Here is a 57671-nt window from a genome sequence, read left to right on the forward strand (position 1 = left end):
GGTTCGGACGTGGCGGGCGCGAAGAACTCGAGCGTGAGCTCCTGGAACCAGCCGAGGCGGCCGACGGACTGGGTCTCCAGTGACAGCGCGACCGTCCCGCCCGGCGCGAGCACGCGGTGGACCTCGGCCAGCACCACGGCGGGCTCGTCCAGGATCTGCACCACGAAACCGGCCGTGGCCAGGTCGAACGAACCAGCCGTGAAGTCGAGGTGCGCGGCGTCCATCGCGACGCCCGTGACCTCCGGATGGTCCTCGACGAGCCGCTCGATCATCTTCGGCGACGCGTCGATCGCCGTGACCGAGCAGCCGAGCGCCAGTGCCGCGCGCGTCACCGCGCCCCGCCCGGCACCGACGTCGAGCACCCGCGAACCCGGTGGCGGCGCGGCGAATTCGATCAGCCGCCGCCCGGTGTCGCCGACGTAGAAGAAGATCTCCTCGTACCGGTCGACGAGCTGGTCGTACTTCTCGCGGGCCTGTGCGCTGGAAACCATGCGGAGACGCTAGTCCGGCCGATCTGAGGCGGAATACCGCCATTTCGGGACACCGTTCACGAGCAGCGCGAGCGCGGTGTCCACCAGGGTTGTGCACCGAGTGTTCACCCGCGAGGCGAACCTAGCGCTGTGCGGCTCGGCCGGACATGGCACGCTGGCGACCATGACCACCTATCACGCACTGAACCAGGCGGCCATCCTGGCGCAGGACCTCGAGGCGAAGGGCTTCCTCGGAACGGTCGGCAAGATCGCCGCCGCGACGATCATCTTCTTCGTCGCGATCGGCCTGATCGTGGGCCTGCTGCTCGGCTTCTTCATCGGCAGGTCCGTCGGCAGGCGCCAGTCGCAGCCGCGCGGCAGCGACCAGAACTTCTGAGTTCGCCGCTCGATCCGACCGGACCGCGGCGTCACGCCAGCACGGTGTGACGCCGTGCCCGAAGGTCAGTCCTCCACCTTGCGCGCGGTCGCCATCGCGCGCTCGGTCTCCCAGAAGGCCCGCATCGACCGCACCAAACCGTCTTCACCGACGCGGTAGACGAACACGCCGTCGGTGTCGACGCGGTACCCGCCGGGGAGGAACGTCGTGATCGTGCCGACGTTGGCCACCTCGTCGCCCGCGGCGTGCGAGTCGCGGATGGTGAACACGAACCGTTCGACGTTCGCGATGGTCAGGTCCCAGAACGCCGAAATCCCTTCGCGCCCGTGGTGCCCCTTGCCCTCCTCGTCGAACATCGAAGGCCCGACCGGGTCCTCCACCACCGCGTCCGGGGCGAACAGCGCGAGCCATTCGTCCTTGGCACCCCGTGTCACGGCGTCCATCGACCGCCACGCGGCGACCCTCGCCGCGGGCTGATCGGCTTCGGGGTCCCAGCACACGTCGACGCCCACGGCGGCCTCCTCTGTGAAATGCCCCTGCTGTGAAATGTCTCTGCTGTGAAGTGCCTCTGCTGTGAAATGCCTCTGCGAGAAGCGGTTCAGAACTTGGCGATGACCTCTGCACCGAACTTGCGCAGGGAATCCTGCTTCGCGGCCAGTTCGGCGTCGAAGCCGAGCCCGTCGAACACCCACGGCATGGTGATCACGTCGGTGACGCCGATTTCCGCCTGCTCGCGGTACCCGTCGAGACCGAACCGGTCGACGCACACCGCCTGGATCTCGAACGGCTCTTCGGCGCGGCCCCGTTCGGCGCGCAGCTCGGCGAGCCGGGTGATCGTGGTGCGCAGGTCTTCGAGCTTCATCATCGCCGAGGACCAGCCGTCGCCGACCCTCGCCGCGCGCCGCAGCGCGACTTCCGTGTGCCCGCCGACGTAGAACGGCACGCGCGACGGCGGCGTCGGGCTCATGCGCAGCTTGCCGAAGTCGAAGAAGTCGCCGTGGTACTCCACCATGCCGCCGTCGAGGATGAGCCGCAGCACGTCGATCGCCTCGTCGACGCGCTTGCCCCGGCGCTCGTACGGCGCGCCGCACCACTCGAACTCCTCCGGGGACCAGCCGACGCCGAGGCCGAGCCCGAAGCGCCCGCCGGTGAGCGCCGCGGCCGAGTTGACCTGCCTGGCGAGCAGGACCGGGTTCCGCGAACCGAGCTTGAGCACCGAGGTGTAGAAGCCGATCCGCTCGGTCACCGCCCCCATCGCCGCGGCCGCGACCAGCGGATCCACCCACGGCGTCTCCTCGGTCCAGAAGCGGCTGCCGTCCGGTGTGTACGGGTAGTTCGCGGACACCTCCTCCGAGTAGAAGAGCGAGTCCGGCAGGACGATCGAGGAGAAGCCGCACTCCTCAGCCGTGCGCGCGAGCTCGGTGAGCTGGTCGACGGGGTTCATCGCGACCGAGAGGGAGAACTTCATACCGCCAGACTATAACGTGTTCTAGTTTACTCGGCCAGTGCCCGTTGCCCCGGCCGGTGAGGCAGGCCACCGTTCGAGCGTGATCCATGCCACCGGAAGGCAACCCGGTCACCGTCCGTCGCATCCGCGCGCATCGAGGTCGACCGCGAAAACGTTGACGTATAACGGTTTCCCGCTTTGTTGTCCGGATCACCCGCAGGCCGGAAGCCGTGCTCGCAATTCGTCCTTTCGCGTGTTTACCGTTTCGTGACCCCGACCCCCTTTCCGACGGAGGACACCCGTGCCCACGTCAGCAAAGCGACGGCTCGCTTCGGCGGGCATCGCCTGCGCCGCGGGAGCCGGCGCCCTGTTCGCCGCGGCCCCCGACGCGGCGGCGATCGTCAAGACCCAGCAGACCCTCGACGCCGCGCCGACCCCGGTGCCCACCGGGACCCAGGTGACCTTCACCGGCGCGCTCACCCGCCTCGGCGACCGCCCGGTGGCCGAGCAGAAGGTCGATCTCGAATGGCGCGGCGGCGCGGACCAGCCGTGGTCCGTGTCGAACAGCGGCACGACCGACGCGGCGGGCAAGGCCGCGATCCCGGCGACCGTCACGGTCAGCGCCGAATGGCGGATCAGCTACCACGGCGACCGCGTCAACGATCCCGCGGTTTCGCCGGTCGTCGGCGTGCGGTCCCAGCAGCCGGTGGGACAGCGCGTCGTGGACTCGGCCGCCGCGCAGGCGGGGAAGCCGTACTCGTACGGCGCCGCCGGCCCCGACCGGTTCGACTGCTCCGGGCTCACGCAGTTCGTGCACAAGCAGGTCGGCATCGATCTCCCCCGCACCTCGCGCGACCAGCGGGCCGCGCTCGCCGACGTGTCGAAGAGCGACCTGAAACCCGGCGATCTGCTGTTCTTCGCCGACGGCGGCAGCGTGTACCACACCGGGATCTTCGCCGGGGACGGCAAGATGTGGGCCGCCCCCGAATCCGGCGATGTGGTGCGCCTGCAGAACATCTGGACCGACGCCTACACCGTCGGCCGCGCCTGGTAGCTCTCCGCCGTGGCGGATGGCCGGTCCTCGACCGGCCATCCGCCGTGGAGTGCCGCGTCACACCCCGGGAACCGACAGCGTACTGTCCGCGTTGTCCGGTTCAAGACACCCAACAACCGGGGAGTGACCCATGGGTACCGCGATCGTCGTGATCGTGCTGGTAGTAGTGCTCGTCGTAGGCGGCGGCATGTACTTCGCCAAGAACCAGGCGAAGGTGAGGCAGAACCAGCTCGAGGACGCCAAGGCCGACGCGCGCAGGCTCGTCGAACGACTCGGTGGCCAGGTGCTGAACCTCACCGGTACCAACATCGCCTCGCAGCAGGCGATGGCCGACGCGTCCGAGCGCTACAACGCGGCCGGCTCGCAGCTCGAGCAGGCGGCGACAGCCGAGCAGGCGCGGCTGGTGAAGGAGACCGCGATCGAAGGTCTCTACTACGTCCGCGCGGCACGCGTCGCGATGGACCTGGACCCCGGCCCCGCGCTGCCGGAGGACGCCGAGCGCGAGCGCGCGGGCAAGGTTTCCGAGCACCGCAGGGTGGACGTCGAAGGCCAGATGTACGAAGCCTCGCCCGAACCCGGCGAGAACACGCCGCACTATTACCCCGGCGGCCGTGTCGCGGGCCGTCCGGTGCCGCAGGGCTGGTACAGCGAGCCGTGGTGGAAGCCCGCGCTCGTCGCCGGCGCCTGGGGCCTCGGGTCGATGTTCCTGTTCAGCGCCATGTTCTCCGGAATGGGCGGGATCGCCAGCGCCGCCGCGTGGGAGTCCGGCTACGACGCGGGGCAGGAAAGCGCGATGGACCACGGCGGCGACATGGGCGGCGACGGCGGCGGAGGCGACTTCGGCGGTGACGGCGGCGCCGACTGGGGCGGCGACTTCGGCGGCGGAGGAGACTTCGGCGGCGGGGACTTCGGCGGCGGCTTCGACTTCTGAGCCCCGCTTCCTGCTTTGCCCGTGAAGGCCACCATGACGGCATGGTGGCCTTCACGGATTCAAGCCCTCGCGCGATCAGGCCGGTTGGCAGGCAGGGCACCAGTAGAGGTTGCGGCCGGCCAGTTCCTTGTGCGCCACCGGAGTGCCGCACACCAGGCACGGTTGCCCCGCCCGCCGGTAGACGTAGACCTCGCCGCCGTGGCGGTCCTGCCTCGGCGCCCTTCCGGTGACCTCCGGCAGGTGCTCCGGGGCGACCGTGTCGATCCGGCCCTTCTTCACCCCGTCCCGCATCAGCGCGACGAGATCGGCCCAGATGTCCTTCCAGACCGCCTCGTCGAGCGCGGTTCCCGGCACCATCGGCGCGATCCCGTGCCGGAACAGCACTTCGGCGCGGTAGACGTTGCCGACCCCGGCCAGCACGGACTGGTCCATCAGCAGCGCGGCCAGCGAGGTCCGCGACCGGGAGATGCGCGCGAAGGCCAGGCCGGGCTTGGCGTCACGGCGCAGCGGATCGGGGCCGAGGCGTGCCTTGATCGCGTCGATCTCGCCACGGGTGAGCAGTTCGCACCGCGTCGGGCCGCGCAGGTCCGTCCAATGTGTACGGCCGACGATGCGCAGCCGCACCTGCCCGACCGGATCGGTCACCGGCTGCTCGGCCTCGGTGAAGGTGCCGTACAGCCCGAGGTGGATGTGCACGATCCCTTGTGGACCGTAGTCGTGGAAGAGGTGCTTCCCGTACGCTTCGGCACTTTTCAGCACCTGTCCGTCCAGAATGGACGCTTCATCGGCGAACCTGCCCTGCGGGCTGGACACCTCGACCGGTGCGCCGCCGTACCGGCGCTTGTGCAGCCGCGCGAGGCGGTGCAGCGTATGCCCTTCCGGCATCAGGCGAGCACCCCCGCGGCGGCGACGGTGAAGCCGAACAGGCAGAGCAGGCAGCCTGCCGCGACGAGCAGCCCCCGCACGACCGCGCGGGTGCCGGACACCGCCGCCCGCCGCCGCGCGATCCCGGCTCCGATGCCGAAGGCGATCAGCACGGCCGCGGCGCAGAAGAACATCGACGCGAGCCCGCAGCCGATGAACAGCGTGCTGTTGCAGGAGGCGAGCCACAGCGTGTGATCGGCCTGGACCTTGAACAGCGCGATCGCGCCCGCGACGGTGACCAGTGCGGCGACCAGCGGCGTCAGCAGCCACCAGAACCGGGACTGCTCCGACGGTTCGGGCATCAGCTCTCGGGCAGCGGCGGCGGCGTACCGGTGCGCTCGTAGTCGAGCAGCTGCTGGACCCGGCGCGCGTGCCGCTCCTCGGGCGACGGCGGCGTGTTGAGGAACGACTCGACGATCTCGGTGGCCTCTTCCGCGGTGTGCATCCGCGCGCCGACGCCGATGAGCTGGGCGTGGTTGTGCTCGCGGGTGAGCTTCGCGATCTCGGTGCTCCAGGCGAGCCCCGCCCGCGCGCCTTCGACCTTGTTGGCGGCGATCTGCTCGCCGTTGCCGGACCCGCCGATCACGATGCCGAGGCTGCCCTCGTCGGCCACGACACGACGGGCCGTTTCGACGCAGAACGCCGGGTAGTCGTCGGCCGCGTCGTAGACGAACGGGCCGACGTCGATGACGTCGTGGCCCTGGCTCGTCAGGTGGGTGACGAGGTGGTTCTTCAGTTCGAAGCCGGCATGGTCGGATCCCAAGTAGACACGCACGGCCCGGAGTCTGCCATCCCGCACCGGCACCGGCAGAATGCGGGTATGGGGACCTTCGGCCAAAGCGGCTCCGCGGTACGCCTGGAATGGGGCCCCTCCGGCGTCGAAGCGCTTGGCGCCGACTGCGCCGTGCTGATCGTCGTCGACGTGCTGTCCTTCTGCACCACGGTGGACATCGTGGTGGGCAGGGGCGCGACGGTCGTCCCGCTTCGCGCACCCGAGGAGCGTCCCGGCGCGGTGCTCGCCGGGACCGGCCCGTGGACCCTGCGGCCGTCGTCCGTGACCGGCATCCCGGCCGGAACCGTGCTCGGCCTGCCCTCCCCCAACGGCGCGCGGTTGTGCGCGGCAGCCGAAGAAACCGGGGCGATCGTGTTCGCGGGCTGCCTGCGCAACGCGACCGCGGTGGCGGCTGCCGCGCACCGCTTGGCCGGCGGCGGCGCGATCGGCGTCATCCCGGCGGGCGAGCAATGGGGCGTCAGCTTCGCGGGCAAGGGGACGACGGGCGCGCTGCGGCCGGGCGTCGAAGACCACCTCGGCGCCGGGGCCATCGCGGCCGCACTGCTCGCGAACGGGCTGCCCGGTTCACCGGAGGCGGTGCTCGCCGCGGCCGCCTTCCGCGCCACCGACCTGGCGACCGCGCTGCACGGCTGTGTGTCCGGCCGGGAACTCGCCGACGCGGGGCACCGCGGCGACGTCGGCCTCGCGGCCGAGTTCGACACCAGCGAAGCGGCACCACTGCTGACCGGAGGAGCACTGCGCCATGGCTGACCGCTGGCTCGAACTCGGCGACGGGGTGTACGCGCGCCGGTACGCCGAGCTGGACCTGACCGTGGGGCTCGTGGTCGGGCGCGAGAAGTGCCTCGTCGTGGACACGCGGGGCGACACCGTCCAGGGCACCGAGCTGGCCGCCGCCGTCCGCGGGATCACCCCGCTGCCGTGGACGATCGCGATCACGCACGCCCATTTCGACCACAGCTTCGGCACCGGCGCCTTCGGGCGGTGCGAAGTCTGGGCCCATCCCGGCTGCCGCGAAGACCTGGTGATCGACGGCGAGAACGCCCGCACGACGCGTGCACAGTGGTACCGCGACCGCGGCGAGCCCGGGATCGCGGACGCCATCGCGGCCACCGAACTCGTGCTCCCCGCGCACCTGGTCGACGACGAGCGGGAGCTGTCGCTCGGCGGGCGCACCGTCGTGCTCGCCCACCACGGTCCCGCGCACAGCGGCCACGATCTCACCGTGCGCGTGCCCGACGCCGGGGTGCTGTTCGCCGGGGATCTCGTCGAGCACGGTCCCGGCGGCACGTTCACCACGGACTCGTTCGGCACCGACACCGTGCTCGACGGCTGGCCGCCCGCGCTCGCCGCGATCGCCGCGCTGGACTACCCGATCGTCGTCCCCGGCCACGGCGAACCGGTCGGCACCGGGTTCGTCGTCCGGCAGCAGCGGCTGCTGGCCGATCTCGTCGCGCTCGTCGAAAGCGGCGCGAGCGACGACGAGATCGTGGCCAGGTCGGCCCTGCCGCCGGAGGTCACGCGGGCCGCGCTGGCACGGTGATCAGTCGAACTTGAGGTCCCCGGTACGAGTGCGCTTGAGCTCGAAGAAGTCCGGGTAGCCCGCGAGCAGCCGGGCGCCGTCGAAGATCTTCAGCGCGTCCTCGCCGCGCGGGATCGAGCTGAGCACCGGGCCGAAGAACGCGACGCCGTCGATGTGGAGGGTCGGCGTGCCGACGTCCATGCCCACCGGGTCCATGCCCTCGTGGTGGCTCTTGCGCAACGCCTCGTCGTACTCGGTCGAGTGCGCCGCGTCGAACAGCTCCGGCGGCGCGCCGATCGCGTCGAGCGCCTCCTTGACGACCTGCTCGCGGTCGTGGTTGCCACCGTTGTGGTACCGCGTGCCGAACTCGGTGTAGTAGTCGCGCAGTGCTTCCTCGCCCTTGGTCTGCGCGAGCGCGGTGGCCACGCGCACCGGGCCCCACCCGGTGACCAGCAGCCGCTTGTAGTCCTCGGACAGGTTGTCCCTGCCCTCGTTCAGCACCGACAGGCTCATCACGCGGAACCGCAGGTCGAGGTTCCGGTGCTGCTCGACCTCGAGGATCCAGCGGGAGGTGATCCACGCGAACGGGCAGACCGGGTCGAAGTAGAAGTCGACGCGTGTCGCGCCGGTGGAGTTGGTCATGGTTCTCTTCCTCAGCGGAGTCGTGTCCAGGGCGAAAATCACCGTCATCGGGGGCAACAGCGCCGGCCCCCGACTTGTTCCGGGTCACCGCGAGCGGTCCACCCATGATTGGATGCCAGATGCAGACCATTCACCCCCTAGACGCTTTCAGAGGTTGCCTGTGCCCGCGCCCAACCTGACCCGCGACCAAGCCGAGCAGCGTGCCGAACTGCTCGACGTCGAGTCCTACGACATCGAACTCGACCTCACCGACGGCGCCGGAGGCCCGGGTGAGAAGACGTTCACGTCGACGACGACGATCCGGTTCGCCAGCAGGCGAGCCGGCGCGACCTCGTGGATCGACGTGGTCGCGGCCGGGGTGCGCTCCGCGACGCTCAACGGCGCCGAGCTGGACGTGTCCGGTTACGTCGAGGACAACGGCATCGCGCTGCCCGGCCTCGCCGAGCGCAACGAGCTCGTGGTCGTGGCCGACTGCCGCTACATGAACACCGGCGAGGGCCTGCACCGGTTCGTCGACCCCGTCGACGACGCGGTGTACCTCTACACGCAGTTCGAAACCGCCGACGCCAAGCGGATGTTCGCCTGCTTCGACCAGCCGGACCTGAAGTCGGTGTACCGCCTCACCGTCACCGCGCCGGAGAGCTGGCAGGTCATCTCGAACGCGCTCCCCGAAACGGCCGAAGCCACCGCCGAAGGGGCGAAGCGGACGAAGTTCGCGGAGTCGGAGCGGATCTCCACCTATCTCGTCGCGCTGATCGCCGGGCCGTACGCGCACTGGCACGACGAGTTCTCCGACGACCGCCGCACCATCCCGCTCGGCATCTACTGCCGCGCGTCGCTCGCCGAGCACATGGACGCGGACAACCTCTTCGTCGAGACCAAGCAGGGTTTCGCCTTCTACCACAAGGCTTTCGAGACCCCGTACCCGTTCAGCAAGTACGACCAGCTGTTCGTGCCCGAGTTCAACGCGGGCGCGATGGAGAACGCCGGCGCGGTCACCTTCCTCGAGGACTACGTGTTCCGCAGCCGCGTGACGCGCTACGCCTACGAGCGGCGCGCCGAAACGCTGCTGCACGAGATGGCGCACATGTGGTTCGGCGACCTGGTGACCATGCGCTGGTGGGACGACCTGTGGCTGAACGAGTCGTTCGCCACCTTCGCCAGCGTGCTCGCGCAGGCCGAAGCCACCGAGTACAAGAACGCGTGGACCAGCTTCGCGAACATCGAGAAGTCCTGGGCCTACCGCCAGGACCAGCTGCCCTCGACGCACCCGATCGCGGCCGACATCGTCGACCTGCACGCGGTGGAGGTCAACTTCGACGGCATCACCTACGCCAAGGGCGCGAGCGTGCTCAAGCAGCTCGTCGCCTACGTCGGGCTGGACAACTTCCTCGCCGGCCTCCGGCTTTACTTCGGCAACCACGCCTGGGGCAACGCCACGCTGTCCGATCTGCTGAGCGCGCTGGAAAAGGCTTCGGGACGCGACCTGTCGTGGTGGAGCGCGCAATGGCTCGAAACCACGGGCCTGAACTCGCTGAGCCCGCGCTTCGAGATCGACGGCGACGGCAACTACAGCTCGTTCGCGGTTGTGCAGAGCGGCGCGAAGCCCGGCGAGGGCGAGCTGCGCACCCACCGCGTCGCGGTCGGTGTCTACGACGACGACGCGGACGGCAAGCTGGCCCGCGTCCGCCGCGTGGAGCTGGACGTGGACGGCGAGCGCACCGAGGTCGCCGACCTGGTCGGCACCAAGGCCGGCAAGCTCGTGCTGGTCAACGACGACGACCTGACCTACTGCACGATGCGGCTCGACCCCGGCTCGCTGACCACGCTGGTCGACCGGATCGCCGACATCACCGAACCGCTGCCGCGCACGCTGTGCTGGTCGGCGGCGTGGGAGATGACTCGCGAGGCCGAGCTGAAGGCACGCGACTTCGTCACCATCGTGGAACGCGGGATCCAGGCCGAGACGGAGGTCGGCGTGGTGCAGCGGCTGCTGCTGCAGGCGCAGACCGCGCTCAACTCCTACGCGGAGCCGGCGTGGGCGGAGCAGCACGGCTGGCCCGCGTACACCCAGCGCGTGCTCGAACTGGCGACGACCGCCGAGCCCGGTTCCGACCACCAGCTCGCCTACGTGAACGCGCTCAGCGGTTCGGTCGTGCTCGACGACGACACGGTGTCGGTGCTGGCTGGCTGGTTCGACGGCTCGGCGCCGCTCGAAGGCCTGACGGTCGACACCGATCTGCGCTGGCGGCTGCTGCACGCCCTCGTCGCGCACGGGAAGGCGGGCGAGGCCGAGATCGAGGCCGAGCTGGTTCGCGACAACACCGCGGCGGGCAAGCGGCACTCGGAGCGCTCCCGCGCGCTGCGGCCGACCGCGGCGGCGAAGGCCGACGCGTGGCAGCGCGCGATCTACGACGACGAGCTGCCGAACGCGATGAGCGACTCCCTCATCATCGGTTTCGCGCACCCCGGCCAGAAGCACCTGCTCGCCGGCTACACCCCGAAGTACTTCGAGGTGATCGACGAGGTGTGGCAGCGCCGGTCGAGCGAGCGCGCCCAGCCGACGGTCGTCGGGCTGTTCCCGTCGTGGGCAGTCGAGAAGCCGACCGTCGAGGCGGCTGACGCGTGGCTCGCGGACGCGAACCGCCCCGCCGCGCTGCGCAGGCTCGTCTCCGAGGGCAGGGCGGGCATCGTGCGCGCACTGGCGGCACGCGAGTTCGACGAGAGCTGAGAACGCGGAAAGGGGCCTCGACCGGCGGTCGGGGCCCCTTTCCGTGGAGCGGGCTTCAGTGCTGCGGCGCGGGACCGGCCTGGTCGGTCATCATGCGCAGGCCGCTCACCAGACCGCCGACGAGATCGCCCTCCTTGAAGGAGGCGACCATGCTCATCACCGCGAGCTTGGCGCCGCGGTCGGGCAGGCGCAGGTAGGCGTCCTTGCCGGTGACGATCTCGACCACGCGCTCACCCGGCGACACCGCGACGAGCACGGCATGGCCTGCCTCGGCGCCGATCGACGCGTGCAGGCCCTCGGCCGCGGCGCGGCTGTCCTCGCCGAGCTCACCGAGGTAGATGCTGAACCCGAGGCCGGTCTCCCTGGTCGCCAGTGTCAGCGCCTCGTCGAGACGGGCGAGCTGCACCGGCGTGAACGGGCTCGCCGGCGCGGCGGGCTCGTACATCTTGGCCGCGGAGATCCGGCCGCTGTTCGTGACGACGGCGCCGAAGGGCAGGTCCGCCTGCGCGATCTCGGTCGCGCCACCGTGCGTTGCCACTTCACCAGTTCCCACGGGCACCTCCAGCCGCAGTTCCCGACACGGCCGTGGCGCCACCGTCGGACGACGGGCGCGCCGCGTCGCCAAGTCCGTCCGGGTTGGCGCTCCACCACATCGGCTCGTACTCCCATGGCTGGCCAGGCCGGTACCTCTGCGCGCTCTTGCCCTTCGACCGGAGGGTCAGCACTCCGGCCAAGGCGTAGATGGCCAGCGGGATCAGCGCGAAGACCAGGATCGTCTCGACCAAGTTCACGCGCGCAGCGTATCTGATGGCCCGGAACGCGGTCCGGAAGACACTCGGTTAGGCGGCCGAGGGGGCCACCGGCGGGAGGCCGGTCCTGGATGCACGCGCAGATTCGCGCGCACTGAACCCAGGGCATGCCGACGGACCGCTCGTCGCGACAGGGCCGCCGTCCGCCGAGTGGCCCGGCGGCACTCGAACGATGGGGCGAAGCGGCCCGCGCGAAAGATGGCAACTCAACGTACAGGCGGCCGCACCCGCCGCCCCCGTCTTGTCCGGTCCGTGAAATCCTCGTAGCTTTTTCACCTGTACGGGCCTTGCGCCCCGCTCCCCACACCCAAAGAAGTCACGCACCGGTTCCAGGAGGCCCTGCCATGACCGCCACCGCCACCGCCACTCAGGCGAACATCGAGTCGGTTTCGTCACTCATCGAGATCATCGAATTCCACGGCACGAGGGTTACAGCGGGCACGAGGGTCACGCGGGGTACACGAGTCACCCGCAGTACGCGGGTCACCAACGGGACCCGCGTCACTCGGGGTACCCGGGTCACGGCGGGCACGAGGGTCACGGCGGGCACCAGGGTGACGGCAGGCACTCGTGTCACCATGGGCACTCGGGTCACGCGCGGCACCAGGGTGACCTGCGGTACCAGGGTCACCCGCGGCACGCGCGTCACCGCCTGACCACGCTCACCCCTGGCCGCCCCGGAAGCCGACCGGCTACCGGGGCGCCGATGTGGACCGGCCGGTTCAGGCGGCGGGCATCCCGAGGTACTGCAACCACTGCGGATCGGCCTCACCGGAGTGCGCGAGCAAACGCCAGTGCGGTCCGTGCGGCGCTCTCGGCACCACCCGGAGCCGCCAGCCGATCTCCGCGAGCATCCGATCGGCCTTGCGGTGGTTGCACTGGGCGCAACAGGCGACGCAGTTCTCCCAGGCGTGGGCGCCGCCCCTGCTCCTCGGGATCACGTGGTCGATGGTCTCCGCCTTGCCGCCGCAGTAGGCGCACCGGTAGTGGTCGCGGTGCATCAGCCCGGCCCGCGTCAGCGGGACCTTCGCCCGGTACGGCACGCGCACGTAGTTGGCCAGCCTGATCACCGAGGGCACTTCCACGGAGTAGGTCGCCGCGTGCAGGGTCAGCCCGGCGGGGTCCTCGTGCACGACCTCGGCCTTGCCGCAGACCAGCAGCACCACGGCGCGTCTCAGCGAAAGCGCAGTGAGGGGTTCGAAAGTCGCGTTCAGCAGGAGCACCCGGCGCCTGCCCCACGACGCGGGATGCGAGCCGCCCCCGGGGTCCCTGGCCTTGCGCTGGCCGTGCGATCGAACCGCTCGGCCGCCGCGCGAAGGGGGCCCGGTCGGATGTGGACCACCCGAATAGGCAAGCAGGACGACCTCCGGCGCCTCACCGGCTGGATACCGGTTCTGGGCGCCGAGGGGGATCGGTTGTCGGTCTGGCACTCGACCACCTCCACCGGGGTGCTGCCATAGTCGACCACAGATCACCCCTGGTTGGCACGTGTGTTAGGAGACGTGTCACCGAGAAGTACCGTTGCCGGTAGGCTCGTGCGGCCGTCGCGATGGTGCGCGGCGAGGAGCCCGATACCGATTCTCCCCGAGGTCAGCGCGCCGCGCCGGGCCGAGGGCGCCGCCGGGTCGTCAACCGCGCGGCGTGCGGTCACCTGCCCGTCACGCGGTCGAGACCGAAGATTCCCGTGAAGTTGGGAAAGCCGGACCACAGAAGGGATCACGCACCGAAGTGTTGCCGTTGCTCAGCGATACCGCCGCCCCCGCTTGCGCGAAGGAAGGGGGCAGCTGGTGCCAGCAGGTGTGGAACATCACGCACAACGAGTGGCTCGCCACCTCCGGTATCTGGGCGGTGGAGAAGCCCCTGCGCATCCTGCTCATCCTGGTCATCGCGTTCGTCGTGCGGTGGCTGCTCCGCAGGGTGATCGACCGCGTGACCACCATCCCGCGCGGCGGCGGCAAGCTCCCCGCCCTGCTCCGCCCGCTGCGGGAGCGCGCGCCCGACATGCTCGGGCCGATCGTCATCGAACGGCGGCGGCAGCGCGCGAAGACCATCGGGTCGGTGCTGAAGTCGCTCTCCAGCTTCCTGGTCTACGGGCTCGCGTTCGTGTTGGTGCTCAGCGAAATCGGGCTCGACATCGGGCCGCTGATCGCCTCGGCCGGCATCGTCGGCGTCGCACTCGGCTTCGGCGCGCAGAACCTCGTCAAGGACTTCCTGTCCGGCATGTTCATGATGATCGAAGACCAGTACGGCGTCGGCGACGTGGTGGACGTCGGCGAGGCCAGCGGCACCGTCGAATCGGTCGGCCTCCGCATCACCACGCTCCGCGACATCAACGGCACCGTCTGGTACGTCCGCAACGGCGAGGTGGTCCGCGTCGGAAACTCGAGCCAGGGCTTCGCGGTTGCCGTGGTGGACGTCCCGCTGAGCTACAGCGCCGACGTGGACCGCGCGACCGAGGTGCTCGGCGAAGCAGCCACGACCGCGGTCGCGCAGGAACCCCTGTCCGCCAACGTGCTCGAACCGCCCGAGGTGCTCGGCGTGGAAAGCGTGACGCCGGAGGGCATCGAACTGCGGCTGACCGTCAAGGTGCGGCCAGGCAAGCAGTGGACCGTGCAGCGCGCCCTGCGCGGCAAGCTCATCGCCGCGCTCGAGGAAGCCGGGTTCGAGCCGCCGCTCGGCCGGTTCTTCGCCGGCGGCCCTTCGGCCAACTGACCGCCACCGGCGAGGACACCGGGGCACCCTGGCCCCGGTTCGGGATCAGCGCGGCCGGGTCGCCGGGCACCAGCCATTCCCCCGCGCCCACGACGGGCGGCGGGTCGGCGTCAGCGCGATCCACTTGCCCTCGTCCTCGCGGCCCGCGCCAGCGACGGCCAGGCCACCGTGCCGCTCCGATCTGTATCCTTCCTGGTGGACAACGAATCCGGGCACCGGGAGGAGCGGCAGAGATGAGCGACCCGCAGACCTTCTTCGCGGCCGTCGGCGGTGAACCGACGTTCCGCAAGATCGTGGGCCGCTTCTACGAGGAGGTCGCGGCGGACACCGAGGTGCTGCGCCCGCTCTACCCGGAGGAGGACCTCGGTCCCGCCGAGGAACGGTTCGTCCTGTTCCTCATGCAGTACTGGGGTGGCCCGCACAGCTACTCCGACCAGCGCGGGCACCCCCGGCTGCGGATGCGGCACGCGCCGTTCAAGATCGGCCCGATCGAGCGCGACGCGTGGCTGCGCGCGATGCGGATCGCCGTGGACGAAGCAGAGCTCGAAGACGCGCACCGCGAGCAGCTTTGGGCGTACCTCGAGATGGCCGCGCACAGCATGATGAACAGCTGGCAGTAACCCCCGGTGCCCGAGGCGACGCCGCCGTGGTGGCGGGACGCGGTCTTCTACCAGGTCTACGTCCGCTCGTTCGCGGACTCCGACGGTGACGGGATCGGTGACCTCCGCGGGATCCGCGGCAGGCTCGGCTACCTGGAACTGCTCGGCGTCGACGCGCTGTGGCTCACTCCGTTCTACCGCTCGCCGATGGCGGACCACGGCTACGACGTCGAGGACCCGCGGTCGGTGGACCCGGTCTTCGGCGATCTCGAAGCGTTCGACGAACTGGTGGCCGACGCGCACGCGCGCGGCATCCGCGTCACGATCGACCTGGTGCCCAACCACACCAGCCGGGCGCACCCGTGGTTCACCGAGGCGCTCGCGGCACGTCCCGGCAGCGCGGCACGGGATCGGTACGTCTTCCGCGACGGCCTCGGCGTCACCGGTGACACCCCGCCCAACAACTGGGTCAGCGCCTACGGCGAACCCGCGTGGACCCGGCTGCCCGACGGCCAGTGGTACCTGCACCTGTTCGCCCCCGACCAGCCGGACCTGAACTGGGTCAACGCCGACGTGCGCGCCGATCTCGAACGGACGCTGCGGTTCTGGCTCGATCGCGGCGTGGACGGCTTCCGCATCGACGTCGCGCACGGGATGGCCAAACCACCCGGCCTGCCGGACATGGACCTCCGCGCGAACCCGCTGTCCGGCGCGGAGCACTTCGACCCGCGTTTCGACAACGACGGCGTGCACGAGATCCACCAGATGATCCGGAAGGTGCTCGACACCTACGCCGGGACGATGGCGGTCGGTGAGATCTGGGTGACCGACCACCGGCGGCTCGCGAAGTACCTGCGGCCGGACGAACTGCACCTCGCCTTCAACTTCCGGCTGGTGCTCACGCATTTCGACGCCGACGCCATGCGCGCGTCGATCGACCACTCGCTGGCGGTCGCGACGGCGGCGGTCGCGCCTGCGACGTGGACGCTGTCGAACCACGACGTCTGGCGGCAAGTGAGCCGGTACGGCGGCGGGGCGCAGGGCGTCCGGCGTGCCCGCGCGATGACGCTCGTCGAACTGGCACTGCCCGGCGCGGTCTACCTGTACAACGGCGAAGAGCTCGGACTGCCCAATGTGGACATACCGGTCGAGGCGATGGCCGATCCGCGCGCGTGGACGAGCGGGCCGCAGCACAGCCGCGACGGTGCGCGGGTGCCCTTGCCGTGGGAGGGCGACGCACCGCCGTTCGGCTTCTCCCGCAACGAAAAGACCTGGCTGCCGATGCCACCGGAATGGTCGGCGCTGACCGTCGAGGCGCAGCTCGAAGACACCACGTCGACCCTGTCGCTGTACCGCGAAGCGCTCGAACTCCGCCACGAACACCCGGCGTTCTCCGGTGACGAACTGCAGTGGTACGGCGCCCCCGCCGGGTGTTTCGCGTTCCGCCGCGAACCGGGTGGGCTGATCTGCGTGCTCAACACCTCGGCGACGCCCATCGCCCTGCCTCCCGGCGAGTTGCTGTTGGCCAGTGTGGAACTCGTCGACGGAAAGCTTCCTCCCGACGCGGCGGCCTGGCTCGTCTAGCGCGTGTCCCGTTTTTCGGGCGGTGGCTGGGGAAATCTCACGGGGTCGGCGGGCCGGCCGCCCCGACCAGAGCATGGGTGTCGAGGATCTGACCGGCGACCCGGTCCATGACACCGACATCGGTTCGCCAGTTGCTCACCGACATCCTGATCGCCGGGATGCCTTGCCACGTCGTCGGTGTGGTCCAGCACGTCCCGCTGCCGTTGAGCTCTTCGACCACCTGCCTGGTGTGCCGCAGGTCGCCGACGTGGATGAGGACCTGGTTGAGCACGACGGGGGTGAGCAACCGGATCCCGTCCTGGCCGTCCAGGCGCCGGGCCAGGTGCCTGGCCGCTTGGCAACCGCGCTCCACCAGTGCGGCGACCCCGGCCCTGCCCAGGTGGTGCAGGACCGCCCACAGCATCGGCGCCCTGGCCCGCTGGGACATCTCGACCCGGAAGTCCAACGGGTCGCGGCCCTTGCGCTCGGGGGTGTCCAGGTATCCGGCGTCGATGGCCAGCGCGCCGCGCAGTGCGGTCTCGTCGGCGCAGAACGCCAGCCCGCAGTCGTACGGGGTGTTCAGCCACTTGTGGGCATCGCAGGACCAGGAATCGGCCAGCTCCACACCGGCCAGCAGCGGCCTGAGCTGCGGGGAGGAAGCGGCCCACAGGCCGTAGGCGCCGTCGAGGTGGAGCCAGCCGCCGAACTCGTGCGTGATCCGGGCGAGCTCGGCCAGCGGGTCGACCGAGCCGCAGTCGGTGGAGCCGACCTGCCCGCACACGATCAAGCCACCAGTACCGGCCGAGGCCAGCTCGGCGAGATGACCGGGATCCATCCGCCCCTGACCATCTGCCCGCACCACGGTCACTTGATCGGCCAGACCCAGCAGGCGCAGGCAACGCCATACCGAAACGTGGGTGCTGTCGCCGACGAGCACGCGAAGCGGAGGGGCGCCGGCGACGCCCTGGCTGTTGACGTCCCAGCCGAACCGCCGCAGTTGCGCGTGCCTCGCCGCGGCGAGGCACGCCAGGTTCGCCGTGGTGCATCCGGAAGTCAGCCCCATCACGGTCTGCGGCGGTAGGCCGAGCAGGTCGACCAGCCATCGCTGGCACGTCTGTTCGGCGGCCACCGCGACCGGGCTGATGTCGTTGACGGCCGCGCACTGGTCCCAGGCACTGACCAGCCAGTCCGCGGCCACGCCGACGGGATGCGCCCCGCCGACGACGTAGCCGAAGAATTCCGGCCTGCCGCTCGGGAGGGCTCCGGCTTCCCCGGCTTCGATCAGCCGTTGCAGGGTCACCTGCGCACCGTGCCCGGCTTCGGGTAACCCGCCGCCGAAAAGATCCTCCAGCAGATGCGGTGCCTTGGCGACGATCGGGCGGTCACCTGCCATGAACGCGCGCCCCGCCTGAGCCGCCATGGCGAAGATGTCGCCCGCCGGGTCGTCGAAATGTTGTGGCGCGGGAGCGGACACGACAGCACCCGAAACGATTTTTCCGCTGGCTTCCATGACCTTCTCCGCTTATATCTGTTCACCCGGCATAAAGAACGTATCTTCAGTTCTCACAGCCAGGAATAAACGGGAAAAAAAGTTACTCAACCCGGCACTTTCGGGCACAGCAGGTCATCGATGGCAATTTTGCTTTTCACATTTCCGGTCACGAAATCGGGAACTGGCGCTTGCCGACGAGTGAGCCCACGGTGAACTTCGGCGTCCGGTCGGGACGCGGGAACCGGCGGCGAACGAGCCAGACCAGCACGCCGAACAGGAATCCGTACGCGACAACGAGTCCGTGCGCGTTGTCCTGCGCGAACCAGGTCGCGAGGCCGAGCACCGGCACCGCGGCGGCCAGCGCGCGGTGCTTCCGTTCGCCCGCGCACAGGATGAGCGCGCCCGCGAGGGTCGCGGCCAAGAAGTAGGTCGCACCCGAGCTGCCCGCGACGTTGCGCGGTTCCGTGCTGATGTCGGTGCTCACGAACAGCTTGCCGATCAGGCCCGGCAAGAACATTCCGCTCGCGAACGACGCGAGCATCACCGGCGTGCCCCAGAACCATTCGGCGAGCGCGGCCAGCACCGCGAGCGTCACCAGGTTGTACGCAGCTCCCGCGACGCAGCCGTTCTGCAGGAATCAGCGCCATCAGCACCGCTGTGATCAGGTTGTACAGCGTCTCCGCCACCGTTTCTAACACCGTTCGAATTCGCCAAGCCGGACTCTGGCCCAGTCCCGGCCTGTTTTCAAACAGCGTTAGAAAGATCGGCTATGGTGGTGCCGTGAAGCTCACCACGGACCGGATCGTCGACGCGGGTATGGCCACGTTCGCCGAGGTCGGCTACCACGGCCTGTCCATGCGGCAGGTCGCGGACCGCCTCGACGCGCAGGCAGGCAGCCTCTACTACCACGTGGCCAACAAGCGCGTCCTGCTCCAGCTGATGGCCGACCGGGTCGCCCGGCAGGCCTACGACGCGGGTACCGAAGCACTGGCCGCGCTCCCCGACCCCGGCAACTGGCGCGCGAGCATCGCCGTGCAGGCCGCCGCGCTGCGGTCGAGCATCCGCGCGCATCCCGGCGGCGCGATGCTGCTCGCCGAAAGCCCCAAGACGCTCAGCGACGGCGCGCTGTCGCTGATGGAACGGCTGTTGCGCACGCTGGCCGACGCGGGCGTGCCCGCCGCGCACCGCGGCATCGCCGCGGACACCCTGCTCAGCCACGTCACCGGTTTCGTGCTGCAGGAGCAGAGTTCCTCGACCGTCCCCGAAATCACCGCCGCGCGGTTCGCCGAACTCCAGGAGCGGTTTCCGCTGACCCTCGCGAGCACCGGGGGCATGAGCGAGGACGCGAAGTTCACGCAGAGCGTGGCGCTGCTCTGCGAAGCCTTCGCGGGATCGCGCTGACCACCGGCTGTCCGCTGAGGACCGTCGGCGACATGCGCCGCGCAACAGCTCCTTCAGAACCCCGGCTCTTCAGAAGAGCAGTGGCAGCAACGCATGGCGGCGGCGCAGCACCGCGCCGTACCTGGCATCGAGGCGCATCCAGGAATCCGTCGCCGTCACGCGGACCACGTCACCGTCGATCGACGAGTCGAAGAAGCCCATCCCGGATATCGCGAACAGGCAGCGAAGCTGCACCTTCACCTCGAGGGTGCCTTCGCTGACCGTCAGCACCGGCTGGTCCATCAGGGACGCCGGCGGTGTCCCGTGCGGGCCGACGTTGTCCCGCGCCAGCGCCACTCCGCGATCGGCGAGATCGGCGACGACACCGACCGGCAGCTCGTCCACGTACTGCCACCGGTCCGTCATCGGCAGCTCCGAATGCCACAGCAGGTCGCGCGGCGGCCCCGGGTCCATCACCGGGCCGCCCGCGACCGTCAGCGCCGCCAGCAGCTCGCTGCCGGACACCGTCACGTCCCCCGGCGCCACGGTGCCCTCGACCGCGCGGGTCGCGAGCACCTCGAACGGCGTCACGACCCATGCCTCGACGATCCGGTCGTCGCGCCGCCGCAGCCGCACGACGGTCTGCCCGTCGAGCCGGACCGCCCTGGCGACGAACGCGGCCAGCGTGTCGCGGTCGCCCGCGTCCGGAATGCGCAGCTCGGTCACGCGGTGTCCTCTTCGAGATGGGCCTGCAGGAAATCCCGCTCGGCGTCGGAAAGGTGGCGCGGTCGCTCGGTCGCCGTGTCGTACGGTGCGAGCCTCGTCGAAGCGGTGACCGCGACCCTGTCCGATTCGGACGGTCCGTTGTGGACCTTGTAGCCAAGGGTGAAGGAGGAGAACTTCAGCTCGCGCATGGTCATCTCGATCCTGATGTCCTCGCCGTTGACCACGACGGGGGCGTGGTAGTTCACCGTCAGGCTCACCACCACGATCCCCTTCGCGAACTCCGAGAGGCCCGCCTTGCCCGCGTCCGCGAACAGCATCGGCACCCGCGCCTCTTCCAGCAGCGTCACCATCTTCGCGTGGTTGACGTGCCGGAACGAGTCCATGTCCGACCAGCGCGGCCGGACCAGCATCACCCGTGCCACCCGCTCACCGCACCGTACTGCGGATCTGGCGCGCGGCCACCGACAGCGTCGCGAGGTCGAGCCGCCCGGAGCGGGTGATCTCGTCGAGCGCGACCCTCGCCCTCGACAGCCGCGACGAGTTCGCCTGCTCCCAGTTGTCGATCTTCTGGTCAGCGGGCTCGGACGGGTCGCTGTGCCGCAGCGCGTCCAGCGCGATCGCCCGCAACGACGAGTACAGGTCGTCGCGCAGCGCGAGCCTCGCCAGCGCGTGCCACCGGTTGCCCCGCTCCAGCGAGCTGATCGACGTGAGCATCTTGTCCACGTCCAGGTGGTCCGAAAGCGCGTAGTACAGCTCGGCCGTCTCGATCGCGCTGCGCTCGGCCTCGACATCACCGTCCTGCTCGGCGAGCTCGGCCACCTCGGTCACGTCCAGCAGGCCGTAGGTGTGCAGCAGCTCGGCGACCCTGCGCGCCAGCTCCTCCGGCACGCCCTGGCTCACGAGGTCGTCGACGTTTTCGATGACCGACTCGATTTCGCGTCCCCTCAGCAGGCCACTGACCTGCGGGACGAGCTGGGCGAGGGGGTCGCCGAACCGGGCGATCTCCGCGCCGACCGCGAGCGGCTGCGGGCGGTTGGTCAGGAACCAGCGTGCCGCCCTGTCCAGCAGCCGTCGTGTCTCCAGCATCATCCGGTCGGCGACCTCGGTGGACACCTGCGTGTCCAGCGCGTCGATCGCCTTCCAGATCGAGGGCAGGTCGTACACCGAGGTCACGACGGCGTACGCGCGCACCGCGTCCGTCGCGGTCGCGTTCATCTCCTCGGCGAGACGGAACGCGTAGGACACGCCGGCCCCGTCGACCACCTCGTTCACCAGCAGCGTGGTGATGATCTGGCGGTGCAGCGGATGCTGGGCGATCGCCTCGCCGAACCGGTCGCGCAGCGGCTTCGGGAAGTACTCGCCGAGCCTGCGGGCGAACACCTCGACATCGGGCAGCTCGCTCGCGAGCAGTTCGTCCTTGAGATCGAGCTTCACGTGCGCCAGCAGGGTCGCCAGCTCCGGCGAGGTGAGCCCGAGCCCGGCCTTTTCGAGCCTGGCGAACTCGGTGTCCGACGGCAGCGCTTCGAGATGCCGGTCGAAGGCGCCCGCCCGCTCGAGCGCGGCGACCTGGCGCTGGTGCACCGAAACCATCGGGCCCGCGTGCGCCCTGCTGACGCCGAGCACCGCGTTCTGCCGGTAGTTGTCCGCGAGCACCAGCGCGCCGACCTCGTCGGTCATCTCGCCGAGCAGCTCGTCGCGCTGCTCGCGTTCCAGGCTCCCGGTGCTCACCAGGTGATCGAGGAAGATCTTGATGTTGACCTCGTGGTCGGAGCAGTCCACCCCGGCCGAGTTGTCCAGCGCGTCGGTGTTGATCTTGCCACCGCTCCTGGCGAACTCGATGCGCCCGAGCTGGGTCAGCCCGAGGTTCCCGCCCTCGCCGACCACCTTGACCTGGAGGTCCTTGCCGTCGACCCGCAGCGCGTCGTTGGCCTTGTCGCCCGCGTCGGCGTGGCTCTCGGTCTCCGCCTTGACGTAGGTGCCGATCCCGCCGTTCCACAGCAGGTCCACCGGAGCGAGCAGGATCGCCTTGAGCAACTCGATCGGGGCGAGCTTCTGCACCCCGTCCGGCAGGCCGAGCGCCGCGCGCACCTGCGGGGTGATCGGGATCGTCTTCGCGGCGCGCGAGTAGATCCCGCCGCCCTCGCTGATCAGCGAGCGGTCGTAGTCGTCCCACGACGAGCGCGGCAGGTCGAACAGGCGCCTGCGCTCGGCGAAGGAACTCGCCGCGTCCGGGTTCGGGTCGAGGAACACGTGCATGTGGTTGAAGGCGGCGACCAGCCGGATGTGCTCGGAGAGCAGCATGCCGTTGCCGAACACGTCACCGGCCATGTCGCCGATCCCGACCACGGTGAAGTCCTCGGTCTGGGTGTCCGTGCCGAGTTCACGGAAGTGCCGCTTGACGCTCTCCCAGGCACCCTTCGCGGTGATGCCCATCGCCTTGTGGTCGTAGCCGACCGAACCGCCGGAGGCGAAGGCGTCGCCGAGCCAGAACCCGTAGCTCGCCGAGACCTCGTTGGCGATATCGGAGAACTTGGCGGTGCCCTTGTCCGCGGCCACCACGAGGTAGCTGTCGTCGCCGTCGTAGCGCACGACGTCCGGGGCGGGCACCGTCCTGCCCTCGTTGAGGTTGTCGGTGAGGTCGAGCAGGCCGGAGATGAACATGCGGTAGCACGCGATGCCCTCGTTGAGCTGGGCGTCGCGGTCGATCGTGGCGTCGCCGGTCGCCGCGGGCGGGCGCTTGACCACGAACCCGCCCTTGGCGCCGACCGGCACGATCACCGCGTTCTTCACCGCCTGCGCCTTGACCAGGCCGAGGATCTCGGTGCGGAAGTCCTCGCGACGGTCGGACCAGCGCAACCCGCCGCGGGCGACCGAGCCGAAGCGCAGGTGCACGCCCTCCACCCGCGGCGAGTACACGAAGATCTCGAACCGCGGGCGCGGCTCCGGCAGATCCGGCACGCCCTGCGGGTCCAGCTTGATCGCCAGGTACGGCCGCACGCGACCGTCGGCGTCGGTGACGTGGTAGTTCGTGCGCAGCGTCGCGCAGATGACCGCCATCAGCCTGCGCAGGATGCGGTCCTCGTCGAGGCTGGTGACCTCGTCGACCATCGCCGAGATCTCGGCCGCGAGCGCGTCGGTGTGCTCCTGGCGGTGCTTCTCCGGGCGCGCGAGGTCGAACCGCTGCTCGAACAGGCGCACCAGCGCGGTCGCGATGTCGGTGTGGGCCAGCACCGCGTTCTGGATGTACTCCTGGGAGTACGGGCTGCCCGCCTGCCGCAGGTAGCGCGCGTAGGCCCGCAGCACGGCGGCCTGGCGCCAGGTCAGCCCCGCGCGCAGGACCAGCGCGTTGAAGCCGTCGGCGTCGCAGTAGCCGTGCCACGCCGCGTCGAACGCGTCCTGGAACCGGACCTTCAGGTCGCGCTGCCCGTCCCTGCCGATCTCGTCGAGCACGCGCTGCTCGATGCGCATGCCGAAGTCGTAGATCCACGAGCGCTGGCCGTCCTCGCGGAACAGCTCGTACGGGCGCTCGTCGACGACCTCGACGCCCATCTGCTGCAGCAGCGGGAGCACGGTCGACAGCGTCACGCCCTCGCCGAGCAGGTACAGCTTGAAGCGCCGCTCCCCCGGCTCGGCGTCGGTCGGCACGTAGAACGTCATCGCCAGATCCGTGTCGTCCGACAGCGAATCGAGCTTGCGCAGGTCCGTCAGCGCCTCGTCGGCGCTGAAGTCCTCCTTGTACGCCTCCGGGAAGATGCCGGCGACCCGCTGGCCCTGTTCGGTCGCCGACTCCTCGCCCATCGCGTTGACCGGCGCGCCACCCCCACCGGCGCGATCCCGGCGCTCGGACAGGACCGCCTCGACGCACCGGTCGTCCCAGCTCCGGACCGCCGCGTTCAAGCGCTCCTGGATGCGCAGCGTGTCCGGCTCGATCCGGCTCGACGGGTCCGTGTGCACCACGAAGTGCACCTGCGCCAGCACGGTTTCGCCGACCCGCGTGCCGTATTCGAGGTGGGTGCCCTCCAACTCGTCGAGCAGCACGTCCTGCATCGCCAGCCGCGACCGCGTCGTGTACCGGTCGCGCGGCAGGAACACCAGGCACGAGTAGAAGCGGCCGTAGGGGTCGCGGCGCAGGAACAGCCGCAGTCGCCTGCGGTCCGACAGCGTGATGGCACCGGTCGTCGTGGAGTACAGCGAATCGACGTCCGCCGAGAACAGGTCCGCCCTCGGCCAGTTCTGCAGCACCTCCAGCATGCGCTGCCCCGAGTAGGACGCCATCGGGAACCCGGCGCGGTGGATCACCTCGCGCACGCGGCCGGCCACCACGGGGATGTCCAGCACGTCCTCGTGCAGCGCGGTGGTGGTGAACATGCCGAGGAAACGGTGCTCCCCGGTGACTTCCCCGTGCTCGTCGAACGTCTTCACGCCCACGTAGTACGGGTAGATCGGGCGGTGCACCGTCGACGGGGCGCTGGCCTGCGTGAGCACCAGCAGCGTCGGGGCGAGTGCGTTGAGCGCGTTGTCCGGACCCGCGGTGAGCCCCCTGGCGGCGAGGCTGTCCTGCCGCAGCACGCCGAGACCCGACGCGAGCACCGCGCGCAGCGCGGGCTCTTCGGTCTCCGGCTCGGGGTGCTCGACCAGCTCGTACTGGCGGTAGCCGAGGAAGGTGAAGTGCCCGTCGGCGAGCCAGCGCAGCAACTTCGCGCCGTCGGACACCTCCTCCGCCGACAACGGCGGCGGGTTTTCGTCCAGCTCGACGGCGAGCCTGCGCGCGGACTCCGCCATCTTGTCGCTGTCTTCGACGACCTCCCGTACGTCACCGAGGACCGAGGTGAGCCGGTTGTCCAGCTCGCGCGCCCGGTTCGTGTCGGTGACCAGGTCGATCTCGACGTACATCCACGACTCGGGCGCGGACCCCTCCGGCGGCTGCGCGACGTCGGCGGTCGGATGGATCGCCTGCAGCTCACCGGTCAGGTCACGGGTCACCATGACGATCGGGTGCACGATGCGCTGGACCTGCACGCCGTCACGGGCGAACTCGGCGGCGACGGAATCGACCAGGTACGGCATGTCGTCCGTGACGACCTGCACCACGGTGGCTTCCCGCGTCCAGCCGTCCTCGGCGGTGTTCGGGTTGAGCAACCGCACCGCGGGCCTGCCCGGCATGCGCTGCTGCGCGAGCTGCTGGTGCGAGCGCACCGCGCCGACGAGGTTCACCGGGTCGTCGCCCAGTATCTCCTCGGCGGGGATGTGCCGGTAGTACAAGCGAATCAGGTCGGCGATGTCCGGCGCGTGCGCGGCCGCTGCGTCGATCAGCTCATCCCGGATCTGTTCAGGACTTGCCGGTCGCCGCGGGGTGCTCCCGCCCTCGGCTCCGATGGCCGTTCCGGGCCGGTGCGAAACTCCCGTCGAGCTCATTTCAGGCAACTCTCCACTGACTCTCGTCTAGGTACGGACACCGCGATGTGCCGAACGACCCCAGCCTAGATGGGACGCACTAGGGGGTCGCACAAGACCGGCATCATTCGGAATCGGTGCAGACAAGAAGGTCACACAAGGAAAACCGAAGAACAGACTTCGTGCCCGGCGTCCGTTGCGGACACTTCGGGCACACGACGGCCACGGGTTCAGCCCTCGTTGCGGTGCCGCCCGCTGTCGGGCCCTTCCGACGCCCTGCGGTGCCCGTTCATCGACGCGCTGTCCTGTTGCCCGGCACCGAGCCGCTTGACCAGCGCGGCCGCACTGGACGTACCGGCCTGGTGCTCGGCGAGCGCCCGCGCCAGCAGGTCGGCGAGACCGGCGTCGGCGGGCACCTCCTCCTCCGGTACCGACGAGTAGCCCTGGAACGGTTCGCTGAACCCGCCGAACCCGTTCTCCTTCGAGGACGACTCCCAATCGGGCTCGGGAGAGCGAGTCGGTTCGAGCGAAGGCGGGAACCGCAGCCGCGGCAACCAGTTGTCATCGAAAGACGGCTCGCCGGGTTTCTCCGCATCCGCCGTGGAGTCGCTGACGCTCCCGCCGTCGGTCTTCGCCGCGCCGTTCGCGAAGTGGCTCCGGCTGCCGTTCTCGGCAGCGGGCTCCGGGGCCAGCGGCTCTTCGGCGCGGGCGGGCTCGCCGGCCGTTGCCCGCTCGTGGCTTTCCCGTGCTTCCTCAGCGGCGGCCCTTCGCCGTCCGCCGCCACCGCCGGGAGAGATGCCGAGCCGGTCGAGGACGGACTTCGCCGCGACCGAACCGTGCTCGGAATCGTGGCGGGTCTTCGCGGCGGTCTGCTCCGCGGCCGCCTGTTCCGCGGCGCGCTCGTCCGCCTGCGCGCGGCCGTGGGGGCGCTCGTCGGGCATCATCGCCCGCTCCCACGGAATCTCCGGGAGCTTTTCCTTCTCCGGCTCGCGAACCGGTTCCGGCGCGGGCTCCGCGGCCGGGGCGGCCTCGACCGGGAGCTGGGCGATGGACAGGCGCTGCACGGGTTCCTTGGCCACGGGTTCCTCGGCCACAGGCTCCTTGGCCGCGGGCTCCGCCACGACGGGCATGCGCACCACCTGCGCCGCGAGCGCGGGCTCTCGCGGCGCGCTCGCCCGTGGCTGGTCCTGGGTCACCGCGAGCACCTCGTCGAGGTCGACCGTGGCCGCGCCGCTCGAACCGAACTCGTTGGCCAGCACCGCGCACGCCTGCCTGCGGACGCGCGAATGCACGTGCTCGGCGGCGCGAGCGCGGTGCAGGCAGTCGATGGCGTCGGATGCGCTGCCGACCTGTTCCTCGACCTGCGCCAGCTCCAGCCACAACCGCGCGGTCAGCGCGTGCAGGCCGTGTTCGGTGGTGCTGTGCACGGCGTCGCGCAACAGGAACGCGGCCGCTTCCCCCGCGCCCGACGGCATCAGCACCCTGGTCGCGATGGCGAGCCGGAGCCAGCCCGCCGGTGCGACCGCTGCGGCCCTGGTCGGTGCGTCGAGCAGGGGCTGGGCGATCTCCAGCGCCAGCTCGGGGTCGCCACGGTCGAGCAGCGTGCAGACCAGCTGGAGGACCAGCCTGATCCGCACCACCCCGCCATCGGCGCGCCCGTCGGAGACCTGGTCGAGGAACCCGATCCCGGTCCTGGCCGCGTCGGCGGCACCGGTGAGATCGGCGTGCCGCCTGCGGTGCGCGGACGTCGCGACCCGCAGCAGGCCACGCACCAGGAGCCGCTCGTCACCGGTGAGCGATTCGTCCGCGACGCACAGCCTGTCCGCCTCCAGCAGGGTGCGGTCCAGTTCGGGTTTGCGCCCGACCCCGGCCAGCACCCCGACGAGATGGCACAACGCGGCCGCGCGGTGCGGCGCGGCGAGCTCGCGCTCGGCGAGCACGGGGCGCAGCACGGTCAGGCCGGTCAACGGCAGGCCGACGCTGCGCGCGCAGACCGCGAGGTCGGTGCGCAACCTGGCCGCGAGCACCGGGTGCCCCGCCTCCTCGGCCGCGCGCAGTGCCGCGACCGCGCGGGCGACCGTGGACACGCGCTGGCCGAGCGCGACCCTGGAGGACACCACGATGCTCTCGGCGCGGATCCACAGCGCCTCGGATCCGGACGTCTCGGCGAGCGCGGCGGCGTGCTCGCCGAGCACCATGGCGAGTTCCGGCGCGCGCAGGGGCAGGCCGCCCGCTTCGTCGAGCAGCCGTTCGACCTGCCGAGTTCCACCGGCACCGGGCATCACGTGCTCGCCCGCCCGCGCACCCGTGGGCGGGCCTGGTCTGATGTGCTTGCTGGGTACCACTGGGGACTCCGCTCAGTATCGCTCTAGCGTCCTACCGCGAAGCGCGAGACCGGCGGCCGAATCGCGCTTGTCGCCTCGACGGGGTGACACGATCCGGGTCCGCGACGTGGTGCGAAACCGTGGTTCTGCGCTTGGGTGTGCCGTGCACGCGTGGAGGGGCGGAGCGGCCACCCGCCGGTGGCCGGGACGAGACAGGGCCTCGTCCCGGCCACCGCGTGGTGGCACCCATCCGGCCGCGCGCACGGGGAACATGGTCAGTCGCGGGTCAGCTTGCGGTGCGTGACCCGGTGTGGCCGAGCCGCCTCCGCGCCGAGGCGTTCGATCTTGTTCTTCTCGTACCCCTCGAAGTTCCCTTCGAACCAGAACCACTTCGCCGGGTCCTCGTCGGTGCCCTCCCACGCCAGGATGTGCGTGGCGACGCGGTCGAGGAACCACCGGTCGTGCGAGATCACCACGGCGCAGCCAGGGAACTGTTCGAGCGCGTTCTCCAGCGAACCGAGGGTTTCCACGTCGAGGTCGTTCGTCGGTTCGTCGAGCAGGATCAGGTTCCCGCCCAGCTTCAGGGTGAGCGCGAGGTTCAGCCGGTTGCGCTCACCACCGGAGAGCACGCCCGCCGGCTTCTGCTGGTCCGGTCCCTTGAACCCGAACGCGCTGACGTAGGCGCGCGAAGGCATCTCGGTCTGCCCGACGTGGATGAAGTCGAGCCCGTCCGAGACGACCTCCCACACGGTCTTCTTCGGGTCGATCCCGGCCCGCCCCTGGTCCACATAGGACAGTTTGACGGTTTCGCCGATCTTCACCTCCCCCGAATCCGCGGGCTCGAGCCCGACGATCGTCTTGAACAGCGTCGTCTTGCCGACACCGTTCGGGCCGATCACGCCGACGATGCCGTTGCGCGGCAGGTTGAACGACAGCTCCTCGATCAGCAACCGGTCGTCGAAGCCCTTGCGCAGGTGCTCGGCCTCGACCACCACGTTGCCCAGCCTCGGGCCGGGCGGGATCTGGATCTCCTCGAAGTCGAGCTTGCGGTGCTTGTCCGCCTCGGCCGCCATCTCCTCGTAGCGATCGAGCCGGGACCGCGACTTCGTCTGCCGCGCCTTGGCGTTCGACCGCACCCAGTCGAGTTCGGTCTTCAGCCGCTTGGCGAGCTTCGCGTCCTTCTTCCCCTGCACCTCGAGCCGCTCGCGCTTCTTCTCGAGGTAGGTGGAGTAGTTGCCCTCGTAGCCGACGACGCGGCCGCGGTCGAGCTCCATGATCCACTCGGCGACGTTGTCCAGGAAGTACCGGTCGTGGGTGACGGCGAGGACGGCACCGGGGTAGGCGGCGAGGAACTGCTCCAGCCAGAGCACGCTTTCGGCGTCCAGATGGTTCGTCGGCTCGTCGAGCAGCAGCAGGTCAGGCTTGGACAGCAACAGCTTGCACAGCGCGACCCGGCGGCGCTCACCACCCGAGAGGTGGGTGACCTCCTCCTCGGGCGGCGGGCAGCGCAGGGCGTCCATCGCCTGCTCCAGCTGGGAGTCGAGCTCCCACGCGTCCGCGTGGTCCAGCTCTTCCTGCAGCTGGCCCATCTCCTCCATCAGCGCGTCGCTGTAGTCGGTGGCCAGCAGCTCGGCGATCTCGTTGAACCGGTCGAGCTTCACCTTCGTCTCGCCGAGGCCCTCCTCGACGTTGCCCCGGACCGTCTTCTCCTCGTTCAGCGGCGGCTCCTGCAGCAGGATGCCGACGGTGGCGCCGGGCTGGATGAACGCCTCGCCGTTGCTCGGCTGGTCGAGCCCCGCCATGATCTTCAGGACGGTCGACTTCCCCGCCCCGTTCGGACCCACGACACCGATCTTCGCGCCGGGGTAGAACGCGGTGCTGACATCGTCGAGGATGACCTTGTCCCCGACGGTCTTGCGCACCTTTTTCATGGTGTAGATGTACTCGGCCATGCCCGCGATCGTAGAGCGGTGCCGTGGGCGCCCGAACGCCGGTCACCACCCACGCACCCCCCGTGAGGCCCTGATCAGCAGGCGGTGACGGGCTTTCCGGCTGCGACACGCCGAGCCGACCTGGGCGCAGGGCTCATCGCACCACCGACGGCGCCGCGCCCGTGACGAGGGCGTTCACGTCGAACTCGCCGGAACCCGCGCGCGGCTCGGGCGGCGCGAAGCTCGGCAGCCCGGGAGTGTCCGGCGCCGCATCCCGGGAGTTCCGCCGCACGGTCGCGGTGCAGCGGGCGAGATTGGGTCCGACGGCCGATGCCTCAACCTCAGGTATAGACCGAGTCTGCCCGTCCGCCTCGTACTCGGAGGTGGACAACCGGCCCGTGACCACCACCGGGTCGCCCTTGCCGATCGACGCGAAGGCACCGCTGGCGAGCTTGCGCCAGCACGTCACCTTCACCGTCAGGTGCCGCCCGTCCACCCAGTCGTTCGTCTCCTTGTCGTACCGCCGCTCGTTGCTGCGGAGCCAGAACGACACCACCTCGTGCCCGCTGGGCACCGTGCGCCTGCTCAGCTCGCTGAGCACGTTCCCGACCACGGTGATCGGAGTTTCTCCCACGGCCATCGCCCTACCGCCTTCCTGCCGGAGTTCGTCGTTGTCCTCTGGCAAGAGTGGCCGCTGCCGGACGGTGCTGGCGGCGGCGGGCGGAATCTGTGGACAGCCCGGCGGCCTGTGCACAACCAGGCACGGCGCGGCCGGTGCCGGGGCGGTTGTGTCGGTGGGTTCTGCTAGCGGGCGCGGCTACTCGCCGTGCTGCCGCTCAGCTGTGCTTTTGCCATGGGAAAGCTGCTTCAGCATCGCGTTGTAGGCAGCCAGATCGGCGTCACCGGTCGCCTCCTCGCGGCGATCGTTGCGGCGCGCCTCCCGCTCGTCCGCGCGCGCCCACTGCACCAGCAGGGCGATCAGCACGAGCAGCACCGGCACCTCACCGGAGGCCCAGGCGATCCCGCCCCCGAGGCGCTGGTCGGTGAGCAGGTCGCCGACCCACGGCAGCTTGAGCGAGCGGTAGAAGGTCTCCCCGATCACCGTCTGCATGTTCATCAGGATCACCCCGAAGAACGCGTGGAACGGCATCGACGCGAACATCAGGCCGAGCTTCCCGAGCGGCGGCAGGCGGCGCGGCGCGGGATCGACGCCGATGAGCGGCCAGTAGAAGAGGTACCCCGACAGCAGGAAGTGGGCGTTCATCGCCAGGTGCGCCCAGTGGTAGTTCAGCGCGGAGTCGAAGAGGCCCGAGAAGTACAGGATGTAGAACGACCCGACGAACAGCACCAGCGCGACGATCGGGTGGGTCAGCACCCGCGAAACCCGCGAGTGGACGGCGGCCAGCAGCCACTCCCTCGGCCCGGGCGGCGCGCCCTTGCCCGCGACGGGCAGCGCGCGCAGCGCCAGCGTCACCGGGCCGCCCAGCACGAACAGCACCGGCGCCACCATCGACAGGAGCATGTGGTTGCCCATGTGCACGCTGAACATGGCGGGCGCGTACCGGCCGATCCCGGACGAGGTCGCGATCAGCAGGACGAAACACCCCGCCAGCCACGAGACGGTCCGGCCGACCGGCCACGCGTCGCCACGACGGCGCAGGCGCCGCACGCCGGCGAGGTACAGGGCGGCCAGCACGATCGCGGCGGTGCCGAAGAGCAGGTCGAACCGCCAGTCCAGCAGCAGCCGCAGCACGGTCGGCGGGCCGTCGAGGTCGTACCCGATCAGCAGCTCGGTGTTGGACGGCTGGGTGAACGTCTCCTGCGGCGGCGGGGTGCGCGCGAGCGCGGCGGCGATGCCGATGGTGACGAACATGACGAGCACTTCGACCCCGGCGAGCCGCACCAGCTGACCGCCCCCGGCACCGTCGACGAGGCCCTTCACACCTCGCTGGCGCTGCTGGTGCCCGAAGACGCCGAGCACGAGCAGCGCGACGATCTTGGCGACCACGAGCAGGCCGTAGTCCGTGCTGAGCAGGTCCTTCGGCGCGATCCGGACCAGCGCGTTCACCACCCCGGAAACCGCCATCACGATCCAGCAGACGAGTGCGATCTTGGAGAACCGCGTCGCGGCCAGCGTGAGATGCGCCGCCCGGCGCTTGCCGAGGACGAGCAGCGCCAGCAGGCCACCGACCCAGATCGCGGCGCCGACGAGGTGGAACAGCAGGCTGTTGGTGGCGAGGTCGTGCGAGCCGCCGCTCGCGGAGTGCCCGGTCACGGCCACCGGGACGAGCCCGAACACGGCGAGGAAGAACAGCGCCGTCGACCAGCCCCACGACAGCGCGAGGCGGCAACCGAGCGCGAGCAGGAGCGCGATCAGCGAGGTGATGAGCCACGCCTTCGGCTGTTCGATCGCGTCCACGAGGTCGAGCAGCACCGTCGGCGACAACAGTTCGGCGACCGGCTTGCCCGCGCCGTCCGCGGCGGTGAAGTACACCGACGCGATCGAGGCCGCGAACCACACCCAGGAAGCCACGCCCGCCGCCCGCAGTGCCGCGTAGCCGTCGACGCTGAGCGTCCCCGACCGCTGTGGTGGCACCAGGAACGCGGACACCAGCAGCGACCCGATCGCCACCACGGACGCCGCCTCGGCGAGCACGCGGACGATCGTGATGCCGTAGCGCGTGACGAGACCCGGATCCGGCAGGCCGGCGATCACGTACCCGGCGCCACCGGTCGCCGCCACCAGCCCGACCGCGAGCAGTGCGGCCAGCGCGACGCACACCAGGACCAGCGGGAGCACACCCGCCCGCCGCCGCACGGGCTCCGGGGATGGTGTCGGGGTTGCTACACGTTCTGCTGGCACGTCACGAGGGTAGGCCGGACGCGAGCGAGACCGGCGTCGCACCCGGCAAGATGGGACTCGTGAGGATCATCCTGTTGCGGCACGCCGAATCACTCGGGAACGTCGACGAACTCGCCTACACCCGCATTCCCGACCACGCGCTCCCGCTCACCGACGCGGGACGCGCGCAGGCGGTGCGCACCGGTGCCGGGATCAGGGACCTCATCGGGGATGAACCGGCCGCCGTGTACGTCAGCCCGTACCTGCGCACGACCGAGACGTTGCGGCTGCTCGCCATCGACGACCTGTGCGAGCGGGTGGTGCCGGAGCCGCGGCTGCGCGAGCAGGACTGGGGAAACCTGCAGGACCCGGACGACCAGGAGGTGCAGAAGCAGCGGCGGCACGAGTTCGGGCACTTCTTCTACCGGCTGCCGTTCGGGGAATCCGGCGCGGACGTCGACGACCGCGTCGCGGCGTTCCTGAGCGAACTGGAAGCACATGCCGTCAGCCACCCGCGGACGGTTCTGGTGATCTCGCACGGGCTGACGATCCGGTTGCTGTGCCGTCGCGTGTTCGCCTGGAGCGTCGACCTGTTCGAGTCACTGTCCAATCCGGACACCTGCGAGTTCAGGACGCTGACCGGTGACGGCGACGGCTGGAAGCTCGACCGGCCGTTCGTGCAGTGGCGCGAGTCACCGGACGGCTCCGGGCAGGGCTGATTCCTTGCGCCTGCCCTCGGCGGCCTTGGCGCGCCCGGCACCGATCGCGGCAGGCGCGATCAGCACCGCGATCACCGCGACCACGACGAACGACCCGGCGTACGAGGTGACCTGGGCGATGCCGCCGATCATCGGCGGCCCGGCGAGGAAGCCGGTGTAGGCGATCGCGGTGACGAACGCGATCTCCCGCTCGCCACCGCTGCCGTCCTCCCGTTTCCCGGCCTCCCCTGCCAGGCCGAGCGCGACCGGGAACGAGGCGGCGAGCCCGGCGCCGGCGAGGGCGAACCCGGCGAAACCCACTGCGGGCACCGGAACCAGTGCCGCGCTCACAAGGCCCACGCCCGCCAGCAGCGCGCCGAACGCCAGCGTCCTGGTCGGCCCGATCTTCTGCTGGAGCCAGGAACCGCCGAGCCTGGCGAACGCCATCGCCAGCGAGAACACCGAAAACGCGAGCGCGCCCGCGCCCTGCCCGACGCCGTGGACGTTGACCATGAGCATCGCCGACCAGTCCGAGCTGGCGCCCTCCGCGATCGCCGAGGCCAGCGCGACCGCCGCGAGCAGCCACAGCACCGGCCTGCGCGCGGGCGCGACCCGCGGCGCCGTCGCCTTCTCGTGGTGCGGCGGCCGGGTGCCCGGCACGTCGCGGAGCACCACCAGCAGCACCACGATCGCGAACGCACCGGCGACCGCGAGGTGCCTGTCCGGTGTCCAGTCGTGGGACGCGGCCAGCCCGGCGGCGGCGGAGCCGATCAGCGCGCCGACGCTGAACCCGGCGTGGAACAGCGGCATGATCGGCTTGCCCTCGTCGCGCTCCACCTGCACGGCCGCGATGTTCATGGCGACGTCGAGCACGCCGACCGAGGCGCCGAGCACGAGCAGTTCGACGCCGAAGAGCGGGACGGACGTGGTGGCCCCGATCGCGGGCAGCAACAGCCCCGCGATCACCACGGACACCGCGATCATCAGGCGGGTGCCCGTCCGCTCGACGAGCCTGCCCGAGACCACGGCGGCCAGCAGCATGCCGACGCTCGCACCGAGCAACGCCAGCCCGAGCGGCCCCGGTTCGGCGTGCATCTGACCGGAGAGCGCGGGCACCCTCGGTGCCCACGAGCCGAGCGCCGCGCCGTTCAGCGCGAAGACCACGATAACGGCAGTTCGCGGGGAAACCATTGCCCCAGAGTGACTTAAGCGCTTCAGAAAGTCCACCGTTTCAGCGGGGACGTAGACTCGAGTGGTGACCAGCCCACGTCGCCGGAGACCGACGCTCGACGACGTCGCGGACGCGGTCGGGGTGTCGAGGGCGACCGTTTCGAACGCCTACAACCGGCCGGACCAGCTTTCGGCAGGGCTGCGGGCCGAGGTCCTGCGCGCGGCGAAGAAACTCGGCTACTCGGGCCCGAACCCGGTCGCCCGCAGCCTCGCCACCAGCCGCACCGGCGCCATCGCCGTGCTGCTCGACACCGGTTTGTCCGCGGCGTTCTCCGATCCCGCCCTCTCGATCACGCTCGACGCGCTGGCCGGTGCGGTCGACCCCGGCGGGCACGCGCTGCTGATCCTGCCCGGCGGCGACGACGGCGGCCCCAACGCGGGCCGGGTGCTGGCCGCGCAAGCGGATCTCGCCGTCGCGTACTCGCTCGCCGATCACGCACCGGCGTTGAAGGCGATCCGGGAGCGCGGGCTCCCGCTCGTCGTGATCGACCAGCCGCACGTCCCCGGCTCGGCGAGGGTCAGCGTCGACGATCGCGGCGGTGCCGAACTGGCGGCACGGCACCTTCTCGAACTCGGTCATCGCCGGTTCGCCGTGCTTTCCGCGCAATGCCTTTCCGCTCCGCGAGGCGGGCCGTTGTCACCCGAAGAGGCGAAACGGTCGTTGTTCCGCGACAACAGGGAGCGCTTCGCGGGGTACCTCGGCCCGATCGCGGCGGCCGGGATCGCCGAGCACGACGTGCTGATCATGGAAACTTCGGGGACTTCCCGCGAGGTGGCCATGGCTTCCGCGCGGGCGCTGCTGGCGCACGAGCCGAGGCCGACCGCGATGCTGTGCATGTCGGACGAGCTCGCGCTGGCCACGCTGGCGGTCGCGCGCCAGCTCGGGCTCGCGGTGCCGTCCGACCTGTCGATAGTGGGATTCGACGACGCGCCGGGCGCCGCGTGGGCAGCTCCCGGTCTCACGACGGTCCGCCAGGATCTCGTCCGGAAAGGACGGCTGGCGGGCGAGTTCGCCGTGCGGCTCCTCGACGGCGAGAAGGCACCGCCGCCGGTGACGCTGGCCGTCGATCTCGTCGTACGGGATTCCACCGCGCCCCCGCGCCCTTAGCGCCTTTCCGGACGCGGCACAACCATTCTCGCCGAATTGTGGACAACTTTTCGGGTGACACCACTTTGTCCACAAATACGGAAACGGCGCTGACAAACCGGCCGGCCACCGGCATCGTTGCAGAAGTCGAATTCATCGCGGGAACCCCGCCGGGCGGGGCCACCTCCACAGCTATCCGGGGAGAACTGTCATGTCATTGAAGAAGCCGATCCTGCGTGCAAGGCTGCCGCGGGTACTGGTGCTCACGGCCATGGGCCTGCTGTGCTGCGGTGGGGTCGCCCAAGCGGGCACGGCACCCGGACAACCTCCCGCGGCCTGCACGCAGGGTGAGTTCTGTTCCTGGGCGGACGAGTTCTACGGCGGTCGCACCGAGCGGCTCGACCTCCGGCTCGCCAATCCCGGGGAATGCATTCCGCTGGCGAACGAACTGGAGGCACGGTCGTTCGCCAACCGGATGGACCGGGATGTGACCGTCTACCAGGGGCGGGATTGTTCCACCGAAGGCGATTTCACCACCTATCCCGGGCATGGCACCTTCGTGCCGCAGGCCCACTACGTGATCAGGGCGATCCAGATCTGGGACTGACCCGTCCCACGGTCGGATGCCGTGACCGCTCCCCAGCGGACGGGGGAGGTTTGGCCGCACGGCATCGGCGGGGTGTGCCACAGCCCCGCGGTGGGCGCGCCGCCGTCGATGGCGCGCCCACCCACGGCCGGTCAGTGCCCCTCCGGCCGGTGGGCGCCGACCTCCTCCGGGGCCACGGCCACCGCGCGGCGCCGGAGGATCGCGCGGACCCGCTCCGGGTCGAGCTTCGGTTCCCGGCCCGCGGTCAGCAGGCCGTTGCGCTCCTGCTCGGTGTCGGTCAGCTGGGTGTAGCAGAATCCGGCCAGCTCCGGGGAAGCGAGCACGGCGGACACCAGTTCGTCGAGCCGCTCGGCGAAGTCCTCGTCGTCCCGCACGGTCGAGTACCCGAACCATTTCTCGTCGGCGTCCGGCACAGGGGAAAGGCCGCCGAACTCGCTCAGCAGGACGGGCACGGCGCCCGGTCCGCCCGGCTGGAGAAGGAGGCGGCGGCCACCCGGCCTGCCCGCGTCCATGGTCCGGCGCAGCGACTCCGCATCGCCGTACCTGGCACGCAACGACGCTCCGCTGGGGGCGTAGTCGTGCACGCCGTGAAAGTCGGCATCGGCGATTTCCCAGCCGTCGTTGGAGATCACCGGCCGCGACGGGTCGACGGCCTTGGTCAGGTGGTACAGCGCGGAGGCGAAATGCGCCTGCGCGGGAACGGAGGCGATGTCCGGCACACCCCAGCTCTCGTTCAACGGGACCCACGCGACGACGCACGGATGGCTCCGGTCACGCCGGACGATCTCCTGCCATTCGGCGGTGTAGCGGCTCACGGCGGCCGGTGAGTACTCGTAGGCGGCCGCGCTTTCACCCCACACCACCAGCCCCAGCCGATCGCACCAGTGCAGGAAGCGCGGGTCCTCGGCCTTCTGGTGCACCCGCACCCCGTTGAACCCGAGTTCCTTGATCAGCTCCACCTCGCGGCGCAGCGCGTCCCCGTCCGGCGCCGCGAGGTGCGACTCCGGCCAATAACCCTGCTCCAACACCATACGAAGGAAGTACGGCACGTGGTTCAGCAGGAAGCGCCCGTCCGCGACCCCGACCTCACGAAACCCGAGATAGCTCCGCACGGCGTCATCACCGGCGTCCACCGAAGCGTCGACGAGCACGGGCTGCTCGGGAGACCAGAGCAGCCGGTGCCGGTCCTCGCCGTGCCGCAACGCGGCGACGGCGACCTCGAACCGGAACGCCGTGCCGTCCACCCACACCGACTGGTCGGCGAGGGTCTCGTCGCCGAGCCGGAGGCGCACCCGGACGGTCGTCCCACCGGCCGCGGTGGCCGACAGCTCGCCCTCGCAGGTCACGGAGGCGGCGGCGATGTGCGGTGTCCAGTGCAGCCGGGTGAGGTGCACCGGCGGGACCACCTCCAGCCACACGGGCTGCCAGATGCCGGTGGTCCGGTGGTACCAGATGGCATGCGGCTCGCGCTGCCAGTCCTGCTTGCCGCGCGAACGCGTCCCGTCCCCGATCGGGTCCTTCGCGCGGACGACGAGCCGCTGCGAAGGGGCGCGCTCGTCGAGCAGGTCGGTGATGTCGAGTGCGAACGGCGTCTGGCCGCCTTCGTGCACTCCGGCGAGCAGCCCGTTGACCCAGACCGCCGCCTCGTGGTCGACCGCGCCGAAGTGCAGCACGACGCGATGGCCCTCCTCGACCCGGCCGGCCGTGAAGTCGCGCCGGTACCAGACGATCTCGTGCGGTTCGGTCACGTGCACACCGGACAGCCGGGACTCCGGTGGGTAGGGCACGGTGATCGTCCGGTCGAAGGCGGCGTCCCGCGCCCGGCCGCGCGTGAACCACTGCCGCGCGCGACCGGCGTCGGCGTCGTCGAAGGCGAAATCCCAGACCCCGCCGAGGTCCTGCCGTCCTGGACGGGCCAGCTGTGGTCGCGGGTGCACCTCGTCGGGCACTGCGGGCTCCCTTCACGTCTTGCCGTTGTGCCTCCACCGTGCCATCCGGGGCCGGTCCGCGCCCACTCCGGCGGATCTGACTGTCCACAAGGGAATTCAGGCCGCGCCGTCGCGGTAGGCGGCGGCCCGGATCTCGAACAGCTCGAAGTACCGGCCGCGCAGCCGGATGAGCTCGGCATGCGTGCCCTGCTCGGCGATCCGGCCCCGGTCGAGCACCACGATCCGGTCCGCGGTGCGGATGTTCGCGAGCCGGTGGGTCACCAGCACGGTGGTGCGTCGCCGGTCGTGGCCACCGCTGGCGTGCCGCAACCCGGCGAAGACCCGCGCCTCGGCCTTGGCGTCGAGCGCGGCCGCGGGCTCGTCGGCCACCAGTACCGCGGCGTCCCGGTAGATGCCCCGTGCGATGCCCATCCGCTGCCGCTGCCCGCCCGAAAGGTCCTGGCCGTCGTTGAACTGCTTCTACAACACAGTCGCTCCCCCAGGCGCAACGAGTCGAGCACCTCGTCCGCGCCGGACTTCGTGACGGCCTCCGCCCACGCCGCGAGATCGGGATCGGTGCGGCCGAGCCTGCCGACGGTCACGTGGTGCTTCGCGGTCATCGGTCACTGCGCGGGCTCCTGTGCGATCACGGCGATCGCGTCGGGCACCGAGTGCCGGTCCGCGTCGGCCGGATCGACGTCGTCCCACCGCACGGACCCTGCCGTGGGCGGATACGGATCAGCTTCCCGCGAGTGCCACATTGTTCGCGTTGTTCGCGTTGTGCATGAACCGGTCATCGTGCCCGGCGCGGTCATGAGTCCAAGGCTTGTTCGTCACCCCGGTCATGAGCGTTGGTCAGGTCAGCAGCGTGTCGTCCTCGATGCCGAGCAGATCGCGCAAGGCGACGGCGCCCGCCGGGGTGAGGCGGACCGCCCGCCCCGTCCCGCTGCGCCGGATCCAGCCGTTTTCCCGGAAACGGCGGTGGATCTGGGCGCCGGAGGCCCCGGCGAGGTGCGAGCGCCGTTCGGTCCAGTCGAGGCACGCCTTCGCGAGCGGCCGCCGGGTGGCCCGCAGCCGCCCGGGGTCGACCGCGAGCGGACCGGTGAGCCAGTCCATCCCGGCCTTGGTCAGTGCGAACCCGTCCCTGGCCTCGATCAGTCCTCGCCCGGTCATCGCGTCGGTGATCGCCACGCCGAGCCGCCCCGCGAGGTGGTCGTAACAGGTCCGGCCGCGAGCGAGCGCGGCGGAAGCGGTGGCCACCTTCAAGGTGTTCCCCCGCTCGTCGACGGGGCCGAGGAAGGCGACGAAATCCTCCAGCATCGCCGCCACCCGATGGCTGGCCAGCTGGACGTACCGGTGCCTCCCCTGCCGTCGTTCGACGACGAGACCACCCTCGACCAGGCGGTTGAGGTGCTCGGTCGCGGTCGACGCGGCCACCTTCGCCTGCGCGGCGAGCTCACCCGCCGTCCACGCCCTGCCGTCGAGCAGGGCGAGGCAGAACCCGGCCCTGGTGCTGTCGGCGAGCAAGGCGGCGAGGCGTGCCACCTCCGCGCTCCTGGACGTCATACCGCTGATTGTGCACGGCGTCGTTTCGGCCGCGACCGAAACGACGCCGGGTCAGAGCGCGTCCGCCTTGCGGGTAGCACTGATGACGCCGGACAGCGCGGCGTGCAGGCGTTCGAGTTCGGCGAGTTCCATGCCGAGTTCCTCGACCACGCGGTAGGGGATCTTCTCGGCCTCTTTGCGCAGTTCCTTGCCCTTCACGGTCAGCTCGACCAGGAGCTGGCGCTCGTCCGCGGCACTGCGGGTGCGGGTGACGTAGCCGATGGCTTCCAGCCGCTTCAGCAACGGCGAAAGGGTGGCGGGCTCGGCGCGCAGCACCTCGCCCAGTTCCTTGACCGAGCGCGGCGAAGCCTCCCACAGCGCGAGCAGCACCAGGTACTGCGGATGCGTGAGCCCGTGCGGTTCCAGCAGCGGCCGGTAGATCGCGATCACACTGCGCGAGGCCACCGACAGCGCGAAGCACACCTGCCGGTCCAGCGCGAGCGGGTCAGGGCCCAGATCGATCGACGCCATCCGCCACCTCCTCCCGATCCGGCACCACCCTACCCAGGGCGACGGCGGTCACTTTTACTTAGCGCACTAATGATTAGTGTACTATCCAACAGGAGCCCGGAGGTGCGAAATGGAACGCGTACGCCCGAACCCCCTGCTGTGGATCTGGTACGCCTTCGGCGGCAAGCTGCCCGCGAAGCACCGCGGCTGGGTGTTCCACGACATCACCGCCAGCACCTGGATGTGGCGGCACGCCGCGCGCACCACGGTGCTCGTCACCCCGCTGGTGCTGGTCTGGCTGCTGCTGCCCGGCCCGCTCGGCCTGCGGCTCGCGCTGTGCCTGATGGCCGCGCTGGTCGGCTACTTCTATTCGTTCGCCTACATGGACGAGAGCTGCGAACACCGGATCGCCAAGAACGGATTCGCCTACGGCGCGGGCAGGCGGCAGCGCGCGCTCGCCAAGGAGGAAGCCGAGGCCGAAATCCACGCCAGGTACATCGCGCGGTATCGCCGGTAGTTCCGCGGTTCCCGGTACCCCTCCCGGACGGGCGTCCTAGAGTGCGACTGCACCGGACGATCGCGGGGGAACACATGACGGGCTCTGCCCTGCCGGACCATCTCGAACTGCTGCTGACCGACGAGCCCGTGCTCGACGTGTACGCGTACGGCCCGTGGCGGGTGCCGGACGGCTGCTACGAGGAGGTCGGCGACCGCGCCGAGGAGTTCAACCGCGACCCGAGGCTGGCCGACCTGCCGTGCGAGCTGATCGACTTCTACCGCGAAGGCACGACGGCGGCCGGGGCGGAGCTGGTCACGGTGGTGAACCACCTGCCCGGGGTCGGGGCGGTGCGGTCCGGGAGCCGGGGCGACATCCAGTGGGAGATGGTCGGGGGGTTCGCGGCCACCAGGTACACCCCGGATCGCAACCCTGCCCTGTGGTACTCGGTCGCGGACGACCAGTACCGCCCGCCCGCCAACTGGCTGCTGATCGCCGCCGGTACCGACCGGGGCCGTCGCGAGCTGGCGTTTTCCCTGCTCCCCGACTGCCTTGGGGTCTTCGCGGGAATCGCTCCGCTGGAGGAGCGGCGGAACGCACTGCTCGCCCTGCACCGGAAGGTCACCGCGGACGCGGAACTCTACGAACAGGTCCTGACCGCACCGATGGCGAGGGTCAACGAGCTGTGGGCGAGCGCCGCCGACGACGAGATCCTCGCCGTGCTCCCGGAGCTGGCCGGCCCGGTCGCCCATTTCGAGTGGGTGTGCCAGGGATTCTTCGCGGCGCACGACCGCCTGCGGTCGTTCTTCCCCGGTGACGCGAAGGACATCGCGCTCGCCAGGCTGCTGCTGCACGCCGGGATCCGCGAGGAGCCGGTCGAGCTCAGCGTCATCGACAACCAGGGCTTCGAAGGCTCGGTCCACGAGCAGCTGAACCGGCTGGCCGCGGGGTTCGACCCGATCGGCTGGCGCTCGGAGATCCGGAATTGGCTGGCCAGGTGCCTGCTGGCGGGTGAGGGCGACACCTGCCGCGCGTGGCTCGACATGGCGGTGCGGCTGACCGCGACCGTGCAGGGCCTGCCGGGTCCCCCGGCCTTCACCACCGACTGCGGGATCCCGGTCATGCAGTTCCAGAAGGATCTCCGCCAGCTGTTCGGCGAACGCCGCACCGTGCCGAACCGGCTGGCCGCGCGGCTCGGCACCGGGAACGCCGGATCACGGGCAACGCCGCCGAAGCCGGAAGAACCGCTGACCCGCCTGCTCGGGCAGCCCGCGCTGACCGCTGCCCTGCGTGCCGCCGCGGCCGACGCCGCCGACGGCAAGCTGGCACGGATGCTCGTCGCGGGTCCGGAAGGCAGCGGCCGCCGTACCGCCGCGGATCTGATGGACCGCGAGCTCCGCCTGCGCGGCGGCCCTGGCACGGTGTGGCTGCACGACGAGGTGTTCACCGACATGGACACCACCATGGCGGTGAAGACACTGGCGGCCGCGGTCGGCGACTGCGCGGACGGCGGGCTGCTCGTCATCGACGGCTTCGACCGGCTGCTGGGCTACCGGTGCGGCGCGGCGGCGGCCGAGGAGCTGCGAAGGCAGTTGCGCCGCAACCGAAAGCACGTGATCGTCCTTTGTGGACCAGGCGGCGACCAGCGCGTGCTCGACGCGAACCCGGCCCTGCACCAGGTTTTCCGGGTGGCACTGACGAAGGAGTTCACCGAGAAGGCGTTCGGTGACCTGTTCGCGCGTGCCGTCGGCGAACGCGGCGGCACGCTGTCCGGCGCCGTGGCCACGACGGGCGGGGTCCTGCTCTCGCGGACACCGGGATTCGGCAACCTGCGGGGCGCGCGGCTCGCCGAGCACCTGGCCGAGCGGTCGGTGGCGGCGGCACGGAAACGGTCGAAGAGCGGGCGTGCCAGGACGGTGCGAGTGACCCCGGCTGATCTGCCGCAACGGCTGGCGCCCGGCGGTTCGGGAGCCGCGGACCCCCAGGCCGAACTGGACGCCTGCGTCGGCCTCGAACCGGTGAAGCGGGAGATCGCGCTGTTCGTCGCCGAGGAGAAGGCGGCGAAGCTGCGGCGCGAGTCGGGGATGGCGGCGACCTCGCGGCCGCGGCACTTCGTGTTCACCGGCGGGCCCGGCACCGGGAAGACCACCGTGGCCAGGATCGTCGGCCGGATGTTCGCCGCGCTGGGGGCGCTGCCGGCGGGCCATCTGGTGACGGTGGACGCGACCGACCTGGTGACCGGATGGGCGGGCGACATCAGTGCCGGTGTCCGCCGGGTGGTCGACCGCGCGCTCGGCGGCGTGCTGTGCGTCGAGGACGCGCACGCGCTGCAGGCCACGAGTTCGGACGACAGCAGGCCGCGCGAGGCGATGAACGCGCTGCTCGCCGCGGTGCAGGCGCATTCGGATAACCTGCTCGTCGTGCTGACCGGTCCGGACGCCGGGGTGAACGGACTGCTCAAGGCCGAGCCGGATCTCGCCGTGCACTTCGGGAAGGTGCTGAGGTTCCCCAACCTCAGCGCGGACGAGTTCACCGGGGTGTTCGCGCGCAAGGCGGAAGAAGCCGGGTTCGAGCTGCGCGGCGGCGTGCTCGAGAAGATCAGGAGCCTGCTCGCCTCGACGACGAACGGCACCGCGGGCAACGCGCGGACGGCCGTCACCCTGCTCGACCGCACGATCGCCCTGCAGGCGCGGCGGATCCTCGCCGACGGCGTGGTCGACGAGGACGAGTCGCTGCACGAGATCTTCGCCGAGGACGTGCCGGACGCGCTGACGCCCGCGACACGGGTGGAGCTGCCGAGCGACCCGCTGGCCGAGATCGACGGCCTGATCGGGCTCGACGCGGTCAAGCACGAGGTCCGGCTGCTCGTCGCCGAGGCGAAGGCCGACCGGCTGCGCCGCGACGCGGGGATCCCGCTGTCCGCGCCGACGAGGCACCTGGTGTTCACCGGCAACCCCGGCACGGCGAAGACCACGATCGCGCGGCTGGTCGCCGCGGTCTACGGCGAGCTCGGGCTGCTCTCCTCGGGCCACCTGGTCGAGGTCACCAGCAGCGACCTGATCGCCGAGTACCTCGGGCAGACCGCGCCGAAGGTCCGCGCGGCCGTCACGCGCGCGCTGGGCGGCGTGCTGTTCATCGACGAGGCGTACGCGCTGACACCGGCGGCGAACTGGGACGACTACGGCAAGGAGGCGCTCGCCGAGCTGTTGAAGGGAATGGAGGAACACCGGGAGGACCTGGTCGTGATCGTCGCCGGGTATGCGGGCGAGATGACGAAGTTCCTCGCCTCGAATCCCGGGCTGTCCTCGCGATTCCCCAGCACGCTGCACTTCCCCGACTACAGCGACGACGAGCTGGTCGCGATCTTCACCGCGATGGCGGCGAAAGGGGGCCTCGCGCTGGCGGACGGGGTCGAGGACGGGGTTCGTGCCGTGCTGCGGGCGACCGCGCGCGGCACCTCCTTCGGCAACGGGCGCTACGTCCGCAACCTGCTCGATCGCGCGATCGCCTTGCAGGCCGACCGGATCACCGCCGCCGACACCCCGGTCGACGCGGAGCAGGTCCGCCTGCTGACGCCGGGCGACCTCCCGCCCGCACCCGCGCCGAGCGGCGACCCGCTGGCAGGCCAGTACCTCTGACCGAACACAATGGACAGCCACCGGCCACAAAGGACAGCCGGGGAGAACTCACGCGGGCAGCGCGGGGTCGTACGCGGGCGTTGGCACCGAGAACCGGCCGGTCAACGCCGCCCAGACGGCGAACCGGACCCGCTCGGCCACCTCGTCCTCACCGCCGTCGCCGGACACCACCAGGTATCGGGCCGGGCTGGTGGTCGCCATCTCCCGCAGTACCTCCCGCACCTGCCACTGCGCGTCACCGCTCGAAGCGGACTCGGGAGCGGTGTCGAGCAGCACCACCAGATCGGGCCGCAGCGTGCCGGCGGCCCAGAACGCGAGGCCGTCGACCTCGTCGGCGTCGAGCCCGGTCGCCACGCACAGGTGCGCGATCGGGGAGTCGGCGAACCGCTCCATCACCACGATCGACCCGGCGTCCAGCGCGGGCTGGACGGACCGGTCGACGATATCGGCGCGGACCGCGGCGGCGGCGAGCGCGCGGGCCCTCGGCCCGGACAGCGACGCGAGCGAGGTGAGCGCGGTCAGGCGGTCGTCGTCCAGGACCGGATCGCTCGCCAGCAGCACGTCCCGTTCACCGGTGCCGAGCCAGTCCGCGAGCCGCCGCGCCTGTGCGCCGGTACTGGCCGCCGTGGTGCCTTCGACCGTGATCAGCATCCCGGTGACGCGTTTCGCCCGCCAGCTCATCGCGTCGCGGATGGCGCGCAGGATCGGTTCGCGGCGCGTGGCCGCACCCATCTGGCGGTGTGCCACCGCGCCGACGGCGATCGCCAGCACACCGGCGCCGAGGATGACCGGGCGCGTGCCGTCGATCTGGATCGGGTCGCCCCACACCGTCATCTTCCACGAGCTGACGAGCGTCACCAGCAACGGCGTCACCGCGATCGAACACCCGACCACGACCTTGAGCATGGACTGGTAGACCGCGTTGATCCGGCCGCGCATGCCGTCGTCGACGCGGGAGCCGATGATCGTGATGCCGGTGAGGAAGGCCGCGCCGGCACACGCCCCGACGATCGCGACGACGACGAGGGAGAACGCGAGCATCGGCGAAAGCGCGACGCCGAGCAGCGCGATCCCGGCGACCACGATCGCGACGCCGAACAGCCTCTCGTGCGGGAGGCGGCGAGCCAGCTTCGGCGCACCGATCATGCCGGTGACCAGGCCCGCGAACAGCGCGATGAGCAGCAGCCCGAACGTCGCCTGTCCACCCAGCAGGCTGAGCGCGTACGGCTGGGCGGCGCCGACCACGGCACCGCCCGCGGCGAACGCGCCCATCATCCCGATCAGCAGGCCCCGGACGAGCGGAGTGCCCCGGATGTACCGGACGCTGTCGCGCAGCATCGCGAGCACGCCTTGCTTCTCTTCGTCGGAGCCGGACGCCGCCCCGGACGAAGGCGCGCCGCGCAGGGACAGTTCGGGCAGGCGCGTCGCGATGGTGACCGCGCTCGTCAGGTACAGCGCGGCGGCGATCAGGACGGCGAGCTTGAGCAACCCGTTCGCGCCGAAGAGGTCGTGCGGCAGGTGCAGCGCGGTGCCCGCGCCGGAGACCGCGACGAACAGGCCCCCGCCGACCGCGACGGAGAAGCCGTAGGTCATCACCAGGCCCAGCTGCGCCGCCGATTCGATCTGGTCCGGCCTGCGGAGCAGGTTCGGCAGCGCGGCGTCCTTGCACGGGATCCACATGATGGTGGCGACCTGGGTCAGGAAGGTGCCGACGAAGATCCACCAGTAGGTGTCCATCAGGACGATGGACACGAGCAGGGCGCAGCGCACGAGATCGGCGGCGGCCATCACCTTGCGGCGGTCGAAGCGGTCCGCGAGCAGGCCGCCGATCGGAGCGAACAGCAGCCCCGGCAGCAGGTTGGCGAACAGGACCCCGCTGAACGCGAAGTTGAGCCCGGTGCTGCCAGGGGCGATCGCGCTGGCGAGCCCGGCGAGGCTCAGCACGGTGAGCCAGTCAGCGGAGCTGCACACCCCGGTGACCAGCCACAGCCGTCGAAACGGGCGTAACGCCAGTACCCGGCGCGCCCGGTGGATCGTGGTCGCTTCCGCTTCCCCCGACAACGACCTCCCCTTCCCTGCTACCCCGCGGCGACCCTATCCCGGTGCCGTCCAGGCACCCCGGTCAGCCCACATGGCCGATCACGACGGTCGCGGACAGTGCATCGCAAGTGACCACGTGTGGGCGCAACCCGTTGGCGGACAGGGCTTCCGCGGTCCGCTCCGCCTGGCGCCCGCTGGTCTCGACCAGCAGGTGCCCGCCAGGCGCGAGCCAGCGCGGCGCACCGGCCGCGACGCGGCGATGCAGGTCGACGCCGTCGAGACCGCCGTCCAGTGCCGTGCGCGGCTCGTGCTCGCGGGCCTCCGGCGGCATGAGCGCGATCTCCTCGCGAGGCACGTACGGCGCGTTGACGAGGAGCGAATCGACGCGGCCGAGCAGGGACCCGGGCAGCGCGTCGTAGAGATCGCCTTCGTGCACCTCCCCCGCGGTCACGTTGCGGCGGGCGCACCGGACCGCCACGGGATCGATATCGGCGGCGTGCAGTTCGACGCGCCCGCCCATCGCCGCCGCGACGGCGACACCGAGCGCACCCGTGCCGCAGCACAGGTCGACCACGACCGCGCCGGGTCCGATGCGCTCGATGGCCTGCCGCACCAGCAATTCGGTGCGGCGGCGGGGCACGAAGACCCCGGCGTCCACGACGATCCGGCGGCCGTGGAACTCCACCCAGCCGACGACGACCTCGAGCGGCACGCCCTCGACCCGGCGGCGCACCATCTCCCCGAGTTCGGCCCGGTCACGCGCCGAGCCGAGCAGAAGCCGCGCCTCGTCCTCGGCGAAGACGCAGCCCGCGCCGCGCAGGGCGTCCACAATGGCGGATTCGGACCAGGAAACGGACATTCGAGTGCCTTTCACAGAAACCGCGCGATCGCGCGGTTCCCAGCACGGACGTTCCGATGTGGACCGTCGGGCTTGTCGGGACGGGAGCGGCGAGCCAGGGACGGCCCCGCCAGCCGGATCGTCTAGCTTAACCGCGTGCGCACATCTCAGGGCCAGGAACGGTTGGTCTTATTCACCGACGCCGTGGTAGCCATCGCGATCACCCTGCTCGTACTGCCGCTGGTGGACGCGGTTCCGGAAGCGGTCGCCAAGCACCACGAATCGACGGAGGTGCTCACCGAGAACCTGCCGCTGATCTACAGCTTCCTGCTCAGCTTCGCGGTCATCGCGCGCCTGTGGCGAGTGCACCACAAGCTGTTCCAGCACGTGGGGGCGCTCACCGAACCGGTCGTGCTGTGGAACACCCTGTGGGTGCTCACGATCGTGGTGCTGCCCTTCCCCACCGAGATGATCGGCGGTTACGGCAACGACCGGTTCACCGCGGTCTTCTACATCGGGACGATGCTGGCGAGCAGCCTGTGCCAGACGACGCTCACCGCGATCGTGTGGCGCAACCCGGACCTCGCCGTCGAGGGCAATCCCTTGCCAGCGCGTTTCCTGCACTCGAGCATCAGCACCGCCGCGGCATTGCTCGTCGCCGTGCTGCTGGTCGCGTTCGTGCCCGGCGTGACCTACTACTCCTTGTTCCTCTTGGTGCTCCCGTCGATCGTCGAACGCGTGCTGGGACGGCGGAAGACCGCGGCCTGACCATCCACAGAGGAGCTTCCGGGCGAGCGGGTCAGCCGCGGCGGCGTGCCACCGCCTCGGTCACGGCGCCGCAGCCGACGAGCACGAGCGCGCCGCAGGCCAGCAACGGCAGCATCGAGCCGGCGAGTTCGGCTGGCGGCGCGTCCCGCACCAGCAACTGGAACGCGGGGTGCACGAGCGGCAGCCACGGCGACAGCCCGGCGATCACCAGCCCGACCACGGCGCAGATCACCGCATAGCCGATCCGCGGGACCACGAGACGGCAGCAGACCGTGCCGATCGCGACCCCGACGAAGGCGCTGAGCAGTTCGGCTTCCAGCCCCGCCAGCAGGGTCAGCGGCGCGGCGTGCCCGACGACCAGCAGCGGGTAGGCGAGGCCGAACAGGCCCAGCACCGCCGAGGAGCCCAGCGCCACCACGATCCCGGCGAGCAGCACGCGGCGCGGGGAGCCCGCGTTGACCGCGGTGATCGCGCGCTGCACCGGGTCCTCGCTGTTGTGCACGGCCACGGTCAGCCAGGTCGAGCAGACGAGCAGCGCCGCGGCGGTCAGCGCGAACAGCGGCGCCACCGCGTCTTCACCGCTGCTGGTGAGGACCATGGCGGCGACGAGGTACAGCGCCACCGGCGGGAAGTACCGCTGGGATTGCAGCGAGTCGAGCAGTACGTAGCGGACCAGCGCGGTCACCGGACCTCCCCCGCGGACGGCGCGGCGCGGCGCACCCCGGCCACCGACCAGCCGCTCCGGATCGCCGTGACCAGCAACTCGTCGCAGTGCTTCCCCTCGACGACCACCATGACGGAACCCACGCCGTGATCGGCCCTGAGCACACCGGGCAGCCCTGGCCAGTCGACCTGCTCGCGCTCCGCGGCGGCCACGAGGTCGACCGTGGCGACCTGCCCGCCGTCACGCCACGCGCCGAGCCGTCCCCCGTCGATGCGGTACGCGGCCGACGCGGTGGCGCGCACCACCGACTCCCGGTGGTCGGTGAACACCACCGCGCCGCCGTCGCCGGCGACCTCGGCGAGCAGTTCCGCGAGTACCCCGTGCGCGGACACGTCGAGGCCCGACCACGGCTCGTCCAGTACGAGCAGCTTCGGCCGCGGCAGGAGCGCCTGCGCCAGCGCGACCTTCTGCGCGTTTCCCTTCGACAGCGCTCGCAACGGGGTCGTGGCGCCGCCGACGAGTGCGAGCCGGTCGAGCAGCGCGTGCGCACCGGCGTCCGATTCCGAAGTGGACAGTCCCCGCACGCGGCCCATGTGCCGGAGGTAGGCGATCGCGGTCATCCGCTCCTTGGCGGGAAAGCGTTCGGGGACGTACCCGACCGAGGCGGGGCGGGCCAGCACTTCACCGGCGCTGGGCCGGGAGAGCCCGACGAGGATCCGCAGCAGGGTCGACTTCCCCGAGCCGTTGGTGCCCGTGATCGCGACGACCTCGTTCGCCGCCACTCGCAGATCGACACCCTCGAGCACCCACGGGCCCGCGCCGTAGCGCTTTCCCACTCCCCGTAGCCGCACCAGGTCCATCGCGCCGCCGTCCCCCGTTTCGCAGACAGTCCGATGATAGCCAGGCGCACGTGGCGGGACGCCGGTTGACATCGGCTACCCGAACTCGGCTACTCTAAGTCGAGTACTTTGGTCAGAGTGGGAGGCGACATGGCACCGAGAGGGCGGACCAATCCGCTGGCGCTCACCGTGCTCGTGCTGCTCACCGAGCGCCGGATGCACCCCTACGAAATGTCGGCCACGCTGCGGGAACGTCGCAAAGAAGACAGCATCAAGCTCAACTACGGCTCCTTGTACGCCGTGGTGGAGTCGCTTCAGAAGCGCGGGCTCGTCGAGGCGACGGAGACCGTCCGCGACGGCAAACGACCCGAGCGCACGGTGTACGCGATCACCGAGGCGGGCAGCGAGGAAATGCTCGACTGGCTCACCGATCTGATCGCGAACCCCGTCAAGGAGTACCCGCAGTTCGAGGCGGCGCTGTCCCTGCTGCCCACGCTGCCGCCCGACCGCGCGCTGGAACTGCTCGAAACGCGGCTCAAGACGCTGAGAGAGACCGACCGCACCATCGAGGCGAACTTTCGCGCGATGGACGGGACGATGCCCCGGCTGTTCCTTGTCGAAGCCGAGTTCGCGCACGCACTCCTGCGCGCCGAACTCGAATTCGTCGACAAGCTCGTCGGTGAGCTGCGCCGCGGTGAACTCGTCGATCTCCGGCTGTGGCGGCGCATCCACGAGCTGCGCCGCGCGGGCACCATGCCCGAGGACCTGGCCACGTTCGTCACCGAGGAATTCGGCGGGGAGGAGGTGCGGCGGCTGACCGGAACGAACGAACCACCGCAGTAGCAAGGGTCCCCGGCCGGTGCGCCAACACCGGCCGGGAACCGTTCGACACCCGGAGTCACCGCCTACGGACGAGACAGCTCCTCGCGCGCGCCTGCACCGCAAGAGTAGCCGAGCTCTTCTCCGTCGCCGGTCGGCTCCTTCCACGAAGAAGGGGACCGCTGTGTCCACGACCACGAACGGCACAAGAACCAGGACGAGCAGGGAGACCGCGATCGAAGCGGCCGGGCTCGTCAAGACCTACGGCAAGGGCGAAAAGACCGTCCACGCGCTGGCGGGGCTCACCATCTCGGCCGAGCGCGGCGGCGTGTTCGGCCTGCTCGGCCCGAACGGCGCGGGCAAGTCGACCACCGTCAAGATCCTCACCACACTGTCCAAACCGGACTCGGGGACGGCCGTCGTGGCCGGGGTCGACGTGCTGCGCAGACCCGACGAGGTGCGCAGGGTGATCGGCTACGTCTCGCAGAAGCCCGCGTTCGACCCGATCGCCACCGGCAGGGAGAACCTGGTGCTGCGGGGCCGGATCCACGGCATGTCCGGCCGCGAAGCGCGGCGCCGCGCGGACGAGCTGCTCGAACGGTTCGGCCTGGCGTCGGCGTCGAACCGGCTGGCTGGCAAGTGGTCCGGCGGTATGCAGCGCAAGCTCGACGTCGCGGCCGGGCTGCTGCACCGGCCGAGCGTGCTGTTCCTGGACGAGCCCACCACCGGCCTCGATCCTGAAGCGCGCGCCGACATGTGGAACGAGATCGCGCGGCTCGCCTGCGACGACGGGCTCACCGTCCTGCTGACCACCCACTACCTGGAAGAGGCCGACAACCTGGCATCACGCCTGGTCATCGTGGACCGGGGCGAGGTCGTCGCCGAGGGCACCCCCGACGAGCTCAAGCGCGGGATCGGCGGTGACACCATCCACGCCGAACTGGCCGGGGGTGGCGTGGACGGGCGCGTGGCCCGGTCGATCGGCGCGATTCCGGGGGTGAGTGCCGTGCGGGCCGACGGCGCCATCCTGCGCGCGACCGTGACCAGCGGCGCGGCCGTGCTGCCAGGGGTGCTCTCCGTGCTGGAGTCCGAGCACGTCGAACTGGCCTCGGTCACCGTGTCCCGACCGTCGCTCGACGACGTCTACCTGCGGCACGCGGGCCGTGCCTTCCGCAACGCCGACCAGGAGGCCACGGCATGAGCACCTTCGTCACGCATTCGGGACTCCTGACCGCGCGCGCACTGCGCACGGTGTCGCGCCAGCCCGCGTACCTGCTGTTCACGCTCGTGCAGCCGATGGTCTGGCTGCTGCTGTTCGGGCAGCTGTTCAAGCGCATCGCCGAGCTGCCCGGCTTTGGCACCGGCTCGTACATCGCCTACCTCACGCCGGGCGTGGTCGTGATGACGGCGATGATGACCGCGGGGTGGAGCGGCACCACGTTCCTGCAGGCCATGGACCGCGGGGTGATGGACCGCGACCTGACCTCACCGATCAGCAGGGGCGCGATCATCAACGGATCGGTGCTGCACCAAGGGCTCGCCACGATCGTGCAGGCGCTCGTCGTGTTCGGCGTCGGGCTCGCGGTCGGCGCCCGCTACGACGGCGGCGTGCCCGGCGTTCTGGTGGTACTCGCCTGTTCGGTGCTGCTCGCGGTGTCGTTCGCGGCGCTGTCGAACGCGATCGCGCTGCTGGTGCGCCAGCAGGAAGCGCTGATCGGGATCTCGCAGTTCCTGACGCTCCCGCTGGTGTTCCTGTCCTCGGTGATGATGTCGCCGTCGCTGATGCCGGGCTGGGTCGCCGGCGTGGCCCGGTTCAACCCGGTGGACTGGGCGGCGGTGGCCAGCAGGACGGCGCTCGGCGCGGACCCGGACTGGTCGGCCGTGCTCGGCCGCGGCGGGTTGCTGCTGGCACTGGCCGTGGTGATGTGCTGGCTCGCCACCAGGGCATTCCGCACCTACCAGCGATCGGCCTAGCGCGGGTGCCGGGCCCGGCCACCGCCGGACCCGGCACCCTGACTGTGCCGTAGCTCACATTGACGTGCCCGGCAACCCCAGACGCGACGGCCGCGCATTAGGGGTTATGCGCCGCGCCGAAATCCGTAGTATTAGCTGCGTCACACCGCACGGAAAAGGGGCTGGAATCACCCGGCGCAATTCCGGATGTTTTCTGCCCCGTACCGAACCGTGCTTTGCCAAAAATGCTGCCGACGCGAAGGAGTGCTGCCAGCATGTCGACGAACGTTCCCAACGCGGTCCTGCACGGCGGGCCGGAGCACCGCATGACCGGTCTCGGCCGGGTCCGGCACGTCACCGACCCCGACGACCAGGTGAAGATCGAATCCGGCGGATGCTACGAGCACTTCAAGCCGACCGGCGAGCAGGTCGACCACGAGGGTGCCACGCTGCGCGTGTTCTCCTGGACGCACCGCACCTACGTGGCGGAATGAGCTGGCCGCGGGCGGCAATCCGGTGCTCGCGGAGATCGGTGCCGAGCAGGCAGGTGCGGCCGTCCTCGATCCCGGCCCGCCGCCGGCGAACCCGGGATCTCCATCCGACCCTTGATCACCGCGCGCGGGTTCACCGGGCAGCGAAAGGAAGCCGTCAGCCCAGTGCCAGCACCGAAGTGAGGGCCTGCCGCAGCTCGTGCTCGGGTTCCGGCGGCGCGGCCGTGGCGCGCCAAGCGACGAACCCGTCCGGCCGCACGAGGGTGGCGCCGGTACCGGTGATGCCGTAGGCGCCGGCGAAGCGGCCATCCGGGTCGCCGAGTTCAGCGCCGATCCGGTGGACGCGCAGGTCCACGCCGATGGCCGCCGCCGCTTTTTCGCCCGCTGCTTGCCATTCCGTGCCATCCGGACCGACCAGCAGCGTGAAGCAGCCATCGAACAGGTCCACTGTGGACACCTTATCCCCCGCCCTGTCCAGCCACACGTGCGGTGCGCGCAGGCCAGGGCGCCCGCTCGGCTCGCGAGGGTCCTCGACCGGTCCGTCCGGAGTGGACGGTTCGGTCAGCACCGCGCCGGAGCCGTACCGGTAGCCGAAGATCATCGTGATGTCGTCGATCTCCTCGCTCTCGGCGCCGTCCCCCCGCTGACGGCTGGTCATGAGCTGGATCGCCGTCCGCAGCGTCGTCTCGGCGACCGGACGGCGCTCGGGTTCGTAGGTGTCCAACAGCGCCTCGCCCGCGCGGCCTTCGACGACGGCGGCGAGTTTCCACGCCAGGTTGTGGGCGTCGGCGATCCCGGTGCTCGCCCCGTACGAACCGGCGGGCGGGAACACGTGCGCCGCGTCGCCCGCGAAGAACACCCTGCCCTCCCGGTACCGGCGCGCGATCCAGGCGCCGCTCTTGGTGTGGGAGACCTTCTCGGGCCATCCCGGTACCGGGGGCACCAGTGCGATTTCGAGGTCGGGGTCCCCGATCGCAGCGCGGGCCATTTCGACGCACCGCTGCTCGGTGAAGTCCTCCGGCCGGGCACCCTGCTCGGGATCGTACGGCGATGCGAGCATCCACCTGCCGAAGTTCTGCATCGGCACCAGCACCGTGCCCGTCGTCGGCCGGTCGAGGTAGGCGAGGAGGAACCGGCGGCCCCGCAGGGGAACGGTGAGATCGGCGTCGAAGAGGAAGTGCGCGCTGTGCCCCGTCGGGCCGATCTGGTCCACCTCGACACCGAGCCGCTTGCGGATCCCCGCGCGGTGGCCGTCCGCGGCGACGAGGTAGTCCGCGCGAATGCCGTACTCGTCGCCGCTGCCGAGATCCCGCACGACGGCGCGGACACCGTCGGCTCCCTGATCGAGGGAAAGCAACTCGGTGGCGAACCGCACGTCCACACCGTTTTCCTCGGCGCTCGCACGCAGGACCCGCTCCAGCTCGTCCTGGTCGATCAGCGCCCAGTCCGTTGGGCTGAGCTCGGCCGACGGCCGCACCTGGTCGAGCACGTCCACGCGGAAGCGCTCCTCGCCAGCCAGGGTGTCCGCGCCGATCATCCCGGGGAGATCGGCCAGTATCGACGTGCGCTCCCGGATCTTCGGCTCCAGGCCGAGCGGGCGGTAGATCTCGATCGAGCGCGGGTTGAACGCCCGCGCCTGCGGCATGATCGCCGTCGACGGGTGCCTCTCCACGAGTATCGGGCGAATTCCTTGCCGTGCCAGGAAGAGCGCCGTGGACAGGCCGGTGGTGCCGCCTCCCGCGACGAGCACGGCTGTTCTGTGGTCAGTGGTTTCGGTCATCGGTTCGGTGCTCCTGTCGTTCGTCCGCCGGCCGGAGTCGACCCCAGTTCCGGCAAGTGCTCAGGTCAATCAAGGTCTCGCAGTACTGTATCAACTATCTACATGATTAACTAGCCCATGTAGATGAAATTGCCATATGTGCAGGTGAGGACGGTGGACAGCGCTGAGGTGCGGAGGGTCAGTCCTCGGCGCTCGCGGCACTTGCGGGAGGCTGCGGCACGACGCCTCCTCCGCCGTGATCACGTCAACGGGGCAGAAGATCCACAGTCCGAGCACCACCAGGCCGACGAAGTGCCGGGCAGGCACCCGAAGCGACGCGGGTCAGACACCCGGGTAGGCGGCTGCCCACCCGGGTTCGAGCAGGCCGAAGATCGCGTCGATCGCCTTGGCCGGGTCGGCTTCCCGGTGCGCCAGTTCGACGGCTTCGAGCGCGAACCGCGCGAGGGCCGCGCAGACGGTATCGCCTTCGGGTGCGCCCGCTTCCTCGGCGATCGCGCGCGCCAGCGCGGTTTCGTGGCGCAGCCACATGCCGCGGGCGTACTGGCGCAGCGCCGGGGTTTCCTCGACCATGCGGCCGAAGGGTGACGCGGGCGGGAGCGCGGCAGCCGTGGGCACCCCGCCGAGGACGTGCTCGCGCAGGGCGGGCAGGACTCGCTGCCCCGCCGCGCGATCGCGCACCGCGGACACGAGCGCCGTCTCGATGTCCTCGTCGAGGTCGAAGACCAAGGATTCCTTGCTGGGGAAGTACTTGAACAGCGTCGTCACCGACACGTCCGCCGCGTCGGCCACCTCCCTGACCCCGACCTGGTCGTAACCGCGCGCCAGGAACAGTTCGAGCGCGGCGTCCGCGAGCGCCTTGCGGGTCTGGGCCTTCTTGCGCTCGCGGCGCCCGATCTGCTGCATCGCGCCACCGTACCCACCAAAGGTGTAACACACAAAAAATTAAACCGTTGTAGTTTTTTACTCAATGTGGTTTTCTGGTGATGCGCCGGACGCCTCCGGCCACACCCACGCCACCTCGAAGGACCCAGCCGCCATGAACTCTGCCCATAGCCCTCGGATCGCGGTCGCCGGCGGTGGTGTCGGCGGTCTCGCCTGCGCCCGCGGCCTGCAGCTCCACGGCCTCTCGGTGACCGTGTTCGAACGGGAGACCTCCTCGACCGCCCGCTGGCAGGGCGGCATGCTCGACCTGCACGCCCCCACCGGGCAGGCCGCGATGCGCGCCGCCGGCCTGTTCGACAAGTTCCGCGCGCTGGCCAGGCCGGAAGCGCAGGAGCTGCGCGCGCTGGACCCGATCACCGCCAAGCTGCTGCACCACGAGGGGCCGGTCGACGGCGACGGCTTCGCGCCCGAAATCGACCGCGGCCAGCTACGCGGACTATTGCTCGGCGCGCTGGAGCCCGGAACCGTCCACTGGGGACAGTCGATCGAATCGGCCACCGCGCTCGACAGCGGCGCCGCTCGCCTGCGCTTCGGTGACGGCACCACCGAGGACTTCGATCTCGTCGTGGGCGCCGACGGCGCCTGGTCGCGCGTCCGCCCCGCCCTGTCCGGCGCCACCCCCGCGCACCTGGGCACCACCATGGTCGAGACCTGGCTGGACGACATCGACACCAGCCACCCCGCGCTGGCACGCCTGACGGGCGACGGCACGCTGGTGGCCAAGGTCGGCAGCAAGATGCTGTCGGCGCAACGGAACAGCGGCGGCCACCTCCGCGTCTACGCCGCACTCGACGTGCCACCGGACTGGCACGTGGCCGCCGGTGTGGACCTCGCGGACGCCGCCGCCGTGCGCGCGTACCTGCTGGCCCAGTTCGACGGCTGGCACAACAGCCTGCTCGATCTCCTGCGCCACGACGGCGACTTCGTGAACCGGCCCCTGTACGTGCTGCCCGTGGGGCACCGCTGGGACCACGTCCCCGGGATCACGCTCGTCGGCGACGCCGCCCACCTCATGCCGCCGTTCGGCGTCGGCGCCAACCTCGCCCTCGTCGACGGCACCGACCTCGCCACCGCCGTCGCCACGCACCCGAACCTCGACGAAGCCGTTCGCGCTTACGAAGGCGTCATGCTGCCCCGGGGTGCCGCGGCCGCCCAAGCCTGCGCGGAGCTCGCCGAGGTGATGACGGCGGAACCGGTCCTCGACGTGGACGCCGCGCGGCAACAGCTCAACGACCGCCTGCTGAGTCCGGAAAGGACGGTCCGCACGGCACCGGCGGAGTGACCGGCTCAGCGACCGTTCATCCGGAGCACTTCGACCGCGCTCACCGTCGCATAGCCCCGCCATTCGAGTGCGGCGGCGTCGGAATAGCTGGTGAAGTCGACTTCCCAGCCGCCGTCCGGTTGCTGCCTGGCCGCCAGCCGGTCGAGATCGGCGGCGACGGCGCCGTCGTCGAACAGTGCGCGGGCCGGCCTTCCCGGCTCCGGGGCGAAATCGAGCAGGTGCAGGCTTTCCCCTTCCGCACCGCCGGCGACGGGGAGCACGCCGTCCGGAGGGACGAACTTTCCGAGCCTGGCCAGCAACTCGTGGGCTTCCGGATAGCTGTCGGCAGCGGCGTCGAGGAAGTGGATCGCGAACAACAGGACGTAGGCGAACGGCGGTTCGTCCATCCGCCGGATCTCCTCGAGGCAGTACCGGGTCGCCGCGGCCAGCCAAGGGTGGTCCTTCGCGCGGGCATCCCAGCCGGCAGCCCGATGGGCCTGGGTCGTGATGGCCGCGGTGATCTGCACCGAGGACGCCGCCGGGTCCGCTTGCAGCCAGAACGGCGCGCAGCCGGCGGGATCGGCGACGGGCAGCGCGAAGGGCACTCCCCCGTCGGGCAGGCTGACCGACTGCAGCCAGTCGAGCAGGGCGACGGTGCCGGGCGAGGTCGCGGGGCCCGCGCCCGCGATCGCTTCCAGGGCGTGCAGCGCGCCGCCCGGCTGGCTCTCCCGCGCACGCAGGTCGGGCTCGAGGCCCCAGCCGTAGCCGCCGTCCGGGTTGCGGTACCCGTCGACCGCGGCGAGCACCGCCGCGCGATTCGCGTCGTCGTCGTTGCCAGCCAAGTCGAAACGCCGCCT

Annotated in this window: 53 protein-coding genes (2 of these 53 only partly in view); 22 read left to right on the forward strand and 31 right to left on the reverse strand. The window is 70.6% G+C overall.

The window, feature by feature from the left end; all coding sequences use genetic code 11:
* Positions 1–491: the 5' portion of a class I SAM-dependent methyltransferase gene (locus ABD256_RS17130; RefSeq protein ID WP_344419039.1), read on the reverse strand. The gene continues 316 nt to the left of window position 1, outside the view; 491 of the gene's 807 nt are visible here — the first part of the coding sequence; its start codon is at positions 489–491; the stop codon falls past the left edge of the window.
* A gap of 100 nt (positions 492–591) precedes the next feature.
* Here ABD256_RS17130 and ABD256_RS17135 point away from each other — a divergent pair, with 100 nt between their 5' ends.
* A complete protein-coding gene (locus tag ABD256_RS17135; RefSeq protein ID WP_344419042.1) occupies positions 592–867 on the forward strand; it encodes a Z-ring associated ZapG family protein in 276 nt (91 codons plus the stop codon).
* 65 nt (positions 868–932) lie between these two features.
* Here the strand turns inward: ABD256_RS17135 and ABD256_RS17140 are convergent, their stop codons facing one another.
* Positions 933–1379: a nuclear transport factor 2 family protein gene (locus ABD256_RS17140; protein ID WP_344419045.1), complete on the reverse strand. Its 447-nt coding sequence runs from the start codon at positions 1377–1379 to the stop codon at positions 933–935.
* 86 nt (positions 1380–1465) lie between these two features.
* Complete coding sequence (locus tag ABD256_RS17145) at positions 1466–2335, reverse strand: TIGR03619 family F420-dependent LLM class oxidoreductase (protein ID WP_344419048.1); 870 nt, start codon at positions 2333–2335, stop codon at positions 1466–1468.
* Positions 2336–2615: 280 nt separating this feature from the next.
* Between ABD256_RS17145 and ABD256_RS44410 the strand changes: the two genes are divergently transcribed.
* Positions 2616–3368, forward strand: a complete 753-nt coding sequence (locus tag ABD256_RS44410) for a C40 family peptidase (protein WP_425546463.1) — start codon at positions 2616–2618, stop codon at positions 3366–3368.
* A 130-nt stretch (positions 3369–3498) separates the two neighbouring features.
* Positions 3499–4299: a hypothetical protein gene (locus ABD256_RS17155; RefSeq protein ID WP_344419051.1), complete on the forward strand. Its 801-nt coding sequence runs from the start codon at positions 3499–3501 to the stop codon at positions 4297–4299.
* A gap of 75 nt (positions 4300–4374) precedes the next feature.
* On the opposite strand, the gene ABD256_RS17160 is transcribed toward ABD256_RS17155, so the two are convergent.
* Genes ABD256_RS17160 through ABD256_RS17170 form a run of 3 tightly spaced genes read right to left on the reverse strand, consistent with a single transcriptional unit; the run spans position 4375 to position 5998 of the window.
* A complete protein-coding gene (locus tag ABD256_RS17160) occupies positions 4375–5184 on the reverse strand; it encodes an Fpg/Nei family DNA glycosylase (protein WP_344419054.1) in 810 nt (269 codons plus the stop codon).
* Entirely contained in the window at positions 5184–5525 is a 342-nt protein-coding gene (locus tag ABD256_RS17165; RefSeq protein WP_344419057.1) for a hypothetical protein, read from the reverse strand. Before ABD256_RS17165 ends, ABD256_RS17160 begins: the two co-directional genes overlap by 1 nt.
* A complete protein-coding gene (locus tag ABD256_RS17170; RefSeq protein WP_344419060.1) occupies positions 5525–5998 on the reverse strand; it encodes a ribose-5-phosphate isomerase in 474 nt (157 codons plus the stop codon). Before ABD256_RS17170 ends, ABD256_RS17165 begins: the two co-directional genes overlap by 1 nt.
* A 45-nt stretch (positions 5999–6043) precedes the next feature.
* On the opposite strand from ABD256_RS17170, the gene ABD256_RS17175 reads away from it, so the two are divergent.
* Positions 6044–6766 carry a 2-phosphosulfolactate phosphatase gene (locus ABD256_RS17175; protein WP_344419063.1) on the forward strand — a complete coding sequence of 241 codons (723 nt, stop codon included), beginning with the start codon at positions 6044–6046 and terminating at the stop codon, positions 6764–6766.
* Positions 6759–7556, forward strand: a complete 798-nt coding sequence (locus ABD256_RS17180) for an MBL fold metallo-hydrolase (protein WP_344419066.1) — start codon at positions 6759–6761, stop codon at positions 7554–7556. The genes ABD256_RS17175 and ABD256_RS17180 overlap by 8 nt, the downstream gene beginning before the upstream one ends.
* On the opposite strand, the gene ABD256_RS17185 is transcribed toward ABD256_RS17180, so the two are convergent.
* Positions 7557–8177, reverse strand: a complete 621-nt coding sequence (locus ABD256_RS17185; RefSeq protein ID WP_344419069.1) for a mycothiol-dependent nitroreductase Rv2466c family protein — start codon at positions 8175–8177, stop codon at positions 7557–7559.
* Between the two features lie 160 nt (positions 8178–8337).
* On the opposite strand from ABD256_RS17185, the gene pepN reads away from it, so the two are divergent.
* The gene (gene pepN, locus ABD256_RS17190; RefSeq protein ID WP_344419072.1) at positions 8338–10908 is read left to right on the forward strand and encodes an aminopeptidase N; all 2571 of its coding nucleotides are present in this window, start codon (positions 8338–8340) and stop codon (positions 10906–10908) included.
* 55 nt (positions 10909–10963) lie between these two features.
* Here the strand turns inward: pepN and ABD256_RS17195 are convergent, their stop codons facing one another.
* Positions 10964–11461 (reverse strand): DUF5130 family protein, encoded by a 498-nt coding sequence (locus ABD256_RS17195; RefSeq protein ID WP_425546464.1) that lies wholly within the window; start codon positions 11459–11461, stop codon positions 10964–10966.
* The gene (gene ctaJ / locus ABD256_RS17200) at positions 11448–11699 is read right to left on the reverse strand and encodes an aa3-type cytochrome oxidase subunit CtaJ (protein WP_344419075.1); all 252 of its coding nucleotides are present in this window, start codon (positions 11697–11699) and stop codon (positions 11448–11450) included. Before ctaJ ends, ABD256_RS17195 begins: the two co-directional genes overlap by 14 nt.
* 362 nt (positions 11700–12061) lie before the next feature.
* On the opposite strand from ctaJ, the gene ABD256_RS17205 reads away from it, so the two are divergent.
* A complete protein-coding gene (locus ABD256_RS17205) occupies positions 12062–12373 on the forward strand; it encodes a hypothetical protein (RefSeq protein ID WP_344419078.1) in 312 nt (103 codons plus the stop codon).
* A gap of 66 nt (positions 12374–12439) precedes the next feature.
* Here the strand turns inward: ABD256_RS17205 and ABD256_RS17210 are convergent, their stop codons facing one another.
* Positions 12440–13147, reverse strand: a complete 708-nt coding sequence (locus ABD256_RS17210; RefSeq protein ID WP_344419080.1) for an HNH endonuclease — start codon at positions 13145–13147, stop codon at positions 12440–12442.
* Positions 13148–13445: 298 nt separating this feature from the next.
* Between ABD256_RS17210 and ABD256_RS17215 the strand changes: the two genes are divergently transcribed.
* The 3 genes from ABD256_RS17215 to ABD256_RS17225 all read left to right on the forward strand — a co-directional run bounded on the left by ABD256_RS17215 (position 13446) and on the right by ABD256_RS17225 (position 16612).
* On the forward strand, positions 13446–14429 hold the full coding sequence (locus tag ABD256_RS17215; RefSeq protein ID WP_344419082.1) for a mechanosensitive ion channel family protein: 984 nt from the start codon (positions 13446–13448) through the stop codon (positions 14427–14429).
* Positions 14430–14662: 233 nt separating this feature from the next.
* Complete coding sequence (locus tag ABD256_RS17220) at positions 14663–15049, forward strand: globin (RefSeq protein WP_344419084.1); 387 nt, start codon at positions 14663–14665, stop codon at positions 15047–15049.
* Between the two features lie 6 nt (positions 15050–15055).
* Positions 15056–16612: a glycoside hydrolase family 13 protein gene (locus ABD256_RS17225; RefSeq protein WP_344419086.1), complete on the forward strand. Its 1557-nt coding sequence runs from the start codon at positions 15056–15058 to the stop codon at positions 16610–16612.
* Positions 16613–16649: 37 nt separating this feature from the next.
* Here the strand turns inward: ABD256_RS17225 and ABD256_RS17230 are convergent, their stop codons facing one another.
* Positions 16650–18065, reverse strand: a complete 1416-nt coding sequence (locus ABD256_RS17230) for a pyridoxal phosphate-dependent decarboxylase family protein (protein WP_344419088.1) — start codon at positions 18063–18065, stop codon at positions 16650–16652.
* 184 nt (positions 18066–18249) lie between these two features.
* Entirely contained in the window at positions 18250–18678 is a 429-nt protein-coding gene (locus tag ABD256_RS17235; RefSeq protein WP_344419091.1) for a hypothetical protein, read from the reverse strand.
* A 185-nt stretch (positions 18679–18863) separates the two neighbouring features.
* On the opposite strand from ABD256_RS17235, the gene ABD256_RS17240 reads away from it, so the two are divergent.
* On the forward strand, positions 18864–19484 hold the full coding sequence (locus ABD256_RS17240) for a TetR/AcrR family transcriptional regulator (RefSeq protein WP_344419094.1): 621 nt from the start codon (positions 18864–18866) through the stop codon (positions 19482–19484).
* A gap of 69 nt (positions 19485–19553) precedes the next feature.
* Here ABD256_RS17240 and ABD256_RS17245 read toward each other — a convergent pair whose 3' ends face one another.
* From ABD256_RS17245 to ABD256_RS17275, 7 genes are all read right to left on the reverse strand, one after another.
* A complete protein-coding gene (locus tag ABD256_RS17245) occupies positions 19554–20189 on the reverse strand; it encodes a DUF8010 domain-containing protein (protein WP_344419097.1) in 636 nt (211 codons plus the stop codon).
* Positions 20186–20599 (reverse strand): acyl-CoA thioesterase, encoded by a 414-nt coding sequence (locus tag ABD256_RS17250; protein WP_344419227.1) that lies wholly within the window; start codon positions 20597–20599, stop codon positions 20186–20188. The genes ABD256_RS17245 and ABD256_RS17250 overlap by 4 nt, the downstream gene beginning before the upstream one ends.
* Positions 20600–20615: 16 nt before the next feature.
* A complete protein-coding gene (locus ABD256_RS17255; protein ID WP_344419100.1) occupies positions 20616–25604 on the reverse strand; it encodes an NAD-glutamate dehydrogenase in 4989 nt (1662 codons plus the stop codon).
* A 209-nt stretch (positions 25605–25813) separates the two neighbouring features.
* On the reverse strand, positions 25814–27865 hold the full coding sequence (locus ABD256_RS17260; RefSeq protein ID WP_344419102.1) for a hypothetical protein: 2052 nt from the start codon (positions 27863–27865) through the stop codon (positions 25814–25816).
* A gap of 317 nt (positions 27866–28182) precedes the next feature.
* The gene (gene ettA, locus ABD256_RS17265; RefSeq protein ID WP_344419104.1) at positions 28183–29859 is read right to left on the reverse strand and encodes an energy-dependent translational throttle protein EttA; all 1677 of its coding nucleotides are present in this window, start codon (positions 29857–29859) and stop codon (positions 28183–28185) included.
* Between the two features lie 133 nt (positions 29860–29992).
* Positions 29993–30478 (reverse strand): single-stranded DNA-binding protein, encoded by a 486-nt coding sequence (locus ABD256_RS17270; protein WP_344419107.1) that lies wholly within the window; start codon positions 30476–30478, stop codon positions 29993–29995.
* Positions 30479–30655: 177 nt separating this feature from the next.
* Positions 30656–32638 (reverse strand): bifunctional copper resistance protein CopD/cytochrome c oxidase assembly protein, encoded by a 1983-nt coding sequence (locus ABD256_RS17275; RefSeq protein ID WP_425546466.1) that lies wholly within the window; start codon positions 32636–32638, stop codon positions 30656–30658.
* 122 nt (positions 32639–32760) lie between these two features.
* Here ABD256_RS17275 and ABD256_RS17280 point away from each other — a divergent pair, with 122 nt between their 5' ends.
* On the forward strand, positions 32761–33399 hold the full coding sequence (locus tag ABD256_RS17280; protein WP_344419109.1) for a histidine phosphatase family protein: 639 nt from the start codon (positions 32761–32763) through the stop codon (positions 33397–33399).
* Here ABD256_RS17280 and ABD256_RS17285 read toward each other — a convergent pair.
* Positions 33373–34569: an MFS transporter gene (locus tag ABD256_RS17285; protein WP_344419112.1), complete on the reverse strand. Its 1197-nt coding sequence runs from the start codon at positions 34567–34569 to the stop codon at positions 33373–33375. The two genes, ABD256_RS17280 and ABD256_RS17285, sit on opposite strands and share 27 nt — an antisense overlap.
* A 64-nt stretch (positions 34570–34633) precedes the next feature.
* Here ABD256_RS17285 and ABD256_RS17290 point away from each other — a divergent pair, with 64 nt between their 5' ends.
* Complete coding sequence (locus ABD256_RS17290; RefSeq protein WP_344419115.1) at positions 34634–35716, forward strand: LacI family DNA-binding transcriptional regulator; 1083 nt, start codon at positions 34634–34636, stop codon at positions 35714–35716.
* 190 nt (positions 35717–35906) lie between these two features.
* Positions 35907–36302, forward strand: a complete 396-nt coding sequence (locus ABD256_RS17295; RefSeq protein ID WP_344419118.1) for a peptidase inhibitor family I36 protein — start codon at positions 35907–35909, stop codon at positions 36300–36302.
* 131 nt (positions 36303–36433) lie between these two features.
* Here the strand turns inward: ABD256_RS17295 and ABD256_RS17300 are convergent, their stop codons facing one another.
* The 4 genes from ABD256_RS17300 to ABD256_RS17315 all read right to left on the reverse strand — a co-directional run bounded on the left by ABD256_RS17300 (position 36434) and on the right by ABD256_RS17315 (position 40306).
* Positions 36434–38251: a glycoside hydrolase family 2 protein gene (locus ABD256_RS17300; protein ID WP_344419120.1), complete on the reverse strand. Its 1818-nt coding sequence runs from the start codon at positions 38249–38251 to the stop codon at positions 36434–36436.
* Between the two features lie 96 nt (positions 38252–38347).
* Positions 38348–38662 carry a hypothetical protein gene (locus tag ABD256_RS17305; RefSeq protein ID WP_344419123.1) on the reverse strand — a complete coding sequence of 105 codons (315 nt, stop codon included), beginning with the start codon at positions 38660–38662 and terminating at the stop codon, positions 38348–38350.
* Between the two features lie 423 nt (positions 38663–39085).
* Positions 39086–39796 carry an ArsR/SmtB family transcription factor gene (locus tag ABD256_RS17310; protein WP_344419125.1) on the reverse strand — a complete coding sequence of 237 codons (711 nt, stop codon included), beginning with the start codon at positions 39794–39796 and terminating at the stop codon, positions 39086–39088.
* Between the two features lie 51 nt (positions 39797–39847).
* Entirely contained in the window at positions 39848–40306 is a 459-nt protein-coding gene (locus ABD256_RS17315; RefSeq protein WP_344419127.1) for a MarR family winged helix-turn-helix transcriptional regulator, read from the reverse strand.
* A gap of 109 nt (positions 40307–40415) precedes the next feature.
* Between ABD256_RS17315 and ABD256_RS17320 the strand changes: the two genes are divergently transcribed.
* Entirely contained in the window at positions 40416–40802 is a 387-nt protein-coding gene (locus tag ABD256_RS17320; RefSeq protein WP_344419129.1) for a DUF5313 family protein, read from the forward strand.
* A gap of 74 nt (positions 40803–40876) precedes the next feature.
* A complete protein-coding gene (locus ABD256_RS17325) occupies positions 40877–44419 on the forward strand; it encodes an AAA family ATPase (protein WP_344419132.1) in 3543 nt (1180 codons plus the stop codon).
* Between the two features lie 48 nt (positions 44420–44467).
* On the opposite strand, the gene ABD256_RS17330 is transcribed toward ABD256_RS17325, so the two are convergent.
* On the reverse strand, positions 44468–46480 hold the full coding sequence (locus tag ABD256_RS17330) for a bifunctional MFS transporter/dTMP kinase (protein WP_344419135.1): 2013 nt from the start codon (positions 46478–46480) through the stop codon (positions 44468–44470).
* 61 nt (positions 46481–46541) lie between these two features.
* A complete protein-coding gene (locus tag ABD256_RS17335) occupies positions 46542–47318 on the reverse strand; it encodes a putative protein N(5)-glutamine methyltransferase (RefSeq protein ID WP_344419137.1) in 777 nt (258 codons plus the stop codon).
* Positions 47319–47453: 135 nt separating this feature from the next.
* On the opposite strand from ABD256_RS17335, the gene ABD256_RS17340 reads away from it, so the two are divergent.
* Complete coding sequence (locus ABD256_RS17340) at positions 47454–48065, forward strand: TMEM175 family protein (RefSeq protein WP_344419140.1); 612 nt, start codon at positions 47454–47456, stop codon at positions 48063–48065.
* 31 nt (positions 48066–48096) lie between these two features.
* Here ABD256_RS17340 and ABD256_RS17345 read toward each other — a convergent pair whose 3' ends face one another.
* On the reverse strand, positions 48097–48750 hold the full coding sequence (locus ABD256_RS17345; RefSeq protein ID WP_344419143.1) for a hypothetical protein: 654 nt from the start codon (positions 48748–48750) through the stop codon (positions 48097–48099).
* A complete protein-coding gene (locus ABD256_RS17350; RefSeq protein ID WP_344419146.1) occupies positions 48747–49589 on the reverse strand; it encodes an ATP-binding cassette domain-containing protein in 843 nt (280 codons plus the stop codon). The genes ABD256_RS17345 and ABD256_RS17350 overlap by 4 nt, the downstream gene beginning before the upstream one ends.
* A gap of 129 nt (positions 49590–49718) precedes the next feature.
* Between ABD256_RS17350 and ABD256_RS17355 the strand changes: the two genes are divergently transcribed.
* From ABD256_RS17355 to ABD256_RS17370, 4 genes are all read left to right on the forward strand, one after another.
* The gene (locus tag ABD256_RS17355) at positions 49719–50411 is read left to right on the forward strand and encodes a PadR family transcriptional regulator (RefSeq protein ID WP_344419148.1); all 693 of its coding nucleotides are present in this window, start codon (positions 49719–49721) and stop codon (positions 50409–50411) included.
* Between the two features lie 160 nt (positions 50412–50571).
* On the forward strand, positions 50572–51588 hold the full coding sequence (locus ABD256_RS17360; protein ID WP_344419151.1) for an ATP-binding cassette domain-containing protein: 1017 nt from the start codon (positions 50572–50574) through the stop codon (positions 51586–51588).
* A complete protein-coding gene (locus ABD256_RS17365) occupies positions 51585–52361 on the forward strand; it encodes an ABC transporter permease (RefSeq protein WP_344419154.1) in 777 nt (258 codons plus the stop codon). The genes ABD256_RS17360 and ABD256_RS17365 overlap by 4 nt, the downstream gene beginning before the upstream one ends.
* 254 nt (positions 52362–52615) lie before the next feature.
* Entirely contained in the window at positions 52616–52834 is a 219-nt protein-coding gene (locus ABD256_RS17370; RefSeq protein WP_344419157.1) for a DUF5988 family protein, read from the forward strand.
* 154 nt (positions 52835–52988) lie between these two features.
* Here the strand turns inward: ABD256_RS17370 and ABD256_RS17375 are convergent, their stop codons facing one another.
* A complete protein-coding gene (locus ABD256_RS17375; protein ID WP_344419159.1) occupies positions 52989–54611 on the reverse strand; it encodes an FAD-dependent monooxygenase in 1623 nt (540 codons plus the stop codon).
* A gap of 321 nt (positions 54612–54932) precedes the next feature.
* Complete coding sequence (locus ABD256_RS17380; RefSeq protein ID WP_344419162.1) at positions 54933–55514, reverse strand: TetR/AcrR family transcriptional regulator; 582 nt, start codon at positions 55512–55514, stop codon at positions 54933–54935.
* Between the two features lie 133 nt (positions 55515–55647).
* Between ABD256_RS17380 and ABD256_RS17385 the strand changes: the two genes are divergently transcribed.
* Positions 55648–56835, forward strand: coding sequence for an FAD-dependent oxidoreductase (locus tag ABD256_RS17385; protein WP_344419165.1), 1188 nt, complete (start codon positions 55648–55650; stop codon positions 56833–56835).
* Positions 56836–56840: 5 nt separating this feature from the next.
* On the opposite strand, the gene ABD256_RS17390 is transcribed toward ABD256_RS17385, so the two are convergent.
* Positions 56841–57671, reverse strand: partial view of a hypothetical protein gene (locus ABD256_RS17390; protein WP_344419168.1) — the 3' portion only. 60 nt of this gene lie beyond the right edge of the window; 831 of the gene's 891 nt are visible here — the last part of the coding sequence; its start codon lies off the right edge, out of view; it ends in the stop codon at positions 56841–56843.

Source organism: Amycolatopsis minnesotensis, assembly GCF_039529815.1.
GTDB lineage: Bacteria > Actinomycetota > Actinomycetes > Mycobacteriales > Pseudonocardiaceae > Amycolatopsis > Amycolatopsis minnesotensis.

Excerpts from the sequence above, each read along its gene's own strand:
- ABD256_RS17365 (WP_344419154.1), top strand. The coding sequence starts at position 51,585 with ATGAGCACCTTCGTCACGCATTCGGGACTCCTGACCGCGCGCGCACTG.
- ABD256_RS17305 (WP_344419123.1), bottom strand. The coding sequence starts at position 38,662 with ATGGGCATCGCACGGGGCATCTACCGGGACGCCGCGGTACTGGTGGCC.
- ABD256_RS17310 (WP_344419125.1), bottom strand. The coding sequence starts at position 39,796 with ATGACGTCCAGGAGCGCGGAGGTGGCACGCCTCGCCGCCTTGCTCGCC.
- ABD256_RS17205 (WP_344419078.1), top strand. The coding sequence starts at position 12,062 with ATGACCGCCACCGCCACCGCCACTCAGGCGAACATCGAGTCGGTTTCG.
- ABD256_RS17165 (WP_344419057.1), bottom strand. The coding sequence starts at position 5,525 with ATGCCCGAACCGTCGGAGCAGTCCCGGTTCTGGTGGCTGCTGACGCCG.
- ABD256_RS17145 (WP_344419048.1), bottom strand. The coding sequence starts at position 2,335 with ATGAAGTTCTCCCTCTCGGTCGCGATGAACCCCGTCGACCAGCTCACC.
- ABD256_RS17295 (WP_344419118.1), top strand. The coding sequence starts at position 35,907 with ATGTCATTGAAGAAGCCGATCCTGCGTGCAAGGCTGCCGCGGGTACTG.
- ABD256_RS17255 (WP_344419100.1), bottom strand. The coding sequence starts at position 25,604 with ATGAGCTCGACGGGAGTTTCGCACCGGCCCGGAACGGCCATCGGAGCC.
- ABD256_RS17350 (WP_344419146.1), bottom strand. The coding sequence starts at position 49,589 with ATGGACCTGGTGCGGCTACGGGGAGTGGGAAAGCGCTACGGCGCGGGC.
- ABD256_RS17270 (WP_344419107.1), bottom strand. The coding sequence starts at position 30,478 with ATGGCCGTGGGAGAAACTCCGATCACCGTGGTCGGGAACGTGCTCAGC.
- ABD256_RS17250 (WP_344419227.1), bottom strand. The coding sequence starts at position 20,599 with ATGCTGGTCCGGCCGCGCTGGTCGGACATGGACTCGTTCCGGCACGTC.
- ABD256_RS17315 (WP_344419127.1), bottom strand. The coding sequence starts at position 40,306 with ATGGCGTCGATCGATCTGGGCCCTGACCCGCTCGCGCTGGACCGGCAG.
- ABD256_RS17385 (WP_344419165.1), top strand. The coding sequence starts at position 55,648 with ATGAACTCTGCCCATAGCCCTCGGATCGCGGTCGCCGGCGGTGGTGTC.
- ABD256_RS17325 (WP_344419132.1), top strand. The coding sequence starts at position 40,877 with ATGACGGGCTCTGCCCTGCCGGACCATCTCGAACTGCTGCTGACCGAC.
- ABD256_RS17380 (WP_344419162.1), bottom strand. The coding sequence starts at position 55,514 with ATGCAGCAGATCGGGCGCCGCGAGCGCAAGAAGGCCCAGACCCGCAAG.
- ettA (WP_344419104.1), bottom strand. The coding sequence starts at position 29,859 with ATGGCCGAGTACATCTACACCATGAAAAAGGTGCGCAAGACCGTCGGG.
- ABD256_RS17175 (WP_344419063.1), top strand. The coding sequence starts at position 6,044 with ATGGGGACCTTCGGCCAAAGCGGCTCCGCGGTACGCCTGGAATGGGGC.
- ABD256_RS17220 (WP_344419084.1), top strand. The coding sequence starts at position 14,663 with ATGAGCGACCCGCAGACCTTCTTCGCGGCCGTCGGCGGTGAACCGACG.
- ABD256_RS17185 (WP_344419069.1), bottom strand. The coding sequence starts at position 8,177 with ATGACCAACTCCACCGGCGCGACACGCGTCGACTTCTACTTCGACCCG.
- ABD256_RS17180 (WP_344419066.1), top strand. The coding sequence starts at position 6,759 with ATGGCTGACCGCTGGCTCGAACTCGGCGACGGGGTGTACGCGCGCCGG.
- ABD256_RS17375 (WP_344419159.1), bottom strand. The coding sequence starts at position 54,611 with ATGACCGAAACCACTGACCACAGAACAGCCGTGCTCGTCGCGGGAGGC.
- ABD256_RS17260 (WP_344419102.1), bottom strand. The coding sequence starts at position 27,865 with ATGCCCGGTGCCGGTGGAACTCGGCAGGTCGAACGGCTGCTCGACGAA.
- ABD256_RS17160 (WP_344419054.1), bottom strand. The coding sequence starts at position 5,184 with ATGCCGGAAGGGCATACGCTGCACCGCCTCGCGCGGCTGCACAAGCGC.
- ABD256_RS17335 (WP_344419137.1), bottom strand. The coding sequence starts at position 47,318 with ATGTCCGTTTCCTGGTCCGAATCCGCCATTGTGGACGCCCTGCGCGGC.
- ABD256_RS17155 (WP_344419051.1), top strand. The coding sequence starts at position 3,499 with ATGGGTACCGCGATCGTCGTGATCGTGCTGGTAGTAGTGCTCGTCGTA.
- ABD256_RS17355 (WP_344419148.1), top strand. The coding sequence starts at position 49,719 with ATGGCACCGAGAGGGCGGACCAATCCGCTGGCGCTCACCGTGCTCGTG.
- ABD256_RS17285 (WP_344419112.1), bottom strand. The coding sequence starts at position 34,569 with ATGGTTTCCCCGCGAACTGCCGTTATCGTGGTCTTCGCGCTGAACGGC.
- ABD256_RS17370 (WP_344419157.1), top strand. The coding sequence starts at position 52,616 with ATGTCGACGAACGTTCCCAACGCGGTCCTGCACGGCGGGCCGGAGCAC.
- ABD256_RS17320 (WP_344419129.1), top strand. The coding sequence starts at position 40,416 with ATGGAACGCGTACGCCCGAACCCCCTGCTGTGGATCTGGTACGCCTTC.